59 protein-coding genes and 2 pseudogenes (2 of these 61 only partly in view) are annotated in these 54513 nt (G+C 64.3%); 28 read left to right on the top strand and 33 right to left on the bottom strand.

Translation table 11 applies throughout. The features are described from left to right. Nucleotides 1–456, bottom strand: partial view of a peptide-methionine (S)-S-oxide reductase MsrA gene (gene msrA / locus SLT36_RS11365; protein WP_432287511.1) — the 5' portion only. 51 nt of this gene lie to the left of the window's left edge; the window shows 456 of its 507 coding nt (coding positions 1–456); it begins with the start codon at nt 454–456; its stop codon lies off the left edge, out of view. Nucleotides 457–623: 167 nt separating this feature from the next. Continuing rightward, entirely contained in the window at nt 624–1163 is a 540-nt protein-coding gene (locus SLT36_RS11360; RefSeq protein WP_432287510.1) for a tetratricopeptide repeat protein, read from the bottom strand. A gap of 208 nt (nt 1164–1371) precedes the next feature. Here SLT36_RS11360 and SLT36_RS11355 point away from each other — a divergent pair, with 208 nt between their 5' ends. Continuing rightward, nucleotides 1372–1773: a hypothetical protein gene (locus SLT36_RS11355; protein ID WP_432287508.1), complete on the top strand. Its 402-nt coding sequence runs from the start codon at nt 1372–1374 to the stop codon at nt 1771–1773. 44 nt (nt 1774–1817) lie between these two features. Here the strand turns inward: SLT36_RS11355 and SLT36_RS11350 are convergent, their stop codons facing one another. Then, nucleotides 1818–2390, bottom strand: a complete 573-nt coding sequence (locus tag SLT36_RS11350; protein WP_432287506.1) for a tetratricopeptide repeat protein — start codon at nt 2388–2390, stop codon at nt 1818–1820. A gap of 60 nt (nt 2391–2450) precedes the next feature. After that, nucleotides 2451–2801: a DMT family protein gene (locus SLT36_RS11345; protein ID WP_067959623.1), complete on the bottom strand. Its 351-nt coding sequence runs from the start codon at nt 2799–2801 to the stop codon at nt 2451–2453. 155 nt (nt 2802–2956) lie between these two features. On the opposite strand from SLT36_RS11345, the gene SLT36_RS11340 reads away from it, so the two are divergent. The 5 genes from SLT36_RS11340 (at nt 2957) to SLT36_RS11320 (ending at nt 7820) form a co-directional block, all read left to right on the top strand. Next, nucleotides 2957–3382, top strand: a complete 426-nt coding sequence (locus tag SLT36_RS11340; protein ID WP_067959620.1) for a DUF3775 domain-containing protein — start codon at nt 2957–2959, stop codon at nt 3380–3382. A 502-nt stretch (nt 3383–3884) separates the two neighbouring features. Beyond that, nucleotides 3885–4469, top strand: coding sequence for an extensin-like domain-containing protein (locus SLT36_RS11335; RefSeq protein ID WP_246340512.1), 585 nt, complete (start codon nt 3885–3887; stop codon nt 4467–4469). Nucleotides 4470–4581: 112 nt separating this feature from the next. Then, nucleotides 4582–5583 carry an extensin family protein gene (locus SLT36_RS11330; protein ID WP_432287504.1) on the top strand — a complete coding sequence of 334 codons (1002 nt, stop codon included), beginning with the start codon at nt 4582–4584 and terminating at the stop codon, nt 5581–5583. A gap of 146 nt (nt 5584–5729) precedes the next feature. Beyond that, on the top strand, nt 5730–6437 hold the full coding sequence (locus tag SLT36_RS11325) for an LssY C-terminal domain-containing protein (RefSeq protein WP_432287503.1): 708 nt from the start codon (nt 5730–5732) through the stop codon (nt 6435–6437). A gap of 93 nt (nt 6438–6530) precedes the next feature. Then, nucleotides 6531–7820: a hemolysin family protein gene (locus SLT36_RS11320; protein WP_154384805.1), complete on the top strand. Its 1290-nt coding sequence runs from the start codon at nt 6531–6533 to the stop codon at nt 7818–7820. A gap of 248 nt (nt 7821–8068) precedes the next feature. Here the strand turns inward: SLT36_RS11320 and SLT36_RS11315 are convergent, their stop codons facing one another. After that, nucleotides 8069–8674, bottom strand: a complete 606-nt coding sequence (locus SLT36_RS11315; protein ID WP_432287501.1) for an NADPH-dependent FMN reductase — start codon at nt 8672–8674, stop codon at nt 8069–8071. Nucleotides 8675–8776: 102 nt separating this feature from the next. Between SLT36_RS11315 and SLT36_RS11310 the strand changes: the two genes are divergently transcribed. Continuing rightward, on the top strand, nt 8777–9145 hold the full coding sequence (locus SLT36_RS11310) for a winged helix-turn-helix transcriptional regulator (protein ID WP_432287499.1): 369 nt from the start codon (nt 8777–8779) through the stop codon (nt 9143–9145). Between the two features lie 359 nt (nt 9146–9504). Here the strand turns inward: SLT36_RS11310 and SLT36_RS11305 are convergent, their stop codons facing one another. Then, nucleotides 9505–9897, bottom strand: coding sequence for an acyl-CoA thioesterase (locus SLT36_RS11305; RefSeq protein ID WP_154384803.1), 393 nt, complete (start codon nt 9895–9897; stop codon nt 9505–9507). 181 nt (nt 9898–10078) lie between these two features. Here SLT36_RS11305 and SLT36_RS11300 point away from each other — a divergent pair, with 181 nt between their 5' ends. From SLT36_RS11300 to SLT36_RS11285, 4 genes are all read left to right on the top strand, one after another. Next, nucleotides 10079–11731, top strand: coding sequence for a GMC family oxidoreductase (locus SLT36_RS11300; protein ID WP_432287497.1), 1653 nt, complete (start codon nt 10079–10081; stop codon nt 11729–11731). A 47-nt stretch (nt 11732–11778) separates the two neighbouring features. Further along, nucleotides 11779–12990 (top strand): mandelate racemase/muconate lactonizing enzyme family protein, encoded by a 1212-nt coding sequence (locus tag SLT36_RS11295; protein WP_154384801.1) that lies wholly within the window; start codon nt 11779–11781, stop codon nt 12988–12990. Between the two features lie 7 nt (nt 12991–12997). Further along, on the top strand, nt 12998–13915 hold the full coding sequence (locus tag SLT36_RS11290; protein ID WP_432287496.1) for an NAD(P)-dependent oxidoreductase: 918 nt from the start codon (nt 12998–13000) through the stop codon (nt 13913–13915). Between the two features lie 224 nt (nt 13916–14139). Further along, on the top strand, nt 14140–14361 hold the full coding sequence (locus tag SLT36_RS11285) for a DUF6500 family protein (RefSeq protein ID WP_432287495.1): 222 nt from the start codon (nt 14140–14142) through the stop codon (nt 14359–14361). A gap of 64 nt (nt 14362–14425) precedes the next feature. Here the strand turns inward: SLT36_RS11285 and SLT36_RS11280 are convergent, their stop codons facing one another. Further along, a complete protein-coding gene (locus SLT36_RS11280; protein WP_432287493.1) occupies nt 14426–15364 on the bottom strand; it encodes a diacylglycerol/lipid kinase family protein in 939 nt (312 codons plus the stop codon). Between the two features lie 248 nt (nt 15365–15612). On the opposite strand from SLT36_RS11280, the gene SLT36_RS11275 reads away from it, so the two are divergent. Continuing rightward, nucleotides 15613–16026, top strand: a complete 414-nt coding sequence (locus tag SLT36_RS11275) for a hypothetical protein (protein ID WP_182573297.1) — start codon at nt 15613–15615, stop codon at nt 16024–16026. A gap of 145 nt (nt 16027–16171) precedes the next feature. On the opposite strand, the gene SLT36_RS11270 is transcribed toward SLT36_RS11275, so the two are convergent. Further along, entirely contained in the window at nt 16172–16414 is a 243-nt protein-coding gene (locus tag SLT36_RS11270) for a DUF1344 domain-containing protein (RefSeq protein WP_067959585.1), read from the bottom strand. A 463-nt stretch (nt 16415–16877) separates the two neighbouring features. Here SLT36_RS11270 and SLT36_RS11265 point away from each other — a divergent pair, with 463 nt between their 5' ends. Beyond that, nucleotides 16878–17135 (top strand): SemiSWEET family sugar transporter, encoded by a 258-nt coding sequence (locus SLT36_RS11265; RefSeq protein ID WP_432287491.1) that lies wholly within the window; start codon nt 16878–16880, stop codon nt 17133–17135. 111 nt (nt 17136–17246) lie between these two features. Here SLT36_RS11265 and SLT36_RS11260 read toward each other — a convergent pair whose 3' ends face one another. The 3 genes from SLT36_RS11260 to SLT36_RS11250 all read right to left on the bottom strand — a co-directional run bounded on the left by SLT36_RS11260 (nt 17247) and on the right by SLT36_RS11250 (nt 20531). Next, nucleotides 17247–18182, bottom strand: coding sequence for a DUF3137 domain-containing protein (locus SLT36_RS11260; RefSeq protein WP_432287490.1), 936 nt, complete (start codon nt 18180–18182; stop codon nt 17247–17249). 123 nt (nt 18183–18305) lie between these two features. Continuing rightward, the gene (locus SLT36_RS11255) at nt 18306–19271 is read right to left on the bottom strand and encodes a CapA family protein (protein ID WP_432287488.1); all 966 of its coding nucleotides are present in this window, start codon (nt 19269–19271) and stop codon (nt 18306–18308) included. Between the two features lie 168 nt (nt 19272–19439). Then, entirely contained in the window at nt 19440–20531 is a 1092-nt protein-coding gene (locus tag SLT36_RS11250; protein ID WP_432287486.1) for a glycosyltransferase family 4 protein, read from the bottom strand. A gap of 253 nt (nt 20532–20784) precedes the next feature. Here SLT36_RS11250 and SLT36_RS11245 point away from each other — a divergent pair, with 253 nt between their 5' ends. After that, nucleotides 20785–21219: an SH3 domain-containing protein gene (locus SLT36_RS11245; protein WP_432287484.1), complete on the top strand. Its 435-nt coding sequence runs from the start codon at nt 20785–20787 to the stop codon at nt 21217–21219. A gap of 110 nt (nt 21220–21329) precedes the next feature. Next, nucleotides 21330–24383, top strand: a complete 3054-nt coding sequence (gene uvrB, locus SLT36_RS11240; RefSeq protein WP_432287483.1) for an excinuclease ABC subunit UvrB — start codon at nt 21330–21332, stop codon at nt 24381–24383. A 38-nt stretch (nt 24384–24421) separates the two neighbouring features. Here the strand turns inward: uvrB and SLT36_RS11235 are convergent, their stop codons facing one another. Then, nucleotides 24422–24652 carry a hypothetical protein gene (locus SLT36_RS11235; RefSeq protein ID WP_432287482.1) on the bottom strand — a complete coding sequence of 77 codons (231 nt, stop codon included), beginning with the start codon at nt 24650–24652 and terminating at the stop codon, nt 24422–24424. Nucleotides 24653–24740: 88 nt separating this feature from the next. On the opposite strand from SLT36_RS11235, the gene SLT36_RS11230 reads away from it, so the two are divergent. Continuing rightward, a complete protein-coding gene (locus SLT36_RS11230) occupies nt 24741–25613 on the top strand; it encodes a LysR family transcriptional regulator (RefSeq protein ID WP_432287480.1) in 873 nt (290 codons plus the stop codon). Nucleotides 25614–25810: 197 nt separating this feature from the next. After that, nucleotides 25811–26233 carry a VOC family protein gene (locus tag SLT36_RS11225; protein WP_432287478.1) on the top strand — a complete coding sequence of 141 codons (423 nt, stop codon included), beginning with the start codon at nt 25811–25813 and terminating at the stop codon, nt 26231–26233. Between the two features lie 42 nt (nt 26234–26275). Here SLT36_RS11225 and SLT36_RS11220 read toward each other — a convergent pair whose 3' ends face one another. After that, nucleotides 26276–26893: a glutathione S-transferase family protein gene (locus tag SLT36_RS11220; protein WP_432287476.1), complete on the bottom strand. Its 618-nt coding sequence runs from the start codon at nt 26891–26893 to the stop codon at nt 26276–26278. Between the two features lie 228 nt (nt 26894–27121). Between SLT36_RS11220 and SLT36_RS11215 the strand changes: the two genes are divergently transcribed. The 3 genes from SLT36_RS11215 (at nt 27122) to SLT36_RS11205 (ending at nt 28942) form a co-directional block, all read left to right on the top strand. Further along, nucleotides 27122–27553, top strand: coding sequence for a hypothetical protein (locus tag SLT36_RS11215; RefSeq protein WP_432287475.1), 432 nt, complete (start codon nt 27122–27124; stop codon nt 27551–27553). After that, nucleotides 27528–28508, top strand: coding sequence for a 4-hydroxy-tetrahydrodipicolinate synthase (gene dapA / locus SLT36_RS11210; protein WP_432287473.1), 981 nt, complete (start codon nt 27528–27530; stop codon nt 28506–28508). Before SLT36_RS11215 ends, dapA begins: the two co-directional genes overlap by 26 nt. 131 nt (nt 28509–28639) lie before the next feature. Continuing rightward, complete coding sequence (locus SLT36_RS11205) at nt 28640–28942, top strand: hypothetical protein (protein WP_432287471.1); 303 nt, start codon at nt 28640–28642, stop codon at nt 28940–28942. A gap of 20 nt (nt 28943–28962) precedes the next feature. Here SLT36_RS11205 and SLT36_RS11200 read toward each other — a convergent pair whose 3' ends face one another. Together SLT36_RS11200 and SLT36_RS11195 are read right to left on the bottom strand one after the other, a co-directional pair. After that, complete coding sequence (locus tag SLT36_RS11200; protein ID WP_432287470.1) at nt 28963–29298, bottom strand: hypothetical protein; 336 nt, start codon at nt 29296–29298, stop codon at nt 28963–28965. Between the two features lie 136 nt (nt 29299–29434). After that, the gene (locus tag SLT36_RS11195; protein ID WP_432287468.1) at nt 29435–29917 is read right to left on the bottom strand and encodes an Lrp/AsnC family transcriptional regulator; all 483 of its coding nucleotides are present in this window, start codon (nt 29915–29917) and stop codon (nt 29435–29437) included. Between the two features lie 102 nt (nt 29918–30019). Between SLT36_RS11195 and SLT36_RS11190 the strand changes: the two genes are divergently transcribed. After that, nucleotides 30020–31216 carry a diaminopropionate ammonia-lyase gene (locus tag SLT36_RS11190; RefSeq protein ID WP_432287467.1) on the top strand — a complete coding sequence of 399 codons (1197 nt, stop codon included), beginning with the start codon at nt 30020–30022 and terminating at the stop codon, nt 31214–31216. Nucleotides 31217–31303: 87 nt separating this feature from the next. Next, the gene (locus tag SLT36_RS11185; protein WP_432287465.1) at nt 31304–32659 is read left to right on the top strand and encodes a serine hydrolase; all 1356 of its coding nucleotides are present in this window, start codon (nt 31304–31306) and stop codon (nt 32657–32659) included. Between the two features lie 78 nt (nt 32660–32737). Here the strand turns inward: SLT36_RS11185 and SLT36_RS11180 are convergent, their stop codons facing one another. The 8 genes from SLT36_RS11180 to SLT36_RS11145 form a co-directional block, all read right to left on the bottom strand. After that, nucleotides 32738–35881, bottom strand: coding sequence for an efflux RND transporter permease subunit (locus SLT36_RS11180; protein WP_432287463.1), 3144 nt, complete (start codon nt 35879–35881; stop codon nt 32738–32740). Nucleotides 35882–35991: 110 nt separating this feature from the next. Next, nucleotides 35992–37131 carry an efflux RND transporter periplasmic adaptor subunit gene (locus SLT36_RS11175; protein WP_432287462.1) on the bottom strand — a complete coding sequence of 380 codons (1140 nt, stop codon included), beginning with the start codon at nt 37129–37131 and terminating at the stop codon, nt 35992–35994. A 57-nt stretch (nt 37132–37188) separates the two neighbouring features. Continuing rightward, complete coding sequence (locus SLT36_RS11170) at nt 37189–37794, bottom strand: TetR family transcriptional regulator (protein ID WP_432287460.1); 606 nt, start codon at nt 37792–37794, stop codon at nt 37189–37191. Nucleotides 37795–38008: 214 nt separating this feature from the next. Beyond that, complete coding sequence (locus tag SLT36_RS11165; RefSeq protein WP_432287459.1) at nt 38009–39742, bottom strand: cation:proton antiporter; 1734 nt, start codon at nt 39740–39742, stop codon at nt 38009–38011. Nucleotides 39743–39965: 223 nt separating this feature from the next. Continuing rightward, nucleotides 39966–40493: a GNAT family N-acetyltransferase gene (locus tag SLT36_RS11160; protein ID WP_432287457.1), complete on the bottom strand. Its 528-nt coding sequence runs from the start codon at nt 40491–40493 to the stop codon at nt 39966–39968. A 6-nt stretch (nt 40494–40499) separates the two neighbouring features. Beyond that, nucleotides 40500–41072, bottom strand: a complete 573-nt coding sequence (locus SLT36_RS11155) for a helix-turn-helix domain-containing protein (RefSeq protein WP_432287456.1) — start codon at nt 41070–41072, stop codon at nt 40500–40502. Between the two features lie 32 nt (nt 41073–41104). Further along, nucleotides 41105–41449, bottom strand: coding sequence for a hypothetical protein (locus SLT36_RS11150; RefSeq protein ID WP_432287455.1), 345 nt, complete (start codon nt 41447–41449; stop codon nt 41105–41107). Nucleotides 41450–41504: 55 nt separating this feature from the next. Then, nucleotides 41505–42170, bottom strand: a complete 666-nt coding sequence (locus SLT36_RS11145; protein WP_432287454.1) for a class I SAM-dependent methyltransferase — start codon at nt 42168–42170, stop codon at nt 41505–41507. A gap of 189 nt (nt 42171–42359) precedes the next feature. Here SLT36_RS11145 and SLT36_RS11140 point away from each other — a divergent pair, with 189 nt between their 5' ends. Next, nucleotides 42360–43106 (top strand): polysaccharide deacetylase family protein, encoded by a 747-nt coding sequence (locus SLT36_RS11140; protein ID WP_432287453.1) that lies wholly within the window; start codon nt 42360–42362, stop codon nt 43104–43106. 64 nt (nt 43107–43170) lie between these two features. Here the strand turns inward: SLT36_RS11140 and SLT36_RS11135 are convergent, their stop codons facing one another. From SLT36_RS11135 to SLT36_RS11115, 5 genes and pseudogenes are all read right to left on the bottom strand, one after another. Further along, nucleotides 43171–43464: a GYD domain-containing protein gene (locus tag SLT36_RS11135; RefSeq protein ID WP_432287451.1), complete on the bottom strand. Its 294-nt coding sequence runs from the start codon at nt 43462–43464 to the stop codon at nt 43171–43173. A gap of 168 nt (nt 43465–43632) precedes the next feature. Further along, entirely contained in the window at nt 43633–44205 is a 573-nt protein-coding gene (gene gfa, locus SLT36_RS11130) for an S-(hydroxymethyl)glutathione synthase (RefSeq protein WP_432287449.1), read from the bottom strand. A gap of 162 nt (nt 44206–44367) precedes the next feature. Beyond that, nucleotides 44368–45010: pseudogene (locus SLT36_RS11125) on the bottom strand (VOC family protein). A gap of 197 nt (nt 45011–45207) precedes the next feature. After that, nucleotides 45208–45906, bottom strand: coding sequence for an aspartate/glutamate racemase family protein (locus tag SLT36_RS11120; RefSeq protein WP_432287448.1), 699 nt, complete (start codon nt 45904–45906; stop codon nt 45208–45210). 38 nt (nt 45907–45944) lie between these two features. Beyond that, complete coding sequence (locus SLT36_RS11115) at nt 45945–46667, bottom strand: TetR/AcrR family transcriptional regulator (RefSeq protein WP_432287446.1); 723 nt, start codon at nt 46665–46667, stop codon at nt 45945–45947. Nucleotides 46668–46775: 108 nt separating this feature from the next. Between SLT36_RS11115 and SLT36_RS11110 the strand changes: the two genes are divergently transcribed. Next, complete coding sequence (locus SLT36_RS11110; RefSeq protein WP_432287444.1) at nt 46776–48014, top strand: glycosyltransferase; 1239 nt, start codon at nt 46776–46778, stop codon at nt 48012–48014. Nucleotides 48015–48082: 68 nt separating this feature from the next. Here SLT36_RS11110 and SLT36_RS11105 read toward each other — a convergent pair. The 3 genes and pseudogenes from SLT36_RS11105 to SLT36_RS11095 all read right to left on the bottom strand — a co-directional run. Beyond that, nucleotides 48083–48258 (bottom strand): annotated as a pseudogene (locus tag SLT36_RS11105) (aspartate racemase); the annotation flags it as partial. Between the two features lie 108 nt (nt 48259–48366). After that, nucleotides 48367–48942, bottom strand: coding sequence for a hypothetical protein (locus tag SLT36_RS11100; RefSeq protein ID WP_432287442.1), 576 nt, complete (start codon nt 48940–48942; stop codon nt 48367–48369). 96 nt (nt 48943–49038) lie between these two features. Beyond that, nucleotides 49039–49953: a LysR substrate-binding domain-containing protein gene (locus SLT36_RS11095; protein ID WP_432287440.1), complete on the bottom strand. Its 915-nt coding sequence runs from the start codon at nt 49951–49953 to the stop codon at nt 49039–49041. Nucleotides 49954–50060: 107 nt separating this feature from the next. On the opposite strand from SLT36_RS11095, the gene SLT36_RS11090 reads away from it, so the two are divergent. Together SLT36_RS11090 and SLT36_RS11085 are read left to right on the top strand one after the other, a co-directional pair. Beyond that, nucleotides 50061–50240 carry a hypothetical protein gene (locus SLT36_RS11090; protein WP_182573317.1) on the top strand — a complete coding sequence of 60 codons (180 nt, stop codon included), beginning with the start codon at nt 50061–50063 and terminating at the stop codon, nt 50238–50240. Nucleotides 50241–50384: 144 nt separating this feature from the next. After that, nucleotides 50385–51872, top strand: coding sequence for a serine hydrolase (locus SLT36_RS11085; protein WP_432287438.1), 1488 nt, complete (start codon nt 50385–50387; stop codon nt 51870–51872). Between the two features lie 11 nt (nt 51873–51883). Here the strand turns inward: SLT36_RS11085 and SLT36_RS11080 are convergent, their stop codons facing one another. Next, nucleotides 51884–52267, bottom strand: coding sequence for a nuclear transport factor 2 family protein (locus SLT36_RS11080; protein ID WP_432287436.1), 384 nt, complete (start codon nt 52265–52267; stop codon nt 51884–51886). A gap of 20 nt (nt 52268–52287) precedes the next feature. Beyond that, nucleotides 52288–52926 (bottom strand): glutathione S-transferase N-terminal domain-containing protein, encoded by a 639-nt coding sequence (locus SLT36_RS11075; RefSeq protein ID WP_432287434.1) that lies wholly within the window; start codon nt 52924–52926, stop codon nt 52288–52290. Nucleotides 52927–53034: 108 nt separating this feature from the next. Between SLT36_RS11075 and SLT36_RS11070 the strand changes: the two genes are divergently transcribed. Next, entirely contained in the window at nt 53035–53667 is a 633-nt protein-coding gene (locus SLT36_RS11070) for a TetR/AcrR family transcriptional regulator (RefSeq protein WP_432287433.1), read from the top strand. A 40-nt stretch (nt 53668–53707) separates the two neighbouring features. Continuing rightward, nucleotides 53708–54513 carry the 5' portion of an agmatinase gene (locus tag SLT36_RS11065; protein ID WP_432287432.1) on the top strand. It continues 106 nt past the right edge of the window, so 806 of the gene's 912 nt are visible here — the first part of the coding sequence; its start codon is at nt 53708–53710; the stop codon falls past the right edge of the window.

Below are 54513 nucleotides of genomic sequence, written 5' to 3'. Positions count from 1 at the left end.
GGTATAGCCGTTCGGGAAACGCTCGAGATAATCCTGATGCTCCGGCTCCGCCTCCCAGAAATCGCCAGCGGGGGCCAGTTCGGTTACCACCTTGCCTGGCCAGAGGCCCGAGGCATCGACGTCCTTGATCGTCTCCTCGGCCACCTCCCGCTGCTCGTCGGAAGTGTAAAAGATCGCCGATCGATAGCTCGTGCCGCGGTCATTGCCCTGGCGATCCTTGGTCGTCGGATCGTGGATCTGGAAGAAGAACTCCAGAATGTTGCGGAAATCGGTCTTCGATGTATCGAAATCGATCTCGATCGCCTCGGCGTGGCTGCCGTGATTGCGGTACGTCGCGTTCTTCACGTCGCCGCCGGAATAGCCCACCCGGGTCGAGACGACCCCGGGAAGGCGCCGGATCAAATCCTGCATTCCCCAGAAACACCCGCCAGCCAGAATTGCCTGCTCGGTCTTCATGCGGCTTCTCCTTTTTTGGTGATGGGCCTTAGATAGTGATCATGGGGGCGGTTTTCGAGTTCGCCGATCAAACTATGGCGTGAGCGAACACCCCCGCATCCCAGCTCCCAGTCTGGACATGACAAGGGCCGGGCAGCGCGCCCGGCCCTTGCTCGATATTGGCAGGCTCAGCCGGCACGCAGATAGGCGTCGATGTGTTCTTCCAGCATGCCGTATTCGCGGCAACCCTTGCCGCAGCGCTTTTCGATCTCCGACAGTTGCACACGGGCAGCCGCGACATCGCCGAGCATCAGATGCGCCTCGCCCATATATTCACGCACCAGCGTGTAGTCGGGGTTGTTGCGCAGCGCTTCTTGGTAGTAGCCGAGGCCGACGAGCACGCGGCCGGCCTTGCGGTGGGAATAGCCAAGATAATTGAGGATGCGCGGGTCGGTCTTGTCCTGGGCCAGCGTCAGAACCTTGATCGCCTCGTCATACTTGCCGTCCATGGCAAGCGCGCGACCGGCCGAATAGAGGCTGTCGTCGTCGATCATGCCGGCCTTGGGCGGTTCGCATTTCTTGGTCTTCTTGTTGTAGACCAGGCCATTGTCGCATTTCACCTCGTCGCCGCTGCTGCTTCCGCCGCTGTCGGCCGAAAACACCGGCACTGCCAGCAACGGCAGCGACACCAAAACGCCTGCAAGCACTTTCGCAAATCGGGTCTGCATCGCTACCTCCTAAAATGCGCCCATCGACAGACTAACGCAGATCGAGCTGCTTTTCATCCCGCGCTGAAATCGCGTAGCGATCCGTTCATGCCCAGTTGCTAGCGTGGACGCGCGGAGGCTTGCGGCATGGACGAGATTGACGGCGACGGGCTGCTACAGCACGACATACCAGCACACCCCGCCCTTCGCGTCGGCCTGATCGCCATCCGTGCCTTCGTCGTCAAGCATCGCCACCTGGGAGCTTTACCCTGGCGTCTGGCCGCTCAACGCCACGAGCCCGTTCTTGCTGTGCCTCATTCTGGGCGCTTGGTCCGTCGGCGTGCCGGCGATATGGGGCGGCCTGACGGGGCCGGCAATCCATTGGACAGTCGGCTCCGGCCGCATCGAAATCGTCGAGAAGCGTCCGTTCAGGCAGGCCAGGCATCACCTCTTTGGGCCCGACCAGATCGAACGGTTCGAAACCCGGGAATGCCCTGCCATGGAAGGCGACAGCACCTGGCGCGTCACCATGACCGCCCGCAACGGCAAGCGCTTCGACACCCGCGACTTCGGCACCCGCAAGACCGCTGACGCTTTTCGCGAACGCGTCGGGGGCCTGTTCAACAGTTGACCGCCGCAGCGGTGCCTGCGACGATCTCCGGCAGGCCATGCCTGTCAGCCATTCAGATAACCGTCGATCTGCTCCCGCAGCAGCCCGTACTCGCGGCAGTCGATGCCGCAGCGCTTCTCGATCTCCGACAGCTGCTGCCTGGCACCGGCAACGTCGCCGAGCGTCAGATGCGCCTCGCCCATATATTCGCGTACCGGGATGTAGTCGGGATCGTTGAGGATCGCCTCCTGGTAGTAGCCGAGGCCGACGAGGATGCGCCCCGCCTTGCGGTGCGAATAGCCGAGATAGTTGAGGATGCGGGCGTCGGTCTTGTCGTGCGCCAGCGTCAGCACCTTGATCGCGTCGTCGTACCGGCCGTCCATGGCCAGCGCCCGCCCGGCCAGATAGAGGCTGTCGTCATCGATCATGCCGGCCTTGGGTGGCTCGCATTTCTTGGTTTTCTTGTTGTAGACGAGGCCGGTGCGGCATTTCACCGGGTCGCTGCCGCCGCCACTGCCGCTGCCGCCACCCGTTCCGCCGCCACCACCTCCGCCTCCGTCGGCGGAGATCACAGGAACGGCAAACAGCGGCAGTGCCACCAGCGCGCCGGCCACAAGCTTCATATATCGGCTATGCATGGCTACCTCCACCGATGCGTCCCCCGTCGAGGCAAACGCATCGGCTGAGCTCTTTCGTCCTCAGCCGCGGAAAATCAGTGCTGCCCCGCCGGCGATCAGCGCGAAACCCATGGCGTGGTTCCAGGTGAGGCCTTCCTTGAGGTAGAAGACCGAGAAGATGACGAAGACGCTGAGTGTAATCACCTCCTGCATCGTCTTCAGTTCCGCCGCCGTATAGACCTCGTGGCCGATGCGGTTGGCCGGCACCGCCAGCCAGTATTCGAAGAAGGCGATCAGCCAGGAGAAAATCACCGCCGCATAGAGCGGGGCCGCCTTGAACTTCAGGTGCCCGTACCAGGCGAAGGTCATGAACACGTTGGACGCAATCAGCATCAGCACAGGAAGAACCTTGGGCGAAAGCAGAAAAGCCATGGGGAAATACCGTCTGGAGGGGGGAGGAAGGCGCGCTATATCCGCCTCTCCTAAAGTCATGTCAACCACGACAACCCCGCCGCGAACATCGAGGCAGTGACGTCGCCGCCAAATGCGCTATCATCAGCCGGGGGGAAGGCAACAGGAGCACGCTCGTGCAGCAGCGGCGCGAAAAAGAGTGGGACCTGACCATTGGCCCGGACACCGTCCGGCTGTTCATCCTCAAGGCCAAGGCGATCAGCGCCGGCGTCAACGAAGACTATGAAGACGGCGCCGAGCACGAGGTCGAATATGACGGCGACACCCACGACAACCATCGCCATGATGGCCTCGCCGAGGAAGAGGCGGAAAACCTCACCGAAAAAGAGCTACGCGGGCTGATCGCCGACCTCAATGTCGACCAGGCTGCCGAACTGGTGGCGCTCGCCTGGGTCGGGCGCGGCGACTACGACGCCGCCGAATGGGCGGACGCGGTCGCCGAGGCACGGCAGCGCGGCAATCGTCGTACCGCCAAATACCTGCTCGGCATGCCGATGCTGGGCGACTGGCTCGAGGAAGGCCTCGAGGCCCTGGGCGCCTGAAGCATCGCTTGCCACTTCCGCCAGATGACAACGCCGTCACCGAATTTGATCGCGCGGCAGCGTCCCCTCGGCAACCGCGAACGATCGACAACGTTGAGCGGCGATGCACACAGCCAAATCCCGCCTGCTTTCCCTGATCCTTATCCTGCCGCTTGCGACCTTCGCAGCGCCCCCGCACGGCTTTGCCCAAGCCAGCAAGGTCGAAGCAAGCAAGACGTCACTACCCAATCGAGCACCGGTGCCACAGGCCGCACCCGTGCAGGCCATGCCCAAACCGCCCCCGGCTGCGTCGACACAAGCCGGGCAGGCTTTGGTTCCCACACCCGAGCCGCGTCCCTACGCTCCCGACCAGCGGCGAGCCCGAGAAATGTTCGGCCCGCCAATTCCTGAGGCGATGTCGAAGGCTGAAGCAATACCAACAACCGTCCCCATACCCTCCTCGCGCCCGGATGGCCCCGAAGCACCACGTGGGCGAGAGACGTTTGGTCCGCCGGCGCCAAAGATGCTGCCCGACAAGCGTTCCTACGTCGCGCGGCCGGCAACGATGCCGATCGAGGAGACCGCCTGCCGCACACGCCTGAAGGTGCTCGGCGCCGAGTTCGAGGAGCAGGCGCCGCAAAGCGACGCCGACGGTTGCGCCCTGCCCTTTCCGCTCAAGCTGAAGCGTCTCTCGCGGTCCATCGACATCGAGCCCGACGCGATCATCAACTGTGCCACCGCCGAGACCTCCGCCCGCTTCGCCACGGAAGTCATCGCCCCTGCCGCGAGAACCGAGCTCGGCGAGGAACTGACCGTCGTCGGGCAGGCTTCGGCCTATGTCTGTCGGCCGCGCAACGGCACCCGCAAACTGTCCGAGCATGCCTTCGGCAACGCCCTCGATATTGCCCGTTTTACCCTGACCGGTGGCACGTCGGTCGAGGTCGAACCGGCGCCGCCGGAGAAGAATGCCAAGTTCCTTGATGCTATACGCAAGGCGGCTTGCGGGCCGTTCAAGACGGTGCTCGGTCCAGGCAGCGACGCCGACCACGCCCGGCACCTGCATATCGACCTCGCCCCGCGCAAGAATGGCGGCACATTCTGCCAGTAGGCCTGCCCCGCCACCCACGCCGCAATTCGGCCCCAGCCGTAAACGCTGCCGCTGATCTTTCCTTTACCCTTGGCGGCTAGGCTTATTTCCTCAAGGGGACAGGAGCCTTCGCATGGCCGCAGATTCGCGCGCCACCATCCCGGTCGGATCGCCGCGAACCGCGCGCCAGCGCGCGCTGCTGCTCGCCACGACCCTTGTCGCCGTCGGTCTCGGCCTCAGCTCATGCACATCGGGCGATGTGTTCGCGCTTCAGCCCGCCGTCGATGTCGGCTCCCAGACAGCGTCGCTCGGCCCCGTACAGGCCGCCCCTGTCATTGTCGAGCCGCAGTCCGATCCGGCGCTTGTCGCCCAGGCGGCGCCCATGATCGAGCCGACGCTCGACGCACAGGCCGCGCAATTCGAGCAGATCCAGCCTGAAGCGCCACAGCCTGTGCAGACCGCCGCGCTCGCGCCTGCCCAGGGGCGCGGCATGCAGACGCTGGTGCCGTCCAACCCCTATATGGTCGCCTATCCCAAGCTCGACGATCCCTCCAACGAGCCGCAAAGTGCGCCGATACGGCCTGCCGTCATGCCGGCCGACGAGGTTGACTGCCGCAGTGACCTGAAGAAACTCGACGTCACCTACCGCGACCTTCCGCCGATCCGAGACGGCGCCGCCTGCGGTATCGACTACCCGGTCAAGGTGTCGGCCATCGGCTCGGTGCAGATGAAGCCGGCAGCCGTCGTCACCTGCCAGATGGCGGCCAGTTTCGCCGCCTGGACCAAGCGCGACCTCGTTCCCTCCGCCCGGCTGCGCTATTTCTCCGGCGTCAAGACCATCCACCAGGGCTCGAGCTATTCCTGCCGCAAGATCGCCGGCACCCGCACCCTGTCAGAACATGGCAAGGGCAATGCGTTGGACATCATGCGCATCGAGCTGAACAGCGGCCGCGACATCGACGTCGAAAAGCCGGGCCTGTTCGCCTTCCGCACCCGCGGCTTCCTTAACACCATTCGCGCCGACGGCTGCAGCTATTTCAACACCGTGCTTGGCCCCGGCTACAATTACGACCACCGCAACCATTTCCACTTCGACATCAAGCAGCGCCGCAACGGGTACCGCGCCTGCCGCTAGCGTTTGCGCGCCCGTGTCATGAAGCCAGGCAAGATGCGCTTTACAAAAGACATCGCTAATACTTAATCTGCGGATGCAACCCATGATTTGTCCCGAGTTCAATGTCGCGCCACTGCTTTGGCTCGACCCATCGGCAGCGGGGTTTGATGCTACGGGGAAAACTGCACCGACAGGCGACCCTTTGGTTCATTACGCTCTGCGTGAGCTATCTCGCGCTCGCCTATTTCGCGGCTCCTGAATTCTGGTCGCTCCGTTTCCTGCGCGACGGCCCCCGGCCTGAATCGCTGCTCACCACGACGGAACAAGGCATCCCGGGTGACCCGATCAATATCGGCCTCGTCGGCAGCGAGCTGGACGTGACCGCCGCGTTTACCGCCGCCGGCTGGGACCGCGCCGACAAACTGTCGGTGAAATCAGCGCTGGAAATCGGCGAAAGCGTGCTGCTCGACCGGCCTTATGTCGACGCGCCGGTCAGCACGCTCTTATTCAACGGCCGGCGCCAGGATCTCGCATTCGAAAAGCCTGTCGGCAAAAGCGCCGACGTCCGCCACCATGTCCGGCTGTGGCTGACCTTCACGCCCGGTGCCGACGGGCGCCCGACCTGGTACGGTGCGGCGAGCTTCGATCGCGGCATAGGCGTCAGCCACGACACCGGCGCCGTCACCCATCACATCGGACCCGACATCGATGCCGAGCGCGATTCGCTGATCGGCGATCTGACATCGGCCGGACGCATCATCGAGGTAAAGACGATGTCAGGCATCGGCCTGACCAAGGCCGGCCGCAATGGCGAGGGTGACCCCTATTACACCGACGGAAAGATGCTGATGGCAGTTCTGGTGCCTGACAAATAGCCCCAGCCTCGACCCGCTCTTGTGCCGCTGGGGAAGAGTATTTTTGCTGCCGTCTTTTCGAAAGGCCTTGAGCAATGCTATGCAGCGAGCATCATGTTATACGCTGAAATCGCTATCGTGGTCGTCCTCATCTGTGTGAACGGCCTTCTGGCAATGTCCGAACTTGCCATCGTTTCTTCCCGTCCAGCCCGCCTCAAGGCGATGATCGACCGCAACGTCAAGGGCGCCGGTCGCGCGCTCGAACTCGGTGCCAACCCCGGCAAGTTCCTGTCGTCGGTGCAGATCGGCATTACTCTCGTCGGCGTTCTCTCCGGCGCCTTCTCAGGCGCCACGCTCGGCGAACGCCTGAGCGGATTTCTCGCCGCCAACGGCATGAGCGCCGGCGCCTCCAACGCGCTTGGCGTCGGCATCGTCGTTGCCATCATCACCTATGCCTCGCTGATCATCGGTGAACTCGTGCCCAAGCAGATCGCCCTGCGCGATCCCGAGGGCGTCGCCTCCCGCGTCGCCCCAGCCATGTCGACGCTCGCCAAGGTCGCGCTGCCGCTGGTCTGGCTGCTCGACATTTCCGGCCGCTCGGTGCTCTGGCTGCTCGGCCAGCGCGGTGAGAGTGAGGAAAAGGTCACCGACGAAGAGATCAAGATGCTGGTCGCCGAGGCCGAGCACCACGGCACCATCGAATCCGACGAACGGCGCATGATCGCCGGCGTCATGCGCTTGGGCGACCGCGCCGTGCGCGCCGTCATGACCCCGCGCACCGAAGTCGACTGGATCAATCTGCAGGCCGACGAGGCCGCCACCCGCAAACTTTTGATGGAAACGCAGCACTCGCGCCTGCCCGCCGGCGAAGGCTCGGTCGACGCCATGGTCGGCGTAATCCAGACCCGCGAACTGCTCGCCGCACTGCTTGCCGGCCGCAGCTTCGACCCACGTAAGCATGTCCGCACCGCCCCGATCGTCCACGATCAGGCCGACGCGCTCGACGTGCTCGCCACCCTCAAGCAGTCCGAAGTGCCGATGGCGCTGGTCCACGACGAGTACGGCCATTTCGAAGGCGTCGTCTCGCCCGCCGACATTCTCGAGGCCATCACCGGCGTGTTCCGCTCCGACCTCGACGAGGACGACGTCGACAATGCCGTCCAGCGCGAGGACGGCTCCTGGCTGCTCGCCGGCTACATGCAGGCCGACGAGATGGCCGACCAGCTCGGCATCGACCTGCCGGAGAACCGCGACTACGAAACCGTCGCCGGCTACGTGCTGTCGCATATGCACCACCTGCCCGCGACCGGCGAATGCGTCGACGCGCAAGGCTGGCGCTTCGAAGTCGTCGACCTCGACGGCCGCCGCATCGACAAGGTGCTGGCGTCGAAGCTGCCCGGCTGACACAGCGACCGGGTTGGTGCTGGCCCGGATACACCGGGCCGCTGAGCCACTGCAGCTCGCATTGTGAGGCTTGGTGATGGTCATGGGCTGACGTTTTGCCGTCATGGTTCTGGACCGTGTCTGACTCTTGGCAGTCACGGCATGGCAGGTGCCCCAAAGGCCCAAGTCACCGCCCACGACAAGACCAACGAAAAAGGGCGGCACAAGGCCGCCCCAGAATCCCCTGGGAGGAAAAGGCTCGAAGCCGCTCAGGCAGCCTTGGCTTCTTCGGCAAGAACGTCGGCCTCGCGCGCGACCTTCAGCGCCTTGGCCCACCAGGCGATCTCGGAGACCAGCCCGTTCGCCGACTGGTTGAGGTGCTCGAAGTCGGAGAGTTGCTTCTCGCCCTGGCGCACAGCCAGGAAGTCCGCCCAGACGATGTGCACGGCGGCCTTGGTCGGCGCCATCTGCAGTTCCACCGCATGCATGCGCAGCTGCTCGACGGCCCGCGCCCCGCCGACACCGCCATAACCGACGAAACCGGCCGGCTTCTTGTTCCATTCGGTGGCGGCATAATCGAGCGCGTTCTTCAGCACGGCGGTCGGACCGTGGTTATACTCGGCGGCAGTGAAGATGTAGCCGTCGAACTCGGCGACCTTCTTCTGCCAGCGCTGGGCGACCTCGTTTTGCGACGGCACCCAGGCGGACGAGGCGACCTCGTCGAAGAAGGGCAGCGGGAAATCCCTGAGGTCGACGATTTCGACCTCGATATCGGCGTGGGATTTTGCGATCCTGGCAATCCACTCCACCGGTGTATCGGCGAAGCGTGCGGCGCGCGTCGAGCCGATGACGATGGCGATCTTGGGTTTGGACATGGTAGGAACCTTTCGGGCGTGAGTATCTGCACGATACTGGTAACAAATGGATACCGACGCTATATAGGTGACTGAAAATCATCCACACAAGGAGGCACTTATTTGATACCGAGGCACCCGCACCGCACCGAGGATTGCCGCGCCGTCAGCGATATCCTGCAGCGCGTCGGCGACAAATGGACGGTGCTCGTCGTCGGCAAGCTCGGCGACGGTCCGATGCGCTTCAACGAGCTGCGCCACGCTGTCGGCGGTATTTCGCAGAAGATGCTGACCACCACCCTGCGCGGCCTGGAGCGCGACGGCTTCGTCACCCGTACCGTCTTCCCGACAATCCCGCCGCGCGTCGACTACGAACTCACCGACCTCGGCCGCGAACTGCTGGTGCCGGTGTTCGCGCTCGGCGAATGGGCGAGGCTCAACCAGCGTCGCGTCGCCGAGGCGCGGACGAAGTTTGATGCGGTGACGGGGTAGACCGGATTTCGATGCGCCCGGGATGGACCGAAGTCGTAGAGGCCGTGGGCCTGCTGCTGTCGTCACAGGAGCGCGAATTCTCGCCGCTGACGATCAGAAATGCTGAAGATTTCATCGAGCATGCGAGCGCGCGCCTGGCTCCGCCCGTGCATATCGGCCCGGGATATTGACCAACGCTCCTGCTCGGGGACGGCTCACCTCAGATATCGGTAGAGGTGTTCGACGACACATACGAACTCTACCGAATATATGAGGGCAGGACCGATGTCTTCGAGTTTGCACATGAACCTGGCCAGCCCTTCCCGGAAAAGCTGGACGAACTGCTTGCTTCGGCCTGTGCCCGACCAGCGGGCTGAAGCTTACTCCGCCGGCACCGGCTTCGGCTTGCCCTGCCCGTCCAGCGCTACCATGATGAAATCGGCGTCGGTCACCTTTTCCATCAGGTCGGAGAGATAACGCTGCGCCCAGGCCTCGACCTTGAGCGTCATCGAGGTGCGGCCGACACGCTCGACATGGGTGTAGATGCACAATGTGTCGCCGATCTTCATCGGCTTGGCGAAGGCCATTTCCTTGACCGCCGCCGTCACCACGCGACCGCGCGCGCGCTCGGCGGCGCGAATTCCGCAGGCAAGGTCCATCTGCGCCATGACCCAGCCGCCGAAGATGTCGCCGGCTGCATTCGCGTCGGCTGGCATCGCCAGCGTCCGCAGCGTGAGCTCGCCCGTCGGCTGGCCATCGGCATACTGAACCATCGTCTTTTCCCTCAGAATTTCCTCCGACCACCCGTATCGTCGTGGCAGCAGCCGCGTCAACGACGCATCTCTTGCATCGCCCGGTCGTATTTTTCACAGGCCATGCCGTAAGCGACGCCGAAGCCTGCGACTGAGGAGATAGTCTGACCGCATCGTGGAATTTCGACAGGCCGCCGACAGCATGCAGACGTTCGATTTCATTGTAGTCGGCTCGGGCTCCGCCGGTTCGGTGGTGGCCGAGCGGCTTTCGGCGAGCGGGCGCTTCTCGGTTCTGGTGCTCGAGGCCGGCGGCACCGACCGCCGCTTCTTCGTCCAGATGCCGCTCGGCTACGGCAAAACCTTCTTCGACCCCAAGGTGAACTGGAATTACGCCGCCGATGCCGACCCCGGCCTTGCCGGCAACAAGGACCACTGGCCACGTGGAAAAATCCTCGGCGGGTCGAGCTCGATCAACGCCATGGTCTGGATCCGGGGGGCTGCTGAAGACTTCGACGCCTGGCGCGAGGCTGGCAATCCGGGCTGGAGTTTTGACGATCTCCTGCCAGCCTTCAGAGCGATCGAAGACAACCAGGCAGGCGGCACCGACCTGCGGGGCACCGGCGGTCCGATCCACGTCACCGACAACAGGAAGAACGTCCATCCGCTGACCCATCGCTTCCTGGCTGCCGCGCAAGCGGCCGGCCTGCCCTTGAATCAGGACTTCAACGGCGCGGCCCAAGAGGGCGTCGGTGTTTATCAAATCACCACCAAAGGCGGCCGCCGCATGTCGGCGGCGCGCGGCTTCCTGCGCCCGGCGATGAAGCGCGCCAACGTCACCGTCGAGACAGATGCACTGGTCACCAAGGTGCTGTTCGAGGGCAAGCGCGCCTGCGGCGTCGAATATCTGCAGAACGGTGCCAAGCAGACGGCCCGCGCCGGGCGCGAGGTGATCCTGTCGGGCGGTTCGGTCAACACGCCGCAGTTGCTGCAGCTCTCCGGCATCGGCCCAGCAGCCCTGCTCGCCGATCTCGGCATCGATGTGCTGCACGCAAACGAACATGTCGGTCGAAACCTGCAGGACCACCAGGGCATCAACTACACCTGGAAGGCCAAGGTGCCGACCCTCAACCAGCTGTTACGCCCGTGGTGGGGCAAGGCACTGGCGGGCATGCAGTATCTTTTGCTGCGCTCGGGCCCGCTGTCGATGAGCATGAACCAGGGCGGCGGCTTCTTCCGCACCGACTTGAGCCGCGCCCGCCCCAACATGCAACTCTATTTCCAGGTCTTTTCCACCGTGCTGCCCAAGGCCGGCGAGCGCCCGATCCTGACGCCCGACCCCTTCCCCGGCTTTTCCATCGGCCTGTCCAATTGCCGCCCGTCAAGCCGCGGCGAGATCATGATCCGCTCAGCCGATCCGACCGTGCAGCCGCGCATCACCGTCAACGCCTATTCGACCAACAGCGACGTCGCCGAGATGCTCGACGCGGTCAAATTCCTGCGCCGCATCGCTGCGCAATCGCCCATCGCGGACGTCATCGCAGAAGAGGTTTTGCCAGGCCCGTCAATCACTTCCGACGCCGACCTGATTCAGGATTTCCGCAAGCGCTCAGGCACCGTCTATCACCCGGTGTCGACCTGCCGCATGGGCCCGGATCCGACGAGCTCGGTTGTCGATCCCCGGCTGCGCGTCCACGGCCTCACTGGGCTTCGCGTCATCGACGCCTCGATCTTCCCCGACAACATCACCGGCAACACCAACGCCGCCTCGATCATGACTGGCTGGAAGGGCGCGCAGCTGGTGCTGGAGGATGTGAGCAGTTTCCGATGTTGGCGCAGCCCCTCATCCTCACCCTGAGGGCTACGCCAAAAATCGACGATTTCACGCGACCGGGAGGACCATCGATGAAGATCACCGACGTCAAGACCTTCGTGGTCAACAACCCGCCGCCCGGCATCGGCGGCAAGTATTTCATCTTCGTCAAGCTCACCACCGACGGCGGCGTCGTTGGCTACGGCGAGGCCTACAACGCCACCTTCTCCGCCCATGTCACCGCGCGAATGATCGAGGACATGGCCGAGCGCTACCTCGTGGGACAGGACCCGCACGACATCGAAAACCTGTTCCGCCGCTGCTATTCCTCCGGCTTCACCCAGCGACCCGACGTCTCGGCCATGGGATGCTTTTCGGCGCTGGAAATGGCCTGCTGGGACATCGTCGGCAAGGAGGCCGGCAAGCCCGTCTACAAGCTGCTCGGCGGTCAGGTGCACGAGACGCTGCGCTCCTATACCTATCTTTATCCACACACCGGCAGCGTCCATACCGAGGACGTTGCTCCCAAGAACGTCTACAACGACCCCGACATGGCAGCCGAATGTGCAGCTCTCTATGTCGACCAGGGCTTCGACGCCGTGAAGCTCGATCCGGCCGGTCCTTGGACCGCTTATGACGGCCACCAGCCCCGCCTCATCGACATCGACCTGTCGGTGCGCATGCTGAAGGCCATCCGCGAGGCCGTCGGCACCCGTGCCGACATATTGTTCGGCACGCATGGCCAGTTCACCGCCTCAGGCGCCCTGCGCATGGCTCGCGCCATCGAGCCCTACGATCCCTTGTGGTTCGAAGAACCGGTGCCGCCCGACATGCCGGAAGTGATGGCCCAGGTCGCGCGCGGCACATCGATTCCGATCGCGACAGGCGAGCGGCTGACCACAAAATTCGAGTTCGCCCGAGTCATCGAAAACCGCGCCGCCACCATCCTGCAGCCCGATCTCGGCCGCTCCGGCGGCATTCTCGAGACCAAGAAGATCGCCGCTATGGCCGAGGCCTACCACATCCAGATCGCACCCCACTGCTATTGCGGCCCGATCGTCGGTGCAGCCAACATCCAGCTCGCCGTCACTCTACCCAATTTCCTCATCCTCGAATCGCTCAAGCAATGGGACGGCTTCCACGCCAAGCTGCTGAAAAAGAAGATCGAATGGCAGGACGGCCATGTCATCCCGTCGAAAGAGCCCGGCCTCGGCGTCGAGCTCGACGAGGCGGTGTGCGAGGCCAATCCTTATGACGGTCCCCACCTGCACCTGCAGATGGTGCAGACCCCGCTGATGCCGTGAGGCGCGCGTGACCCAGTCCCTCGCTTACGCCTTCATCGGCCTTGGCCATCTCGGCGCCAATCTCGCGGCATGCCTTGTGCGCGGCGGCTTCGAGGTCGTCGTCTACGACCGCAACCCCGAAACTGTCGAGCACCTCGTTGCGCAGGGTGCCGCCGCTGCAAAAAGCCCTGCGGACGCGGCCGCACGCGCCGGCAACGCCATCACCTGCCTGCCCTCACCCAGGGTTAGCGAGGCGGTTCTGGTCGGCCCCGACGGGCTGCTGTCAGGCCTGCCCAAGGGCGGCACCTGGATCGAGATGTCGACAAACGGCCGCGACGAGATCCTGCGCCTTGCCGACCTGGCCACTGAGGCCGGCGTCTATACGCTGGAATGCCCCGTCACTGGCGGCGTCCATCTCGCCGCCGAGGGCAAGATCACTGCACTTGTCGGCGGCGATGCGGCGCTCTACGAGCGCCACCGACCGGCCATTGAGGTGATGTGCGCCCGCGCCTTCTTGATGGGGCCGATCGGCTCGGCGGCAGTGATCAAGGTCATCACCAACATGCTCGCCTTCATCCATCTCGTCGCCGCCGGCGAGGCGCTGATGCTGGCAAAGAAAGGCGGCCTCGACCTCGCCCAAGCCTACCACGCCATCGTTGCCTCCTCGGGCAACAGCTTCGTCCACGAGACCGAGAGCCAGCTGGTGCTCAACGGCTCCTACGACATCGGCTTCACCATGGACCTTGCCCTCAAGGACCTAGGCTTTGCGCTCGCCATGGCTCGCGAGGGCAGCGTCCCGCTCGACCTCGCCGCCCGCGTCAACACCATCTTCGAACGGGGCAAGGTGGCTTATGGCGGCGACGCCTGGTCGACGATGATCGTCAAACTCCTGGAGGACGCGACTGCCACCGACCTGCGCGCGCCCGGCTTTCCGGCGAAGCTGTGAGGCTGACGTCTCTAAAACGTTCCCCTTGTGGGCAGGGTCGGCGCGTAGCGCCGGGGTGGGGGTAGTCGAAAGCCCTGAGCCCAGCCAGCCCCGCTCTGCCTGGCGGATCGGCCTCCCACAGGGGCGGGCAATCGCGCCTGGCACCGCCCTCTTCTCGCCCCGTTTTGACACCCGCCCTCGGCTCGACTTACCTCTCGCCACCACCACTCGGGAAGGATTCTCCGATGCGGCCTAGCCTGCGCGCGAAAATACTCGACGTCTGCGCGCGAAAGATCGCCGCCAAGGGCCCTGATGTCGGTCTGTCCTTCTACGCCTTCTTCGCCAACAGGAACGACGACCCAGAGCTTCTGATGGAGGCCGCCGAATGGTGGATCAGGACCCAGAAGCTCGACCACTTCGAAAAGGCCGCGAAGATCGAGGCGATGGTCAGGGAGATGGACGCCTAACTTCCACCCCTTCAATTCCAGCGACTTACGCCAATCCCCGGACTCAGAATCCGAGCCCCTTGAATCAACACCTCACCTTCAAAGCCTTCGCCACCATCTCGTAGGTCGCCGGAATATGCCCCGGCGACTCGCCGTCGATATCGACGAGTGCGGCATTGGCGAGCGGATCGCCCAAAGGCTCGACCGTGACCTTGCGCCCGCGCAGAATGGTGATGGCGGGGTGGTTGCGGTGGCGGCCGCCATAAAGCAGGCGCAGGTCGAGAATCAGCTTGAGCTTGCTCGCCGCGCGCAGGATGACGATGTCGAACAGCCCGTCATCGGGAACGGCATCCGGGGCGATCATCATGCCGCCACCGAAGAACCGCTCGTTGGCCACCGCCACGAGCGCCACCCTGGCCTCGACGGGTTCGCCATCGTCGACAGTGATGCGTACGTCCTGGAAGCGGTAGCGCACGAACTCGATCACCGTGCGCCAGAAGAACAGCGCCTTGGCCGGCACCCAGCGCTTGCGCCGGTCGTTGTTGACCGCCCGCACCGTCGCCCCTGACATGCCGAGACTGGCGATGTTGACAAAATGCCGGCTCGCCAGTCGGCCATGGTCCTCGACGAAGGAGATACGGCCAGCGTCGATCAGACGGTCGCTGCCCTCGGCAATGCGCGCGATCGCCGAAGATATTTCGACGGGAAGGCCCATACCGCGGGCAAAGTCGGAGCCGGTGCCGCAGGGCAGCACGCCGAGAATGGCCGCCTCGCCCGTTTCGGCCTGCATCTGCAAAAGCCCGTCGGCGACCTCGCTGATCGTGCCGTCGCCGCCCGCGGCGACGACCAGTTCGCAGCCAAGCGCCACCAGGTCGCGGGCAAGAACCGCGCCGTCGCCCGGCTCGGTCGTCTCGCGAAACTCGACTTCGCCGAAGCGCTGCGTCAGCGCTGCCGCAACCTCGGTCCAATGCGTGTCCAGTCTGCCGCCGCCGGCCACCGGATTCCTGACGACGCCGACTTTCACGAACGTACCCTCCCCGGCAGCCAACGCGCCGCCGCCTCCGCCTTATTGTTAGCCGCAGAGGCAAATGCGCAAGGGAAAGGTTGCAAAGTTCACATCCTGTCGGCCGCCTTGGCGGAAGAACATGTCGCCGGATGGCTACAACGCTGCCGCGCAAGCATAACGCCACCGTCATGCCATGATTGCGGCCAACTGGCGCCGCGATCGGAGCGGAGAAATCGCGGCGTCAACAATCCTTGAGGATTCGGACCGTGATCAAGTCTGCCCTTGTCGCCATGACCATCGTCGGTTGCGACTGCGACGCCAAGCTTTGCGAATATATCGGCGAGACGCCGGCACAGTGGACGTCAGTCGCCGACTGCGAGGCGGCGATGAAGAGCCGCATCCTGCGAGAAGGCAACCACGCCTATCCGTTGGTGACCGGCATCTGCCGCACCACGGTATTTGCCGAGCCGCAGTTGGCATCGGCCCCGGCCGAAATCAAGGAAGCCGAGCCAGCCGAGCGGACCACCGTTGCCGGCATCGTCGAAGGCGGACGCTCGGTCCTCTATCGCACCGCCAATGGCTATGCGCTGGCGCGCAGCGGCCTCAGCGATGCCGCCGCCGGCACGGTTGCCGCAGCAAAACGCTCGTCGAGCTGGCTGGCCGCCAATATCGGCTTCTGAGCCGACCGTCCGGCGGCATGAAAAATAGCCGACCTCGGGAAAAGAGGCCGGCCATAATTGGTTCTGCGTCTTGGAAGGTCTCAAGAACGTCACCCACCCCGCCGGGCGCATGGCAGTGCCGGCAGGGCGGATGTGCAGACGGCCGTTACGAGGCCGCTTCGATCGCGGTCACAGCACCTGTCGTGTCGTCCACTGTAACCTTGACCTTGGCGCCGGCGGCCAGGCCGTCGACCTTGAGGGTTTCGGGGATGACATAGGTCTTGCCGTCGTCGAGCGTGATCGAGCGTGTCGCCGGATCGACCGACTGGACCGTGCCTTGGACTTCGGCGGCATAGGCGGCACCGATGAAGGCAAGCGAAGCGACGGTCGTTGCAAGGATCTTGTTCATGTCTGGTACTCCCGTTCAGGTCTGTCCCGGCTGGTCCTGCCCTCGTAGCAAGGCCCGCCGAACGAGATGGAGACTGACCTGCGGAATGGTCCGACGCAAATCACGAAGCGTGAAATTATCGAACGTAATCATAGGCTTACTTCCGCCGCATTTGACCGCAACCGGCACATGTCTGGATGCTTCGCCATCACCCCGATCTCGCCCTAACCCTTGCCAGCCATACGCTGACCGGCGTCACACCACCGTCATCGCGCCGCCACCCCAAGGTCGGATTCCGCAATGGCCGATCACGAAACGCCATTCGACATCGGCGTGGACAGATTTTTTCCGCGCGGGCCGCCACCCTCCCGCGACGTTTTGCGCCGTCGTTTCGTTGGTCCAGCTCGCCCGGTTGCCTTCACAGCAGCCGGTGATTCTGGCATAGCTCGCGCCGCACGATTTGTGCTTTTGGGAAGCTCCCGTCTTGAACCCCCTGTTTGAAATCGTCGGCGCCGTCGCCGCCATCCTGACCACTTTGTGCTGGTTGCCGCAGATCATGAAGATCCTGCGCGAGCGCAAGACAAGCGACATCTCGCTCGGCACCAACGCCGCACTCGCCACCGGCATCTCGCTGTGGATCGTCTACGGCGTCGCGCTCGGCTCGCTGCCGGTCATCGTGTCCAACATCGTCACGCTGGTTTTCATCCTCGCCATAGTCGGGCTCAAGCTCCGCTTCGGCTAGCGTATCGGCCCGAATACCGGATTCGGATTTCGGAAAGCACGATACAGCGCTTCAAGGTATTGGAGCGTTCTTTTGCGCGTCCGTACGGACGCGCGCCGCTCCAACCGCGCCTTACGACCCAATCTTGCGCACCAGCGAGGCCGTAGCCAGGATCGTCGCCATGTCGGCGATCATCGGCTCGACATGCGCCTTGTAGTCGAGAGCCAAATCCGACGCCGGCAGCTCGAAAAAATCCTTCTGGTGTGGCAACAGCAGAAATCCGCTCGTGCCCGAAAGCGCGATCCGCGCCGGCTCGCCCGGCCATGCCTCCTTGAGCCAGGTCAGCGCCTGCGCCATCTGCCCCGACACCAGCGGCTGCGCAGCCTCGACATTGTCGCTGCGGAACTCGTAGGCCATATCAAGGTCCTGGACCCCCGACCGGAGTTCCTTCAGGCCACTGCCAAAGAGTTCGCCGAAAAAGCTCAGGACCGCATTGGTCCGGATCGTTGCGACCAGCGTACCCTCAAACGGCTTCTTCAGTCCAAACGCCACGATCACGCCCTGAAAGGTCGTGGAGTCGTGCTTTTCTGCGCGTTGCGTGAGCAGTGTTTCGTACAGCTCGAAATCGAAACCATCGTAATTGCCGGAAATGAAATCATCGATTTCGAGGTTGTTGTACTTGCCAACCGTAGATTCCGGTAAGTTGACAAAGGACGGTGGCGTCGCGCCCCGTTCATGGCGCATATTTTTGATGAAGCCGAAGACGATCGGCAGCAGCTTGTTGCGAAACGATGCGTTGGCGGCTTCGAGCGGCCGCATCGCACGGAAATAGGCGAAGAACGCAGCGATGAAGCCCACGACATAAAGATAGACATGCGGCGTCGACAGCCACTGCTCGTTGACGTCGGCTATGAAGTTGAAGATCAGCGCCAGGACCAGAACCGCAACGATCACGCCGCCGAGATAGAGGGGCACCCGCCACGCCGTCGAAAGCCTGATCGCATTGCGCTCGGCCTGATAGGCTTCGAGGTCCTTCTTGATGCCCGCGGTCGTCGCCTCGTCCGGCATGAAACCAGCTGCGCTCATATGTGCCCCCATGGCGCGCCGAGATCGTGCCGCCCACTTACCGGATGATAGCGGCTTTTCGCCAAATGTCGCGGCGTAAACAAGGAGATGCAACGATATCCGGACTCAGCTGGTGAGGCTGGCGGCAGCGGCCCCGTAAACCGCCTGCCAGCGCGCCCGCACTTTCATTCCAAGCTCGCCGTCGACCTTGTCGAGCGGGACCATGTTCTCGTGCGCGCCGTCGCGCTGGCGCATGAACGGCACCAGCCGGTAGCTTGCAATCTCGCCACGCGTGGCAGCGTCGGCGCTGACATCGACGAGGAGGATCGCGGCGATCCGTCCCGGCCAGGGCTGCCGCGTCAGCGCCGTGCCGAGAAAATCGCCCAGGCCGTAGGCCACCAGCGTGTCGTCGGCGCGCGCCATCGGCTGCACGACATGGGCGTGATGCCCGACAACGAGCCCGACACCCAGCTCAGCCAGTCTCCGCGCCCAGCCACGCGTGACGGTGCGCGGAAAATGCCGGAACTCCCAGTCCCAGTGCGGCACCGCGCAAACGAGATCGGCGCCTTCTGCGCCCGCTAACCCGTTGCCGGCCGCGGCAAAGAAATCGTCGGCCATGGCAACGCGCCCAGCGAAAGCCTCCGCGGGCGCATTGCGCCACTGCGTGAATGCGGCGAACCCCAGCGTCAACGGGCCGGCTGCCACCTTGCTCACCTCGGTGGTCGTCCCGATAGTGGCAATGCCAAGCCTGCCCAATGCCGCAAGCGTCGCATGATAACCGTCTGCCCCCTGGTCGAGCACATGGTTGTTGGCCAGCGACAGCACCAGCCGCTCTGGCGCGATGGCAGCCGCCGCCAGCGTTCCGGTGAGAAATTCTTCGGTCATCGCATGATGCGTTCCGAGCCGCGTTCCCAGCCGCGCGCTCGGCCGCTCCACGACAGGGCTCTCGCAATTGCCAACCACCAGATCGGCCGCGGCCAGGAGCGCCGTCAGCTCGCGGTCGAAAATCGGCGGCTGTTTGTTGGCGACGGCGGAAATGTCGCCGACGAATGCCAGGCGCACGCTCTGCCCCGGCTTGGGCAGGAAACGCACCTGATCAGGCAGATAGCCCGGACCGTTACGCCGCAGCGACGGCCTGATGAACCGCGCTGGCCAGGAGATCTTGTAGGAGAAAGGATAGTTGGACACGCCACGCCTGAAATTGACTGCGGCCACCCTAGCAGCTTTTCATTGCGTACAGCTGGCGCTTTCGGCCGGCCGTTACTTTTGCCGCCGCTTCTTGCTCGAGCGGCCGATGGCCAGGCGATAGATTCTGTCGATCTCGCCGACGATCCGCTTGGGGTCGAGCTGCCGTGCGATCTCCTGTCGCCCCACCTGCCCGACGGCTCGACGCTGCGTCGCGTGGCGCAGGTCGAGTGCTGCAGCCGCCATGCCATCGACGTCGCCGACGGCAAAGCTCTGCTCCCTGGGCAAGATGTCGACCATGTTGCCGACCCGCGTCGACAGGACCGGCAGCCCGGCCGCCATCGCCTCCAGCGGCGCGATCGGCGCCTGCTCGTCGCGCGAGGTCATCAGAAAAAGGTCGAAGGCCGGCAGCAGCTCGAGCGCGTCGTTGCGCAGTCCCGGCAAATGGATTCGGCCCGTGAGCTCAGGCGCCGCGATCGCCGCGTCCCACTCGGCCATGATGTCGTTGCCCTGATTTGTCGAGCCGATGACCAGCAGTTCGGCGTCGACATCCTCATCCAGCAGTTTGCGCAGCACGCGCACCATGTCGATCTGGTTCTTGCGCCCGCCGAGTTGGCCGACCGAGCCGATCAGGAACGCCTCATCGCGAATGCCGAGTGCAGCGCGAGCCCGCGCTCGCGAGGCGACCGACACCGGCTCGATCCGGCCGACGTCGAACATGTTGGGCAGCAGGTGGATGTGCCGGCGCGAAACCAGCCAGTGCTTGACGTAATAGTCCACCGTCCACTGGCTCAGCCCGATGACCTCATGGGCAAACAGCCATGGCAGTTGGTACTGGCGCGCATGCGCCGTCATCACGATCGGCGTACCGGCCGCGCAGCGGAACACCAGCCCGAACTTGTTGCCGCGGCTGCCATGGCAGTGCACCACGTCCTCGCCCCAATCGCGGATGGCATAGCCGACGCGGCGGATTTCCCTAGGCGTCGTGGCGAAGTTCGATCCTATCATCCGGACCGGGCCGTCGAAATGCTGATGCTCGATCCACGAACCCAGCGAATGCACCAGCATCACCTCGTGCCCGGCGTCGAGCTGGGCCTGGATCAGGATCCTGGAACTGGTGGCGACGCCATTGAGCGCGCCATGGCCGACAAGATGCGCGATCTTCATAGCGCCGATGTCTGCTGCGGAAAGTGGATCGGAAAGGTCATCTGGCGTCCGGGTCAGGAACTGAGTGCACGCTCTCTAACATCCCGCGACGATCAGGCAAACACGGCTTATGGACGCCACCTCGCCGCGCTCGCAGCTCTTGCCGCCTTTGTTGCCCAGGCATAAAGCATAATGCCTTCAGCACACTGGCGCGCGCAACAATTGCCAGTAATCTCAAGCAGTTTGCAGTGAACCGGGTCTGGAGGGACTGCCCATGATGCTTCGAAGACTTGCCACCGCTGCGGCCTTGCTGGCCGGGTTGATGGCGTTGCCTGCCGGTGCGATCGCCGCCGAAGCCTACACCACCGGCAACGTCAACGTCCGCAGCGGCCCCGGCACTGGCTATGCCAGGATCGGCATGCTCTACGAGGGCACGCGCGTCGACTTGCGCGGCTGCGACGGCAACTGGTGCAACGTCTACGGCCCGCGCCTGCGCGGCTGGGTCTCGGCCAACTATCTCGACGAATATGTCGGTCGTCCGCCGGCCGTGGTCGTCGCGCCCACCATCATCGTGCGGCCACCACATTATCGCCCGCCGCACTGGAACCGCCCTCCTCACTGGAATCGCCCGCCCAAGCCACGGCCGCCGAGGCCACGCCCGCCCGGCGCCAACTGCAAGATCGCGCCCGGCTTCCCCTGCCCAAGGTGACAACCTCCTGACAGCCTGATGTCAGGAGCCGAATTACCTCTCCATGCGGGTGTCGGCTTTCCGGCATCCGCGCCCTTTCCATTTTTGCGTAGACCGCCCATATTTCGCTCATGGCCAAATCTCCTGACAAGAAATCGCCCGCTTCGGGAAGCGACAACCGTGCCGCACAGCGCAAGCGCGGCGGCAATGGCGTAACCGACTTCCTCGACGCTTCCGAGCCGTTGCATCGCCCCGGCTTCGGCGAAGCGCCGCAGGCCGCGTTCTCGGGCGCACCGCTGTCCGGTTCGATTTCGGATTGGGCCGAAGAGATTGCCCGCGAGGCTGAGAAGCCCCAGCCCAAGGCCAAGAAAATCCCGGAGAAGAGCTCGGCCCCGACCCGTTCGGCGCGTGGCACCTCGATGGGCGGTGCTGCCTCCGCCAAGGAGCGTGCCGCCGCCGGTCTCAACCCTGTCGCCGGCCTCGACATTTCGTTGGAGGACGCGGCGTCGCTGTCCAACTCCGGCGTCACCGCCACCGTCGCGGCGCTCTCGGCCCTGATCGAGAGCGGCAACCCGCTGCACAAGAACGGCGAGATCTGGGTTCCCCATCGCCCCGCTCGACCGGAAAAATCCGAAGGTGGCATCCAGATCGTCATGCAGTCGGAATTCGAGCCGGCCGGCGATCAGCCTACTGCCATCAAGGACCTCGTCGAGGGCGTCGGCAATGCCGACCGCACCCAGGTGCTGCTCGGCGTCACCGGCTCCGGCAAGACCTTCACCATGGCCAAGGTGATCGAGCAGACGCAGCGCCCGGCGCTGATTCTCGCGCCCAACAAGACGCTGGCAGCCCAGCTCTATGCTGAGTTCAAGAAGTTCTTCCCCGACAACGCGGTCGAGTATTTCGTCTCCTATTACGACTACTACCAGCCCGAGGCCTACGTCCCGCGCACCGACACCTATATCGAGAAGGAATCGACCATCAACGAGCAGATCGACCGCATGCGCCATTCGGCGACGCGCTCGCTGCTCGAACGCGACGACGTCATCATCGTCGCCTCGGTCTCCTGCATCTACGGTATCGGCTCGGTCGAGACCTACACGGCAATGACCTTCCAGATGCAGGTCGGCGACCGCCTCGATCAGCGCCAGTTGCTCGCCGACCTCGTCGCCCAGCAATACAAGCGCCAGGACATCAATTTCGTCCGCGGCTCGTTCCGTGTCCGCGGCGACACCATCGAGATCTTCCCCGCCCACCTGGAAGACTCGGCATGGCGCATCTCGCTGTTCGGTGACGAAATCGATGCCATCACCGAGTTCGATCCGCTCACCGGCCAGAAGACCGGCGACCTCAAGTCAGTCAAGATCTACGCCAATTCGCACTATGTGACGCCGCGGCCGACCTTGAATCAGGCCATCAAGTCGATCAAGGAAGAGCTGCAGCATCGCCTGCAAGAGCTTGAAAAGGCTGGCCGCCTGCTTGAAGCCCAGCGCCTGGAGCAGCGCACCCGCTTCGACCTCGAGATGCTGGAAGCGACTGGCTCCTGCGCCGGCATCGAAAACTATTCGCGCTATCTCACCGGCCGCCGCCCCGGCGATCCGCCGCCGACGCTGTTCGAATACATCCCCGACAATGCGCTCGTCTTCATCGACGAAAGCCACGTCACCGTGCCCCAGATCGGCGGCATGTACCGGGGCGACTTCAGGCGAAAGGCGACGCTGGCCGAATACGGCTTCCGCCTGCCCTCCTGCATGGACAATCGGCCGCTGCGTTTCGAGGAATGGGACGCCATGCGCCCGCTCTCGGTCGCCGTGTCGGCGACGCCGGGCAACTGGGAGATGGAAGAGGCTGGCGGCGTCTTTGCCGAGCAGGTCATCCGCCCGACCGGCCTGATCGACCCGCCGGTCGAGGTGCGCCCGGCCAAGAATCAGGTCGACGACGTCGTCGGCGAGATCCGTGCCACCACCCAGGCCGGCTACCGCACGCTGGTCACTGTGCTGACCAAGCGCATGGCCGAGGACCTGACCGAATACCTGCACGAGAACGGCGTCCGCGTCCGTTACATGCACTCCGACATCGACACGCTGGAGCGCATCGAGATTCTTCGCGACCTGCGCCTTGGCGCTTTTGACGTGCTGGTCGGCATCAACCTTTTGCGCGAAGGCCTTGATATTCCCGAATGCGGTTTCGTCGCCATTCTCGATGCCGACAAGGAGGGTTTCCTCCGCTCGGAAACCTCGCTGATCCAGACCATCGGCCGCGCGGCTCGTAACGTCGACGGCAAGGTCATCCTCTACGCCGACCAGATCACCGGCTCGATGGAGCGCGCGATGGCCGAGACCACGCGCCGCCGCGAAAAGCAGATGGTGTGGAACGAAGCCAATGGCATTACGCCGGAGAGCGTCAAGTCGCGCATCTCCGACATCCTCGACTCGGTCTACGAGAAGGATCACGTCCGCGCCGACATCTCGCAGTTCACCGACGGTGCCGGTGCCATGATGGGCAACAATCTGAAGGCCCATCTCGAAGCGCTCGACAAGCAGATGCGCAACGCTGCCACCGACCTCGATTTCGAGAAGGCCGCCCGCATCCGCGACGAGATCAAGCGCCTGCGCGACATGGAGCTCGCCATTTCGGACGATCCGCTGGCGCGCGAGGTCGAGGGCCAAAGCCCCGCTTCCGGCCGCGAGAAAGGCAAGCACAACAAAGGCGTCGCGAAGCACCGCACGGTCGAGGAACAAGAGCGTTTCCGCAAGCTGGACGAGGCCCGCGCCGCCGAGGAAGCGGCCAAGGCTGCCCGCCCGAACCTGTTCCGCAAGCCGAAGCTCGACGAGATGGGCGCCGACGGTGCGGTTCCCGCAGGCAAGTCGCTGTTTTCCAAGCCTCACATCGACGACATGGGACCAGGCACCGACATGACCACGCCCGCCGGCGCGGTGTCACGTTCGCTGTTCAAGAAGCAGTCGGCCGCCGAAGCCCATGGCTCCGACTATGGCGTCCCCGACGACGGCAAGTCCCTGTTCAAGAAGAACGACCTCGACGAGATGACCGTTCGCCGTACGGAAAAACCCGTCGAAGGCGTCAAGCCGATCAAGCGCGCCAAAATCGGCGCGGGGTCCTATGAGGACCCGGCCGAGGCAGCACGAGCGAAGAAGAAGCCGGGCAAGTCAGGACGGCCGGGGAAGTGAGCAAGCGCAGTTTCACCGCCGGCGACAAAGAACCATAGCTAGCACGGCTCATTGTCCTGATGCTCATCCGGTCGATGCCGCACCAGCCAATCGATATTGCCGCGCGAGATGCAGAGATCCTTCAAGGCGGTATCGTCCAGGCGCGACAGTCTCCGCGCAGCACGCCATTCGCGTAAGGTCGACGCCGCCGAGATGACTGATACCAGTATGGCGCGGGCGAGCCTGCCGCCATATGCGGTCTTGCCTTGATTTTCGATCATGGTCGTCATGGCCGGTCTCCAGGGGATGGGAACAGGCTAGCGACCCGACTGGCATAATGGAAACGAATGTATATTATGGCCTCGATAAGAGGTCCTTATGCCAAACAACATCGATATCGCGTTGCTGAGAGCATTCCTGGCCGTGGTCGACACCGGCGGGATGACCAGTTCGGCCAAAGTGCTCAACCTCACCCAGGCAGCCGTGAGCCAGCAGGTGAAGCGGCTCGAAGACTGTTTCGGCTGCGCCCTCTTCGAACGCGACCGCAAGGGCCTGAAGCTGACGCCAACGGGCCAGCGCCTTGTCGTTCAGGCGCGCCGCCTTGTCCGCAACAATGACGAGGTCTGGTCGGCGATGAACGAAGCCGAATTCGAGGGAGAAATCCGTCTCGGCATACCTTCCGATTTCGTCCGCTGCTTCGGCGCACCGATCCTCAGGCAATTCGACCAGGCTTGGCCGCGCGTACGGGTGTCGCTTGTCTGCGACACAACACAGCGCCTGCTTGAAAAGCTCGACGGCGGCGAGGTCGACTTGACCTTCGCGGTGGAGAAAAAATGCGGCCACAATGGCGAGACGCTGCTATCTGACCCACTGGTCTGGGTCGGCGCCAAGGGTGGCCAGGCCTTCGAACGCGATCCCCTGCCGATATCGACTGATGACGAAACCTGCATGCTGAGACCCTTCGCGCTCAAGGCCCTGGCAGACCATGGACGCGTCTGGCGCTGGATCTGCGAAGACAGCAATTTCGATCCCATCCTGGCGACACTCGACGCCGATATTGCGGTAGCACCGCTGCTGGCCTCAACCATACCGCCGGGTTTTGAAATTCTGGGCGAGCGGCATGGGCTGCCGTCCTTGCCAAGCTTCTGGATCAACCTCTATCAGCCGCATGCTGGGCCGACGCGCCTCTCGGCAGAATTGGCAGTGCACATACGCGACGTGATCGGCACCCGTTCGCAGTTGGTAACGTGATCCAGGTCATTGTTTGCAACGGAGCCGCACCCTTTCAGCCTACTTCGGCTCCGGTCCAAAAAAATCTCGCCGACCATGTCGGATGTGGCAGCCGCCGCTCGTCCTTGCAGTGAGGCATCGGCCGACGGCGGCTACGGATGTCCTGAAATGCGCCACCGCAAGTGGCAATTGGCTCAAGCGAGGAATGGAGACAACTGATGTCGGAAGCTCAAGCATACCCTGCCCCGAAGGTCCTTGGCGGCCTGATCGCCTACCTGCAGGTCGACGGCGCCTTCAAGGCGGCCGAGTTCTACAAGCGTGCCTTCGGCGCCGAGCAGGTCTTCGCCTACCCCGCCGATGAGCAGGGCCGAACCATGCACTGCCACCTCTACATCAATGGCTCGTCGCTGATGCTGAACGATGCCTATCCCGAACACGGCCATGCGCACGAGAAGGCGCAGGGCTACGTCATGCAGCTCATCCTCGGCGACGACATCGATGCCTGGTGGAAGCGCGCTGTCGATGCCGGCTGCGAAGTGGTCGTGCCGCTCGACGTCATGTTCTGGGGCGACCGCTGGGGCCAGCTGCGCGATCCGTTCGGCGTCGCCTGGGCGATGAACGCGCCGGTCAAGCCGGCCTGACAGTCTTAAGCCACGCTGCGCGCCGCCAAGGCGCGCAGCGACCTACCGGTCGTGCGTCTCGCCCGACAAGGGTGTCGCCAGCATCGACGGACGTTGCTCGAACGCGTCGAACCAGGCCGTCAGCCGCGCTCGCCCGCGAAACGACGGAAGCTCGCGAAACGCCATCCACGACAGTGCCGTCGCCACCGCGATGTGCCCGATATTGAGCGGCGCATCGGCATCGATGGCACCCTCGAGCCAGTCATAGCTCGCCTCGATCTTGTCGCGGTAGCCCTCGGCAAGGGGCTGATAGCGCAGATGCTCGGGCCGCCGTTCCGTCTCCCAGCGCAGGCCGATGCCCACCTGCGCCAGCCCCTGCGCCACTGCCTGCAGCCGCAGGGCCCGCCAACGCGCCTCGCCCGCCTCCGGAATCAGCTTCGCACCGTCATGCAACGTGTCGAAATAGGCGCAGATGACGTCGGAATCGAAGATCGGCTCGCTGCCGTCGCGCAAAAGCACCGGCACCTTCCCGAGCGGGTTTTCAGCGTAGACACGCGCATTGCGCAGGGTCGGGCTTGTCTCGTGGTGGATCACGTCCAGCCGGTCAACGATGCCGGCCTCTTGGGCGAACACCAGCGCCTTGCGGGCGAAAGGCGAATGCGTCTGGTAATAAAGGATCATCGTTTCCCCATGCAGGCTGGCGCCAGTTAGCTACGCCGTTCTAGCCTGCACGCGGCGAGAATTGCGCTCTCATTGGCGCACGCTGGCGCAACTTCGTTGCACGCCTGCCTGCCGTTTCGATACGTTTCCGCATATGGCAACAGGCCGCTTCGTCCCTATGCGATTCATATAAAGCAGCCCGCTTCCCTCTCTCGAATTCACATGGCGCGGAGGACTATCTCTTCCGTCATGAAGCCGGAAACCATCGCAGCCCTGATCGACCGTGTCGCCGACGTCAGGATCCTCCGCGAGCACCACGTCTGGGCAGCCGCCGAAATTTTCGGCTTCGATGACCTCGACAGCACGATGCGCCGCAAGTTCAGGGCGCTGATGGAAGCCGACGCGCTGCTCGACGCGGTGCTGTCGCTTGCCGCGAGCGCCGACCCGCCGAGATCGGTCGGAAACGTCAGGCATCAGAGAGGACACTGGGTCTGTTCCGTGCGCTGCGGCGCAGCCGGCAACAGTCGAACCGCCACGGCCGAACACACCGATCTCGCCGCCGCCGTTCTAGCGTCACTGCTGGCCAGCCTCCAGCAGCCGACTGTGGCGCACCGCCACCGCCCCCCTTCCCACCAGCATGATGGATCTTCCAGCCATGAACACCAACGCCACGAACAATGACCAGCTTCGCGGTCGCCTTTTCGGCGCCATTTCAGCGCTGCCCACACCTTTCAGGGACGGTGAAGTCGACCTGAAAAGCCTCGCAGCTTCTGTCGACTGGCAGATATCAGAAGGCATCAACGGCCTCGTTCCCTGCGGCACCACGGGCGAAGCCCCGACGCTGTCCTGGCATGAACGCATCATGGTGATCCGCAAGACGGTAACAGTGGCGAACGGGCGCGTTCCGGTCATCCCGGGCACTGGTACCAACAGCACCGAATCGACGATCGCATTCACCGCCGCGGCGCGCGATTTCGGTGCCGATGCCGTGCTGGTCGTCACGCCCTATTACAACCGGCCGAGCCAGGCCGGCATCGTCAGGCATTTCGAGACCATCGCCGCCAAGGTTGACACTCCTATCATCGTCTACAACGTGCCGGGCCGCACCGGCGTCGACCTGACACCTGCCACCATCGAGCGGCTGGCCGACATCCCCAATATCGTCGGCTTCAAGGATGCGACCGGCGACCTGTCGCGCCCAATGGCGTTCGCCCAAAGGTTCGGCGAGCGCTTCGTCTGGCTGTCCGGCCACGACGCCACCGCCTTCGGCTTCAACACCATGGGCGGTAGTGGCACCATCTCGGTGGTTTCCAACATCGCGCCGCGCCTGTGCGCTGCCATGCATAACGCCTGCCGCAACGGCGACCCGCACGCCGCCCGCGTCATCAACAACCGCCTGCGCCCGCTCATCGCGGCACTCGAACTGGAGATCAACCCGGTGCCGGTCAAGCATGCGCTTCACCTGATGGGCCGGATGGCGCCGGATGTCCGCCTGCCGCTGGTCGAGGCTGAGGCAGCTACCGTGTCCGCGCTCCGCGATACCCTGTCGGTTCTCGCCGTGCAGGCGCGCCCCTCGCCTGCACTCCGTCCCGTTCGCCCCGCAGTCCGGATCGCCTCAAACAGCCGGCATATATGAAATCCAAATGACTCCGCGCCGTCTCGCCAATCGAATTCCTATGGCGAGGACATCAGATCATGAACTGCAATGAACCTCCCGACATGCGCGGTGCTGCCGCTCCACGGGAACTTCAGGAAAGGCACATCACAATGGGCACTCTCGCTCGCGACATCCACCCGGCACTCCACGCCCACCGCTTCATGGTCGGCCGCGACCCGCAGGGGCGCTGGGTCGTCAGCGACGAACTCGGCAAGGTTGGCGGTATCTTCGCCGACAAGGAAGCGGCCGTCCGCTTTGCCCTGGCCGAGAGCGACCACATGCCCGGCGCCGTGTTCTGCGCGCCTTGCGAAGTCACGCTCAATCTCGACCCGTTTGCCGGTTACGGTACCAGCGCCGGCCATCACCAGCCCCGGAGCAGTAGCTCCAAAGGGCGAATTCACGTGGCAGTCTAAGCCGTGTTCAAATGTCCCGATCACCGCCCGTTTCGGGCGGCAGGCGGAAAAGGAGCACGTGCCATGGCAAGTCCCAGCGCATTCGCCCTCGCGGCAGGCATCCTCGGCATCGCCATTTCGGCTGCCAATACGGCACCTACAGTATCCGAGCCTGCAGCGCTCTCCCGCAGCAACGGTCTCATCCTGATCGGGAAGTCGGTCACCGTCTCGAAATCGACGAGCAAGTCCAGTTCGCGCTCCAGGAGCTGCTCCAACGGCAGTTGTACCAGCGACAGCGATTCCCAGAGCAACTCGGGCACCAATTCCTCGACAAGCACCTCGACGAGCACCAGCTCGTCGAGCAATTCGAACACCAATTCGAACTGATCCCGGCCTCGCCCGGCAGCGTTCCATGGAGAGTGCGCAGCGGCGCTGCGTCCGGAGTTGCGGAGAGAACACGTTCCCAGTGCCGATCCCCAGCACCTGGCAGGCCCGCTTCGGCGGGCCTTTTTTTCATGCCAGGGGCACCGTCAGCCCGGCCTTGACCCGATCCATCGCCACAAGCGTCCGGAATTTCTTGATGTTGGGGTTGGCAAAGAAAAGCCGCCGCGTCAGCGCCTCATATTCGGCCATGCTGGCCACCGTCACAACCAGCACAAAATCCGCCTCACCAGTCACGTAGTAGCATTGCTGCACCTCGGGTGCCGCGCCAAAACTTGCCTTGGTGGCATCGAGCAGGCCGATCTGCTCGCTCTCGATGGAAATCTCGACGATGATGGTGATCGGCCGCCCGACCTTGTCGGGGTCGACGACAGCGACATTGGCCGCGATGACGCCACCCTCCTCCATACGCTTGATGCGCCGCTGCACCGCCGGCGCCGACAAATGCACCGCCTCGCCGATCTCGCGCTGCGGCGTTGCATTGTCGCGCTGCAGAATATCGAGGATCTTCAGGTCGAAATCGTCGAGCTCGACAGCTTTGCCGACATTCCTCAAGACATTGTCCCCGCGATACAAACTTGCACAAAACTGGCCGGATAAGAGCGCACTTCTCATGACCGGTGCAATATAAATGCGTCGATCGAGGAGATATCGCCCATGCTTATCCGCAACCAGCACGCCGACTATCGCAAGCCGCTCGAAGCGGTCGATGCGGAAACGCTTGGTATCGAAGCCGCCGAGACGGTCGAACGCTTCCTGTCGCACCGGCCCAGCCATCGCCCGACTCCGCTTCGCTCGCTGCCGGCGCTGGCCCGGGAACTTGGCATCGGCGCCGTCCATCTGAAGGACGAGGGTTTTCGCCTCGGCCTCGGCAGCTTCAAGGCGCTCGGCGGCGCCTATGCCGTCATTCGCCTCGTGCTGGAGGCGGCGGAAGCGCGGCTCGGCCGTCCGGTCGCCATCGCCGAACTGCACAGCCCCGAAGTGGCAAAGATCTCCGCCGCCATGACTTTCGGCTGCGCCACCGACGGCAACCACGGCCGCTCGGTCGCGCAGGGGGCGCAGCTTGTCGGTGCGCGCTCGGTGATCTTCGTCCATGGCGGGGTCAGCGACGCGCGCGTTGCGGCCATCGCCCGCTACGGCGCTGTGATGGAGCGCGTCGCCGGCACCTATGACGACTCCGTCGCCGAGGCGGCGCGGGTCTGCGAGGCCAATGGCTGGACCGTCGTCTCCGACACCTCCTGGCCCGGCTACGAGCGCATCCCGGGCCTTGTCATGCAGGGTTACACGGCGATCTTCCGCGAAGCCCTCGAAAAGCTGCCTGAAGCGCCGACCCATGTCTTCATCCAGGCCGGCGTCGGCGGCATCGCCGCTGCCGCTGCCGGCTATCTCGCCAACCGCTATGGCGAGGCGCGCCCGACCTTCGTCGTCGTCGATCCCGCCCGCGCCGCCTGCATCTTCGAGACCGCGCGGCAAGGCAAACCTGTCAAGATCGCCCATGGCGAACCGACCGTCATGGCGATGCTCGAATGCTACGAGCCATCGCAGGTCGCCTGGCGCGTGCTGTCGCGCGTCGCCGATGCCTTCATGACCGTCGAGGACGAGACAGCCGTTGAAGTCATGAACCTGCTTGCCCGCCCCTTCGGCCATGATCCCGTGGTGGTCGCGGGCGAAAGCGGCGGCGCCGGCCTCGCAGGCCTGCTCGTCGCCGCGCGTGACGCCGACATGCGCGCGGCTATCGGCCTCGACGCACATTCGCGCGTCCTGCTCGTCATCACCGAGGGTGCCACCGACCCCGACCGCTACCGCGAGCTCGTCGGCCTGACGCCGGGAGATATTGCTATCGCGGGGAAGTGACGCGCGGCAGCGCTTCATCGCGCCATGCTAGTGCAATGTCCGCCGCCTATCAGCGATTATCCAGTCTGATATGAGGGCACGTCCGAGATGACCTTTTCTGCCGCGGCAGTTTCCTCCAACCCGCACTTTCCATCCCCGGCCGAGATCAAGCGCATCCTCGTTGAGCGCATCGACCGGCAGCGCCAGAGCGTCGGCATCGTCGTCGGCACTTTCGGCCCGGAGGGCCGCGTCATCGTCTCGCATGGCAATTTCGGCGCCTTCTACGCCCGCCCGGTCGACGCCGACACCGGCTTCGAGATCGGCTCGATCACCAAGGTCTTCACCACGCTGCTGCTCGCCGAGATGGCTGGGCGCGGCGAGGTCGGGCTCGACGACCCGGTCGCCATGCATCTGCCAGCCACCGTCCATATGCCGACACGCGACGGCCGCGAGATCACCCTGACCGACCTCGCCACCCACACCTCCGGCCTGCCACGTCTGCCCGAAAACATGGCACCGGCCGACGACGACAATCCGTATGCCGACTATTCCGTCGATCAGATGTATGCGTTCCTGTCGGCCTACGAACTGCCGCGCGCCATCGGCAGCCAGTACGAATACTCCAATCTCGGAATGGGCCTGCTCGGCCATGCGTTGTCACGCCGGGCCGGTCTGAGTTATGGCGCGCTGGTGCGCGAGCGCATCCTTGCACCACTCAACATGCGCTCCACCGCCGATACGCCGGCCGTCTACATGAAGTCGCGCCTCGCCAACGGCCACGACGCCGAGCTGATGCCGGTGCTGAATTGGGACCTGCCGACGCTCGCCGGCGCCGGCGCGCTTCTGTCGACCGGGGACGACATGGTGAACTTCCTCGAGATGCTTGTCGGCGAGCGCGCCTCGCCGCTCCGCGACGCGCTCGCCACAACGCTTTCGATCCGACGCCCGACAGGTGGCGAAGGCGACGAGACGGGGCTCGGTTGGGTCATCTCGGGCAGCGACGACGACAAGATCGTCTGGCACAATGGCGGCACCGGCGGCTATCGTTCCTATCTCGGATTTATGCCGGCCAGGGGTGTCGGCGTGGTTGCCTTGTCCAACACCTCGACCGAAGTTGGTGTCGATGATATCGGGCGGCACCTGCTCGACAGCAGGAACTCGCTGGCAGAGCCGCCGATAGAACGCATCGCCATCACCCTCGATCCGATGATCTGCGACCGTTATGTCGGCGTCTACAGTCTGGCCCCGGAGTTCGAGATCGCCATCACCCGCGAAGGCTCAAGCCTTTTCGCCCAGGCGACAGGCCAGGGCCGCCACGAGATTTTTGCCGAGAACGACAGCCAGTTCTTCCTCAAGGTCGTCAACGCCCAGCTCAGCTTCGACGTCGGCGCCGACGGCCGTACCACCGGCATGACGCTGCACCAGAACGGTATCGACCAGCGGGCGCCGAAGGTGGCGCCCTAACCACGACGGCCTGCCCAAACGAACACCGGCCCCTGCATGCGGCAGGAGCCGGTTGAAAGCTCAGCGCTTGGCGCGCGACTATTCCGCCGCCAGCGCCGGGTGCTGAACCACCGTGGCGGTGTCATCGCCCTTCGCCGCCAGCGGTTCGGCCGGCTTCTTCTTCGGCTCACGGCCAAAGAAGAGCGCATAGCCGGCCGGCAGCACCAGGATGGTCAGCACGGTGGCCACCAGGATGCCGCCCATCATCGCATAGGCCAGCGGCCCCCAGAACACGCCGCGCGAGATCGGGATCAGCGCCAGCACCGCCGTCATCGCCGTCAGGACGATCGGTCGGAAGCGCCGCACCGCGGCTCCCACGATCGCCTCGTAACGCTCCATGCCCGCCGCGATGTCCTGGTCGATCTGGTCGACAAGGATGATCGAGTTGCGGATGATGATGCCGAGCAGTGCAATCACGCCGAGGATGGCGACGAAACCGAAGGGAGCGCCCGAGATCAGCAGTGCGGCGGCCGCCCCGATGATGCCGAGTGGACCGGTCGCCAGTACCAGCATCGACTTGCCGAAGTGCTGCAGCTGCACCATCAGCAGAAGCACGATGACCAGCAGCATGACGGGTGCCTTGGCGGCGATCGAGGCCTGGCTTTCGGCTGCATCCTCGGCGCCGCCCTGGATCTCGACCTTGTAGCCAGGTGCCAGACCGTCGCGCAGCGGCTTGAGATCGGCATAGAGCTTCATCGCCACGTCGTTCGGCTGGATGTGGTCGGGCAGCGTCGCCCTGACCGTGATCGTCGGCAGGCGGTCGCGGCGCCATTCGATGCCCTGCTCCATCACGGGCACCACCTTGGCCACCTGCGACAGCGGTACGAAGCCGCCGAAGTCGGTCGGGATGTAGACAGAGTTGACCGCCGTCAGCAGATGACGGTTGGCCTCCGGCTCGCGGGCGACGATCGACACCGTCTCCTCGCCGTCGCGGAAGTTGTCGAGCGGCGCGCCCTGCATGGTTGCCTGCAGCATCTGGCGAATGCGCTGCGAGGAAACGCCAAGCGCCCGCGCCCGGTCCTGGTCGACCACCAGCTTCATGCCGGGCACCTGCTCCAGCCAATCGTCATGGATGGCGCCGAGTTCAGGGGTCGCTGCGAACTTCGCCTTCACGTCGTCGGCGATGCGGCGCACTTCGGCCCGGTCCGGACCCATCACGCGCAGTTGCACCGGCCAGCCGGTCGGCGGCCCGAGGAACAGGCGGTCGACCTTGCCTCGGATCGAGGGGAAATCCTCGGCCAGGATGGTGCGCAGCTTGGTGATCAGTCGTTCGCGCGCCGGCTCGTCATTGGCCATGATCAGGAGCTGGGCATAGTTCGGGTTGCGCAACTGCTGGTCGAGCGGCAGGAAGAAACGCGGCGCGCCCTCGCCGACATAGGTGGCGATGAACTTCTTGTCGGGATCGTCGATCATGCGCTTTTCCAGCGCCTCGGCCTGCTTTTCGACCTCCTTGATGCTGGTGCCCTCGGGCAGCCACAGGTCGACAAGAATTTCCGGTCGTGACGACTGCGGGAAGAAGTTCTGCGGGATGAACTGGAAGGCAAACAGGGAGCCGAAGAAGGTCACCAGCGTCATGACAAGCACGATGACGCGGCGGCGCACCGCCCAGCTCACCGTCGCACGCAAGCGGCGGTAGAAGTTGGTGTCGAAGGCATCGTGATGGCTGCCGGCATGCTTGCGCTGCTTCAGGATCATGTTGCCTAGCCAAGGCGTGAAATAGACCGCCACGAACCAAGAGATCACAAGCGCGATGCCGACCACGTAGAACAGCGAGCGCACATATTCGCCCGCCGTGGATTCGGCGAAGCCGACCGGGATGAAGCCCGCGGTGGTGATCAACGTTCCGGTCAGCATCGGGAACGCCGTCGAGGAATAGGCGAACGACGCCGCCTCGACCTTGACCAGCCCCTCCTCGAGCTTTCGCTCCATCATCTCGACGACGATCATCGCGTCGTCGACAAGCAGGCCGAGCGCGATGATCAGCGCGCCGAGCGAGATGCGCTGCAGGTCGATACCGAGCTGATACATGACGGCGAAGGTGGCGGCGAGCACCAGCGGAATGGTGATCGCAATGACCAGGCCTGAACGCCAGCCGATCGACAGGAACGACACGACAAGCACGATCAGCAGCGCCTCGACCAGCGCAGTCATGAACTCGCCGATGGCTTCCTTGACCACTTCCGGCTGGTTGGAAATCTGGTCGACCGACACGCCGTAAGGCAGCGATTCCTCGAAACGCTTGTAGGTCTCGTCGACAGCCTTGCCGACGTCGGTGACCTTGAATCCCTTGGCCATCACCACGCCGACCTGGACGCTGTCCTGGCCATTGTAGCGGAACTTGCGCTGGTATGGATCCTCGAGCCCGCTGGTGACGGTGGCGATGTCGCCGAGGCGGGTGACCTGGCTGCCGGCGCGCAGGCGCAGCTCGCGGATGTCGGCCGTTTTCGACAGGTCGCCCTCGACCGAGATGCGCACGGAATGCGTGCCGGTGTCGACGGCACCCGCCGGGTCGATGTTGTTCTGTCCGGCAATGGTATTGCGCACGTCGTTCAGCGTCAGGCCGCGTTCGGCCAGCGCCTTGGACGAGACGTCGATATAGATGCGCTGCGGCTGGTCGCCGAGGATGACAGCCTTTTCGACGCCGGGCGTCGTCAACAGCATGTCGCGCGCCTTGATCGCCAGCGCCTTGAGCTCGGGATAGCTGTAGCCTTCGCCCGCGATCGAGTGCAGCGTGATGAAGGTGTCGCCAAACTCGTCGTTGAAATAGGGTCCGAGCAGGCCTTGCGGCAGCTCGCTCGAGATATCGCCGACCTTCTTGCGCACCTGGTAGAAGGCATCCTTCACCTGCGCTGTATCGGTGTCGCCCTTGACCTGCACGGTGATGATGGCGCTGCCGGCGCGGGTGTAGGACTTCACCCAGTCGAGATGCGGCGTTTCCTGCAGCTTGCGCTCGATCTTGTTGACGACCTGGTCCTGCATCTCCTCGATCGAGGCGCCTGGCCACACCGCCTGAACCACCATGACGCGGAAGGTGAATTCCGGGTCTTCACTCTGGCCCATGCGCATCAGGCCGAGCGCTCCGGTGATGATGATCAGCCCGAACAGGAAGCGTGCGATGCTCGGGTGCCCGATCGCCCAGCGCGACAGGTTGAAGGGCTGCTTGTCCTGGCTGGAATTGTCCATGGCCGTGGTTCCGATAAGGCGCACGCGTCCGGTGTCCGGCACAGCAGATGCGCAGGTTCAAATGTGAATGGCGTTCGCGGCGACCCTGTCGGCCGCCGCCTCATGCTGTCTTAGCGGACGGCCGCAGTGGCTTCGTTCGATGCCGCACGCTGCTCTGCTGTCGGCACCTTGACCCTCAGATTCTCGGCCATGAACTGCGTACCGGCCGCCACCACCAAGTCACCCGGCTTCAGGCCGTCGGCAACCTGGACGCCGGCGTCGGCGAAGCCCGCCACTTTGATGTCGCGGGCATGTACCTGTTCGCCGCTGATCACCCAGACGATGTCCTTGTCGCCCTGCTTGGCCAGCGCGCTGAGCGGGACCGCGACGAACGCCTTGCCGTTCTCGACCGACGCCTCGATCGTCGCGCTCATGCCCAAAAGCACCCTGTTGTCGTCGGGCAGGCTGACGCGCACCGAAAACGTCCTGGATTGCGGGTCGGCGCTGCCGGCGACCTCGCGCACCTTGCCGTCGAGCACCAGCCCGGCGTCGGACCAGAAGCTGACCTTGACCGGCTTGCCCGGCTGGAACTGGGCGATCTCCAGTTCAGGCACGGCGATCTGCACTTCCTTGTCGCCGTCGACGGCGACCGCAACGACAGGCGTGCCGGCCCCGACCACCTGTCCGGTGTCGGCGGTGACTGATGTGACGATGCCGCTCTGGTCGGCGCGCAACTCGGCATAGCCGACCTGGTTGCGCGCCTGCGCCAGCGACGAGGCTGCGGCATCGCGCTGCGACGACGCCTGCCTAAAGGCGAGTGCCGCCTGTTCGCGCTGGGCTTTGGAGGCGAACTTCTTGGCATAAAGCTGGGTCGCGCGTTCGTCGGCCAGGCGAGCCGTCTCGACCTGCTTTTCCGCCGCGTGCAGATTGGCTTCCGCCGTGCTGACGCCGAGCTGGTAGTCGGTCGGGTCGATGCGGGCGAGCAGGTCGCCTGTTTTCACCTTGTCGCCGATATTGACCACCCGTTCGGTGATCTTGCCGGCGACGCGGAAGCCGAGATTCATCTCGGTTCGCGCCTTCACCGAGCCGGAATAGTCGAGCTCACGGGTCGTGCCCATGCTGGCGATCTCGACCACCTTGACCGGGCGGATCGCTTCGACCGTTTCGGTCTTCGCTTCGGAACAGGCGGAAAGGCCAACGCCAAGCAGCGACACCAGAGCCAGGCTGGCAAGAGGACGCAGGTTCGCATTGAAGGTCTTGAACGAAATCATCGTTCGCACTCCTGATTGTCTGACGGGATGTGGGATGACGGCCCTAAAGCCGCCCTGCTATTTCAGCGCCCTGAGGGCGTATTCCGTAAGTTCCTCGTAGGTCGCGCGGTTCGGCTTGTTGACGCATTGCGACACCATCTGCGGATGGCACAGCGTTGCTGTCGCAGCGCCAAAGCAGCGCGCGGCAATCTGGGGGTCCTGCTTGGAGAATTCGCCCGAGGCAATGCCCTGGGCGATGACTTCGGCCATCAGGTCGTGCAGCCGGTCGATATGCTTTTCGATGACGTGCCAGTCGCGCTCCAGCGCGACGACGACCATCTCATGCACCTTTTCCTGGTCGAGCATGGTTTCGACCGTCAGCCGGTGCTGGGCATAGATGAAGGCGCGCAGGCGCTCGGTGGCGCTGCCCTCGGCGCGCAGGATCTGGCAGGCCATCTGGTAGACGGCGCCGAGCATGCGGCCGCAAATCGCCTGGTGGATTTCCACCTTGGAGGCGAAGAAGCGGTAGATATTGGCCGGCGACATGCCAAGGTCGCGGGCGATATCGGCGACATTGGTCTTGGTGTAGCCGTAGTGCCGGAACAGCTTCTCGGCGGAGTCGAGGATGCGCCCGACAGTCTCCTGTCGCGCCAGATCCACGGGGCTTTCGGCTACATCGTTCATTTCGGGTCGCTCGATTTTACGGCTGACGATTTTCGAATTTCGTCAGTCGTAAAACGTAATTCATCTCGCGTCAATCTGCTGCACCGCAAAAATTGCAGCCTCCTGACACGGCCTCGCGGCTGCCCCTTCGCCGCGAGCGACGGCCAGCGGGAGCGAAAAACGTTTTGGCTTCGTCACTTACGCCGCCCAATTTAATCAATCTTCGAGCAGATGATTACTCCGCCCCGGCGCGCTGGTATTCGACGCTGCGCTCGGTCGCGATGCGGTCGTTCAGCACTTCATTGGAGTAGCCGAACTCCAGAAGCGCCCGTCCCGCCAGCTGCAAACCCGCCTCGACGGCGTCGGGAATAACGAATTCCGCGCCCGCCTCGTAGAGCTGGCGCGCATGGGCGGCATCCTGGGCCCGGGCGAGCACGGGCGCATCGCCGCGCATCTGCCGGACGGCATTGACCATCGCCGCCGCGTCCCTGGCGTCGTCGACGGTGACGATGAACAGGCTCGCGCCCGCGGCACCGGCATGGGTCAGGATTTCGGGGCGCGCGGCGTCACCGAGATAGATCTTACGGCCCGCCTTGCGCTCGCGCGCCACGATCTCGGGATTGCGCTCGAGCGCGACGATGTCGGTGTCCTCGGCATCGAGGATGCGGGCGATGGTGCGCCCGACCCGCCCGAAACCGGCGATGACGACATGCCCCCGGAGGTCAGGATAGGTCTCGGGCGAAACCTCCACCGGCTGCCTCGCATCGATCCGCGCGGCGATCCGCCGGCCGATCATCGCCACCAGCGGCGTCACCAGCATCGACAGACCGGCAATGCCCGTCACCAGCGTCGCCGTTGGCGCGTCCAGCACATTGGCTGCCGCCGCCGTCGTAACAACCACGAAAGCGAACTCGCTTGCCGGCGCGAGCAGGAATCCGGTCTCCACAGCCCGTCCCCGCTCCAGCCCGAAGGCGCGGCAGGCAAAGGTAGCGATGGCCGCCTTGACCACCAGCAGTGCCACCAGCCCGGCCAGCACGATCGGCAACTCGCTCCACACCGTCGCAAGGTCGAGACCGATGCCGACAGTCATGAAGAACAGGCCGAGCAGCAGCCCCTTGAAGGGTTCGAGGTCGACCTCGGCCTGGTGCTTGAACTCGGTTTCGCCGAGCAGCAGCCCGGCCATGAAGGCGCCGAGCGCCAAGGACAGGCCGGCAGCCGCCGTGAACACCGCGCCGCCGACGATGACCAGCAGCGTCAGCCCCATCAGGAAATCGCGGCCGCCGGCGCGCGCCGCCAGTCGGAACGCGTCCTTGAGCACGAAGCGCCCGAACAGCAGGATGATGACGACGGCGATGCCGCCCTGGATCAGCGCCTCCAGCAGCGCCGGCAGCAGGTTGGCGTCAGGCCCCTGCCCGAGAAAGCCGATGAGGATCAGGATCGGCGCCACCAGCATGTCCTGGAACAGCAGCACCGCGAGTGCGGCCCGCCCCACGGGACCGGCGACGCGCTTCTGCTCGGTCAGCGTCTGCATGACGATAGCCGTCGACGACAGCGCCAGGGCAAGACCGATCGCCAGTGCGACGCGGCTTTCGGCTCCGAACAACGCAGCAATGGCGGTGATTCCTGCAACGCTCGCCAGCGCCTGCAGCCCGCCCGCGCCAACCACCAGGCGCCGGAGCGACCACAGCTTCTCGAAGGACAGTTCGAGCCCGAGCAAAAACAGCAGGAACAGCACGCCGAGTTCGGCAAACGGCTTCGCCGCCTCGGGATCGGCAAAGGTGAAATGGCTGAGCACCGGCCAGCTTTCGGCCAGCGCGCCCATGCCGAACGGCCCAAGCGCCAGGCCGGCAAGCAGGAAGCCGAGCACGCTCGGAATGCACGCCACCCGCATCAGCGGCACCAGCACACCCGCCGCAAACAGGAACACCAGCGCATCATTGAGCCAGATGTTGTGAAGGTCCTCGCCCATATGCGTCCCCGGCGGATCGGCTTGCGTGCCGAGACCGACTCAACGTCAGTCTCGCCGATCATTTATGCCCTCGGGAACGAGGGATGCGAAGAAAGAATATGGCAGCCAGGGGTTTAACCGCATTTCCGGAATCGGTTTCCGAGCCCGCGCCTATCGGACCTTTCGACCCGCGCCGTCAGAAGCCTGCCTATTCCGGCAGCATCAGGGCCCTCCGGATTCCTTGCTACAGCAGCTTGTACATCACCGTCGTCGCATCAAGCCGGTCGCTACCGAAGGGATCGCGGGCATAGGCAGGGATTGTACCCACCATCTGGTAGCCCAGTGCCGTGTAGAGCGGCTCCGCACTGTCGCCGGTGCGCGTGTCGAGCGTCAGCAGGCTGCGCCCCAATTCCCGCGCCCGCCCCTCCAGTTCCCGCATCAGCAACTGCGCGATGCCCTGGCGGCGGAGGTCGGGATGCACCATCAGCTTGTTGACGTCGGCGCGGTGCGGCTGGTTGGGCATAGTATCGCAGCCCAGTTGCACGGTGCCGGCGATGCGCCCGTCCTTGCGCGCCACCAGCATGATGCGCATCCCAGCGCCCACGCCCGGCAGCACCTTGTCGCGCCAGAACGCCTCGGCCTCGCTCTGGGCGTATGGCAAAACGAAGCCGATGCTTGCCCCGTCATGCACACAGGCATGCAGCAGCGCGCCGAGCTCGCCGAGATGATGCGAAATGTCCTCGGCCGAAAATGTCGAAATGGCCACGCTCATGAAACCTCACACGACAAACAGAAAATACCTGGCGCCGGTCTCCGCCGGTGTGGCGAAGGCGCTCGGACCGAACAGTTGGTATCGCAGGCAGTCGCCGGGCCTGAGCTCATGCGCCCGGCCGTCGACAGTCACCGTGAGCTGCCCCTCGACCAGCACCAGATGATGCTCGAGCCCCGGCCGCGGCGGCGCGTCATAGGTGATTGCGACGGCCGCATCGAGCGCGCATTCCAGCGCCTCGCCGGCCAGCGTCTGCGCCGGCGGCGAGATCGAGCGGCGGCGAAAACCGACCTCCGGGTCCGACCAAACCGTTTGCGCCTCACGCCGCACCAGCGGCGCAAACTCGCCTTCCACCATGTGCATCAGCCGCGACATTGTCAGCCCGTAGGCAGCGCAGAGCTTGCCGAGCACGCTTGCCGTCGGGCTGACCTCGGCGTTTTCCAGCCGCGACAGGGTTGCCCGGCTGACAGTGCTGCGCCGCGCCAGCTCATCCAGCGGCCAACCGCGCTCGGCCCGGAGCGAGCGCAGCCGCTGGGCAATGCGCCGGTCAATGCCAGTCTCATCAGCGAGAGAACTTTCCATATATGAGAAATATTCCCACAAGGGAGAAGGAGTCAAGCACCGGAAAGCGACTTTGCCACCCGTTCGTCCGCACCAATGAACGGCGTGGCGACATCGGCTGGCAGTCCGCGCAAGAGCAACTGCCGGAATAGCGCGTCGGCCTCGGCAGGCGCCATGGCAGGTCGGTGTTCCCGCCACCAGCGCAAGGTCGTGTTGAAGGTCGCCACCATGTGCTGGATCACCAGTTCGCGCGGCAGCCCGCCGGCGGGGCCGGCACCCATCGTCTGGCGCAGCACATCGGCCAGCACCTTGTCCACCGCCTCGCGCAGCACAGCCCCGCCATGGCCGCCGGCCAGTGCGGCCTGGTCGGTTCTGACCACGGTCCTGACGATCCGCATGCTCAGGAGCTTCGGCAAATGACCCTGCATCCTGACTGTCGAATCGGCTGAGACCTCAGCCGAACGAAAACACCGCACTCGGCTTAGTCGTGGCCGTTTGGCCGGTGCCGACATCCGCCACCGCATGTTCGGCAACCAGTCGAAGCCGTGCATGCGGAAGGTGGGCCCGGCCGGGGTCACCGACGAGCGCCTCGATGCCTGCGTCGACGCAGCGGTCGAGAAAGGCGGTCACCCGCGCACCCAGTTCGGCGTCGTAGAACAGGTCGCCGACCGCAACGATATCCACCTCGGGCACCCGGCCGCCGGTCACGTCACCGCCGATGGCAACGATGTCGACGCCGTTCAGCGCCGCATTGAGCCCGATCGCGGCCACGCCATTGCTGTCCACCTCGGCCGCCAGCACGGAACTTGCCCCCGCCATACCAGCGGCGATGCCGACCAACCCCGAACCGGCGCCAAGGTCGAGCACGCGCCGCCCCCTCACCGTCTCGGGTCGCTCCAGAAAATGTCGCGCCAGAACCAGCCCGCCGGCCCATTGATAGGCCCAGTAGGGCGGCGGCGCATCGTCGCCGGCGTCATCGGGCGCGAGCCGCCAAAGCCCGCTGGCCGGATGCGCGGTGTAAAGCCTGATTTCGGGAACCGAAGGCACCGCCACGACATGCATGTTCGCGACGATGAAATCGGCGATGTCAGGCTGCTGCGTCATGCCCTTATGGTTCAATGTCCAGCTCCGGCAAACTTGCCGCGACATCTAGCACGCAACCGGCCACCGCACCGCTGAATTCAGTGGGTCCAGACCCCACCTTTGCACGCCCTGAAATCACAGGGTACCGATAGCGCCGGTGAGAGGTTGCGAGTCACAGGCAGAACGATGCTGAAAGCAGCAGGCAAAAGGCATGGCGCTCCGGGCATGACCATCCTCTGGTTGCTGGCCGCCCTTGTCCTGTCCTGCTCGCCGGTACAGGCGGCGGACCGCACGATCTATCTCACCTTCGACGACGGCCCGCTCGACGGCACCGGCAACATCCTCGATGTGCTGCAGGCGGAAAACGTGCCCGCCACCATGTTCATGGTCGGCCTGCACGCCAAATCCAGTCCGGAAAGCAAGGCGCTTGTCGCCCGCGCCAAAAGCATGCCCCTGGTCACCTTGGGCAACCACAGCTACAGCCACGCCTTCAACCGGTATCGCAAGTTCTATGCCGACACCGAAGGTGTCGTCGCCGACATGGTGCGGGCCAATGCGGTCCTCGGGTTGGACGTGCCGACCCATGCCCGGCTGCCCGGCCGCAACGTCTTTCGCCTGCCCAACATCTCGACCAACGACCTTTCGATCGACCGCATCGAGATCGGCATCGAGGAACCGGACTACGAGTTCGTCGCCGCCACCGGCTTCTGGCTCTATGGTTGGGATCACGAATGGGTCCATGACGGCACCGGCAAGCCGGTGCAAAGCGTCACCAGGCTCGTCAGCGAGATCGACCACATGTTCACAGGCAAGGTCCGCTTCGTCAGGCCGAACAAGCTGGTCCTGTTGATGCATGACGAGATGTCCCAGGACACCTTCAACGGCACCGCCAATCTCACCGCCCTCATCCAGGGGCTCAGGCAGCGCGGCTACAGCTTCGGACACACCCGCGATTACGATCCGCTGAATTAGGGCGGGGCGGAAGCGGGCAGAAGCGGTCAACCGAAAGGCTCCCGCCCCGCGACGGCAAGGAAGATCAGGCCATCTTGGCCAGGATCTTGTTCATGTCTGCGGCATCGAAGGCCTTGAGTGTCTGTGTCTTGACATTACCGAGCGCGGAAATGGACAGGCTGAGCGCCGTGACCGTCAGGTCGTCGGGCGCCTCGACAATGGCCACCACGTCATGCTTTCCAAGCGTCCACAACAGCGTGTGAACCTTGGCGCCGCCCCTGTCGGCCATGGCCCGGAAGGCATCGGCCCGTTTGGTCGTCTCCCGTACCGACTTGACACCTTGATCCGTGAAATTCGTCAGGAAAACATAATATGCCATGCTGACCTCCCTCAGTTGAGGAGGCGTGCGGGCGCATCAGGCGTTGCCGCCGTTTCTCCCGCCCGCACCCTAGCACGGCTCACCGTGGCTGGATGCAGGCAGGACATAGGCTTTAGGAGCTAGGACCGACAAACGCCGGCCTTGGCCCGTACTCTCAAAAGCAATATCTCATGCCTTCAGCACACCCGATTTTTTCGCCACCCAGGTGGCCACGTAGTCCATGAGCCCCGGCGACAGGCAGTCATAGGGTTCGAGCCCAAGTTCCTTGAGCCGGCCGCGTACACCGTTCATTTCGGACGGATCGACGCCCGCCTCGATGATCGACGAGACGAAGGCGGCAAAGCCCGGCTCGGCCCAGCCCGCTTCCTGGAAGCGCTCGGGATGGATGAAGTCGAGGCCCTTGAAGGCATGGTCGCGCTCGACCGGGCCATACATGTGTACACCGCAGCCCTTGCAGGCGTGGCGCTGGATCAGTGCCGACGGATCGACCACCGTGAGTTTGTCGCCATTCTCCAGCACCGTCACATTCTCATGCGCGGTGACCGCCACGACTGAGAACTTGGCGCCTTCCGGCTTCCAGCACTTGGTGCAGCCGCAAGCATGGTTGTGGGCAATCTGCCCTTTGATCGCCACCTTGACCGGCCGGTCGGCGCAAGCACAGACGAGCGTGCCGCCGGTGAAGCTGGCACTGCCGGGTTTGACCCCGCCGTCGAGCGCCGGATGTATCGAAACTGAAGCCATATCCTGTTCCTCCCTGTTCTGGCGTCCGGGCGGACCCCAACAAAAGTCTTGCGGCAAAGAACTCTATGAGACTCGTCCGATACGATACATGTCGCGGCGGCATTTGTGCATATCCGCCGTTCAGATTGCCGTGATTTGGGGCGATCGACCCGGTTGGCCCGCCTAATCCGCGGGGCCGGCAAACAGGATCAGATTGCCGTCGGGATCGAGCACGATGAAGTTCCTGGCGCCCCATGGTTCCTTGCGCAGCGTCTGGTGGAAGACCACGCCCGCCGCCTGGAAGTCGAGGAACAACTGCTTGATCTCGCTGGCCGTATCGACGGTGATCGAGGCGGACAGCAGGTGCTCGCGTTGGCGGATGTCACCTGCAAACACTGGCTCACACACCAGCCTGAGCGCCAGTTGCGCCCTGTCCCTAAAAACCTGCCCGTAGAAAGGCGGCTCGCCATAGACGAAGTCGACTGAAAAGCCGAGCTTGCCGGTAAAGAAATCGCATGATGCCGTGATATCGGCGACGAACAGTTGCGCTGACGTCGCGGTCAGGGTTGGACGTGTGGTCCGCGTTGTTTGGTCATTCATCACAGGGGCTTCTGATTTGAGCGCCTGCCAGCTTTCAAAACCCTGCTGTCGTGCGACAAGCTCCTGCGCATCGGCGAGCTTGAAGGTGGCCTGCATCACCTCGCTGTCGTCGAGGTCACGAAAGCGCGGCAAGGCCGCCCTGATCTCGGCAGCAACCGGATGATAGCCTTCGCGATACCAGCGCAGATATTGCTTGGCCTGCTTTGAGGTTTTCGAAGTTCGGCATGGGCGCAACTGTTGGACTTGGTCTGACAGTAGGCGGGCATTGCCCTTTCGGCCTTCGCCGATGCGCCCTACGCAGCCCTGAAATCCTGCCCCGGCTGGCGAGCCTTTGTCAATTACCATGCAGGACGGGCCTCGGCGCGCAGCCTCACCCGTCGCTTCAGGCGAGAAGAACCGCGCCGGCCGTTACTCGACCAGACTTCAGCCCAGCGCCCGCTCCACCATCGCTTCGGCGTGGATGCCAGTGGTGTCGAACAAAGGCACCGCGCTGTCTTCCGGCCCGACCAGCAGCATGATCTCGGTGCAGCCGAGGATCACGGCTTCCGCACCACGCTCGACAAGCCGCGCGATCACCTCGCGATAGACCTGGCGCGAGCGCGCCTCGACGCGACCCTGCACCAGCTCGTCATAGATGATGCGATGCACCACCGCCCGGTCCTCGGCCTCAGGCACTAGCACCTCGAGTCCATGTAGCCCGGCAAGCCTGCCCTTGTAGAAGTCCTGCTCCATGGTGAAGGCAGTGCCGAGGAGACCAACGCGGCCAAGTCCTGCGGCGCGGATGCGTTCGGCGGTCGGGTCGGCGATGTGCAACAGCGGAATGCCGATTGCCGCCTGCACCTCTGAGGCCATGCGATGCATGGTGTTGGAGCAGATGACGACAAAGTCGGCCCCGCCGCGCTCCAGCCGTCGCGCCGCGTCGATCATCTCCAGCGTCGCCTCCTGCCAACGGCCGCTGCTCTGCAACGCCTCGATCTCGGCGAAGTCGAACGACCACATCAGCATGCGAGCCGAATGCAGCCCGCCCAGCCGCGCGCGCACCTGCTCGTTGATGATCCGGTAGTATTCGGCCGAGCTTTCCCAGCTCAACCCGCCGATAAGACCAATAACCTTCTGTGGCATATCCCAGGCTCCTGGGTGACGAATCCGAACCCCAAGCACTAGCCTGCGGCAACGGTCGCGCCAAGCGGGTTCCGGTTCGGCCTGGCTGCCGCCATCGCCGCGACGAACCCCGGCTCCACGAACCGTGCCGTGCCGTCCGGCAGGCCGAGAATGCGGTCGACGGCCAAGCCCTGCTCGGCCAGTCGGCGCTCGAAGGCGGCGATCGCCTGGCTCAAGGCATCGGCGCCTTCGGCCGCGAGCAGGTCGGCCACGGCGCCATGAGTGACCGCGCCGAGCAGCAGCACCAATTCAGCCGAGATCAGAGGATCGTTGCTTGCCATGCTGCCTTCGCGCCGGCCCTTTTCGATGATGCGCGCCAGCGCTGGCGCCATCACGGCCATCACCGTTCGGTGCATGCGGTGGTAGAGCACGATATTCTCAGGCGAGAAGATGCTGGCGAAGGTGGCAATCGCCTCGGCCGCCCTGTCGGTGTCGCGGCCGCGGCGCAAGAAGGCGTTGAGTTGCTCGACTGCGCTCATGGCAGGCGCTGCCAGAATCGCCTCGAGTTCGGCCCGGGCGCGCTCAGCGGCCTGACGTGCCAACGCCTCCAGCAACGCGTCCTTCGAAGGGAAGTAGTAATAGAACGCACCCTTCGACAGCCCGACGTCGCCAATGATGTCGTCGACCGATGCCGCCTCATAGCCGCGCGCGCCGAACAGCCGAGCCGCCGCCGCAAGCAGTTCCGCCCGTCTTACTTCAGGATGCCTGACAATCCGGGGCATCTCACCTCCACTCACCGCCTATGCCGCATGCTCCCACCTTATCGCCTCTTGCTAGTGACCGCCAGTCAGTATAACTGACTACTGGTCAGTCCGCTCAGGGGAGCCGCTATGCGCATCGCCATCCAGACGCTTGGCACGCGGGGTGACGTCCAGCCCTATGTTGCATTGGCTCGCGGCCTCTTGCGGCGTGGCCACGAGGTCCAACTCGCGGCGCCAGAACAGTTCGAAGCGATGGTCACCCGCCACGGCATCGACTTCTGGCCTTTGCCGGGGGAGTTCCTGGCGTTGATGGACACGCCTGAGGGCAAGGCGGCGATTGCTGGAAGTCGGGGATTCGGCGCGGGGCTGAAGCTACTCAAGCATGTCCGCCCACTGATGCGCCGCCTGCTCGATGCCGAATGGGCGGCAATCGGCCGTTTCGGTCCTGATGTCATCATTCATCACCCCAAGTCGATCGCCTCTCCAGACATTGCCGCGCGACTAGGCCGACCGGCGGTTCTCGCCTCGCCACTGCCCGGCTTCACGCCGACCGCCGCGTTTCCAAGCCCGCTCCTGCCTTTCGCCAAGCTGGGCCCGCTCAACCGCCTCAGCCATCTGCTGGCAACGCGCGGCCCGGGCCTGCTGTTTCGGAAGGAACTCGCGCGTTGGCGCGCGCAGTCGCTCGGCGTGCCGTCCGGCCATCGGCCGGGCGCGCCGGCTGTGACGCTCTACGCTTACAGTCCGGCCGTCGTCCCCAGGCCGACCGATTGGGGCGGCGATGTCCTTGTCACCGGATACTGGTTTCTCGACGAGGACGACTGGCAATTGCCGACCGATCTCAGGGCATTCCTTGCCGCTGGCGACAAGCCCATCTATGTCGGCTTCGGCAGCATGCCCGGGCTCGCCCCCGGCAAGCTGGCGGCCGATGTCATCGAGGCGTTGGCCCACACCAACAAGCGCGGCGTTCTGGCGCTCGGCGGCGGCGCCCTCGAGGTGCCCTCACCCCCGGCGCATGTCCATGTCATGACCGCGGCGCCGCATGACCGGCTGCTGCCTCAGATGAGCGCAGCCTTGCACCACGGTGGTGCCGGCACAACCGCTGCTTCGCTACGCGCCGGATTGCCAACGATCATCTGCCCGTTTTTCGGCGACCAGCCATTCTGGAGCCGCCGCGTCGCTGACCTCGGCGCGGGGCCCGCCCCACTGGACCGGGAATCGCTGACCGTTGCGGCGCTCGCCGCAGCATTCACCGCCACAGATGCACCTGGTATGCGCCAGACGGCGACTGCAATGGGTCAGGCGATCGGCGCCGAGCATGGCCTCGATATGGCGATGAAGGCCATCGAAGCCCTCGTCCCGCGCGCCTAAGGCAGAGCCCAAAGTCCGGCATCGATTTTCGGAGGCAACGCGCAGATTCTACAACCTCGTTCCCGGGCCCAGCGTCCGCTGCTCTGCAGCGCCTCGATCTCGGCGAATTCCAACGACCACATCAACATGCGCGCCGATGCAGCCCGCCACGCAGTGGGCGCACCCGCTCATTGATGATGCGGTAATATTCCGCCGAGCTCTCCCAGTTCAACCCACCGATCAGACCAATGACCTTCTGAGCCATTTCGCCTCTGCCTCGGCTCGCTCGACCGCAACTTCCAGCCCGGCCGGTCTATCGCGCTATCCCCGGAGGGCGCAAGAGCGACGGTACGGTTGCCGGGATGACTAGGCGTCAGTGCAATCCGCCGTGGCAATTGAAGCGTTGCCGGGCCATCTTCACGATGTAGCCGGCATCGGTATCGCCAGCTTCCAGCTCAAGGCCGAAAGGATCTCCAAGCTCATCCCTGATGCCCAGAATGTCGACGAGCGTGCCGCGCGCCGACAGCTGATCCTGATCAGACGGGTTGCAGAATATTGCAACGAGCTCGCAGCCCAACTCATCGTCGCGGAAGTCCTTGAAGTAGTCCTTGGCGAGATGGATCGCCGACATACGGCTGTTCATCCAACCCACATCGGTCGGAGACATGATCAGCTTCCGTAAAAGCGGACGGTAGCGATCTACGAGACCCAGGTAGCGGACCAATGCCTTGAGTGCTGTTTCGCCATGGACGTCACGGTCCGGACCGTGAAGATAGGGCTCGATCAACAAGGCATCGTCGGCGGCTCCGCAAAGTCCGACGACAATCAAGGCTGAATTGATGTCACCCCGATGCGCTCGGAGGATGCCGCGCGCGTAATCCAGCTCAAGCGAGCTGACGGTGCCCGCTTTCACCCCTTGCGCCCGTTCTCGAATATCGCCGATGTTCACATTAGCCTCACACATTGAAGTTCGCGGATTTTTGCCGGCGCCTCGAAACGGCGCAAGAAATGGTAGCCAGGAGTTTGATGTCCGCAGCGTCTCTCGCTAACACTGCCCGCCTCTACCCAGTGTCCGTTCGACCTCGGCCAGGATCCACTCGCGAAAGACCTTGATCTTGGGCACGTTGCGGCGCTCCTCGGGATAGACCAGCCAGAAGCCGGAGCCGTCGGAGCCGACATGCTCGAAGGGCTGGATCAGGGTGCCGTTGGCAAGTTCTTCGCGGTAGAAGGTCGGCGTTAGCATCGCCACGCCATGGCCGGCGATGGCGGCGATCGCCTCATAGGCCTGCGAGCCCATCTTCGGTGCCGGGCGCTGCGGCAGCATGTCGGCGGGCAGGCCGGCGCCCACGAACCACTCGCCCCACCACAGGTCGCCGGGGTCGATCTGCGGCAGCCTGAGCAGGTCGGCCGGCTCCTTGACCCCGCCGATCGTCGCGGCGAGCTTCGGGCTCAGCATCGGCGCGAAATCGGTCGGCACGATCAGATGCCCAGCCAGCCCGGGCGGCAAATTCCCGTCATCCCTGCGGATGACGACATCGACCTGCTCGGTCCTGAAGTCGGTGTTGCGGGTCGTCGTCTCGAGCCGCACCGCAAGATCCGGCTGCACCATCTGGAACGCGCCGAGGTGCCGCGCCAGCCAGCTCGCGGCGAATGTCGGCAGCGTCGAGACGACCAGCACACCGCGCGCCCCGCCGCGGGTTTCGCCCCACGCCTCGCCCAGCATCTCGAAAGCGGCACTGACTTTCGGCGCCAGCGCCCGACCTGCTTCGGTCAGTTCGGTCTGCTTGGGCCGTCTCAAAAACAGCGGCGTGCCGGCACGCTCCTCCAGGAGCTTGATCTGGTAGCTCACCGCCGCTTGCGTCGTACCAAGCTCTTCCGCAGCCCGGGTGAAGTTGCCGAGCCGAGCCGCCGCTTCGAAGGCACGGATCGCCGTCAGCGGCGGCAGCTGAACAATCGCCATAAGTTTTCCTTATGCACTCATCCTTACGTTCAGTTGGATTCATAGCAAAAACAGGAAGAAAGAGGAGGCACTTCCTCAACAGAATTTGACTATTGAAAGCCAAGTCCATGACCCACCTCACCCTGGCCGCCACCCTAGGCCCGCTCCAGACATGGCTGACGCAGCTCGCAACGAGCAGCCGCCATGGCCGTCGCCGCGCCGGATTCGATCCGCGCGAGCTGTCGCTCCACCTTGGCAGGGACCTAGGCTTTCGCGACGGCCGCGACCCGGCCGGCACGATCAGGTAGCCGTTCCCGCTCTTGGCTTCCTCAATGGCAGGCTGTAGCCTCGAAGGCAGGCCATAAAGCAGGGGGTGCCGGCGCATGCTGCTGTCCGCAAGGTCGTTCGTCCGCCGTCTGGCGTGGCTCCTCCCCGCCATTGCGCTTGCACCGATGCCCTCATCCGCTCAGACCGCGACGACCGAGCAAGTTACCGCCGCGCTGGCGCAGTTGGAGCAGTTGGCCGAAGCAGCCATTTCAGACGGCAGCGTGCCGGCGCTCGCCATCGGCGTCGTCCACGACGACAAGGTTGTCTTCCTCAAGGGTTTTGGGCTGCGCGAGGCCGGCAAGCCGGAAAAGGTCGACGCCGACACGGTGTTCCAGATCGCGTCGATGTCCAAGCCGATCTCGGCGACGGTCGTGGCAGCACTGGTCGGCGACGGCACCGTTTCCTGGGATGCGAAGATATCTGACCTCGACCCCGCCTTCCGCCTCAATGACCCTTACCCGACAAGCCAGCTCACCGTTCGCGACCTGTTTTCCCATCGCAGCGGACTTCCCGGCACATCAGGCGACGATCTCGAGGAAATCGGCTACGATCGCGCCGAAATCCTGCGACGGCTCCGGTTCGTATCGCCTTCGTCAAGCTTCCGCGCCGGATATTCCTACAGCAATTTCGGCCTGACCGAGGGCGCGGTCGCCGCAGCCATCCCGACGGGCAAGACCTGGGAGGACATCGCCAAGGAAATGCTCTACCGTCCACTCGGCATGACTTCGACAAGCTCCCGCCATGCCGATTTCGTCGGTCGCGCCAACCGCGCCGCGCTCCACGTCAAGGCCGACGGTGGCTGGGCCGCCAGGGTCGAGCGGCAGCCGGACGCACAGGCGCCGGCCGGCGGCGTCAGCTCCACGGTGCGCGACCTCGCCCAGTGGCTTCGGCTCGAACTAGCCAACGGCAGCCATGACGGCAAGCAGCTCATCGCGGCCGCAGCACTCGACCAGACACATATCCCGCTGATGACGCGCGGCAAAAACCCGGTCAGCGGCGGCCAGTCCTTCTACGGCCTCGGCTGGAATGTCGAGTTCGGCCGCCATGGCCTGAGCTGGGGCCACGCCGGCGCCTTCAGCGTCGGCGCTCGCAGCCTCGTCACCTTGTTCCCTGAACGGCAGCTCGGCATCGTCATTCTCGCCAACGCTTTCCCGACCGGCGTGCCCGAGGGCCTGTCGGACAGCTTCGCCGACCTCGTCTTCGACGGCAAAGTCGGCAAGGATTGGCTGAAGGACTGGAATGCGATCTACGCCGGCATGTTTGGCCCCGCCGTCGCGGCCGCCCAGGCGACCTACGCCACATCACCCTCGCCTGCCACGCCGGCACGTCCAGCCACCGCCTATGCCGGCCGCTACGCCAACGATTTCGTCGGCGAGGCCGTCGTCGCGGCAGCCGGAGACGGTCTCGTTCTCAAGCTTGGCCCGGACGGTGCCAAATCCTATCCGCTCAGCCATTTCGACCGCGACATGTTCCTGAGCTTTCCCTCGCCCGAACTCCCCGACATGCCGTCTGCGGTCAGCTTCGTGATCGGCGCCGACGGCACGGCGTCGACAATCACCATCGAGGCGCTCGATGGCAACGGTCTCGGCACGCTGCGACGCGTCGGAGACTGAGCCTGCCGGCCTCACGTTCCCTTGACGTAGCCCTGGGCCTCGACGATGAGCCCGTCGCGCACGCGCATCAGATTGACCCCGCGCACCGAGCTTGCGTGGTCAGCACCCCACACCATCCGCCACCTGATCTCGCCACGATCGCCACGGGCGATGATGCTTTCCGGTTCGAAATGCGCGCCTTGCATCGTCGCTATCCCACGCCACAGCGCGATGCAGGCAGCCTTGCCTTCATGGCGCGAGCCGTCGGGCGCCGGCCGCGTGTTTTCAATGATGCAATCGTCGGCGACGAGATCGTCAAGCGCAGCGGGATCGTGGCCAAGGAACACCTGGTTGAACCTCACAAGGATCGTTTCGGTCTGCAGGCTCTCGGCGTCGGAAAAACTTCCGCTTGTCATGATGGGCTCCATTTCCTGGGTCATGCCGCAAGGCGCGGCGCAAAGAAGATGCCGTTCGAACGCGGATAGAGACCTTCCGCCTTAAGTGCCTCAAGCACGCGCGGCCGCGCGCCGATGGCTTTCATGAAGGCTTCCAGTTGCGGCCAGCGCGACAGCTCGATGCCGAGCCATTGCGACCAGTTTAGGCAGACGAACAGATAGATGTCGGCCACGCTCAGCGTGCCGCCGGTGAGATGGCCGTCCTTGAGCCGAGACGCCGCCCAGTCGAGCCGCGCTGCGACATGCTTGTGCAGCACCTCCTTCACCGGCGCGTAGGCAGGTGCAAACATCTGCCCCATCGGCTTGTGGATTTCAGTCGATACAAAATTGAGCAGCGACTGGATTTTTCGGCGCTCCTGCGCCGTCCGCGGCGCCAACCCGCCATCCGGCTTGAGATCGGCAAGATACTGGACGATCGCTGGCCCTTCGATGACGATCTCACCATCGTCGAGCACCAGTACCGGGACATAGCCTTTCGGATTGAGCGCAAGAAAATCCTCACCATCGCTGGTCCGCTGCGTGGCCCGCTCGACATGGATGATTTCGACGTCGAGCCCGAGTTCCCGGGCAACGATGTGGGGCGACAGCGAACACGCCGCCTGGTGGATATAGAGTTTCATTCTGGTCCCTCCTCTGCTGCCCGACGAACCGCGATTGCATCTCGACTTTTATGCGGTGTCGCATATAATATTTAGGACTGTCAATATTTTTATGCGAGACCGCACATAATGAGCACAGCCAAACGTGGACGCCCGATCGAATACGACCGCGACCTCACCTTGCAGCGTGCGGGCGACCTTTTCTGGTCGGTCGGCTTTGGAGCAAGTTCGCTCGACGCACTGAGCGAGGTGACCGAGATGACGCGGCCGAGCCTGTCGGGCGCCTTCGGTGACAAGGAGGCGCTCTACATTGCAACGCTCGAACGCTACCGCGACACCAGCGTCGCGGCGATGATCACCATCTTGAGCGCGGCGCGGCCGCTGCGAGCCGAACTGGCCGAGGTCTACGCCAGATCGACGGAATCCTATCTGACACCTGATGCCGCCGCGCGCGGCTGCCTGTTGATTGGCACCGCCTCCGTCGAGGCCGTGCATCGCCCGGCAGTGCGCCAGGTTCTCCAGGAAAGCCTGGGTATGTTCAACGCCATTCTGGAGAATCGCCTGCGCAAGGCGATTGCCCAAGGCGAGCTTGGCGCTGGCGCCGATGCGGCAGGCCTCGCTTCGGTCGCCTCGGCCGTCATGCATTCCCTGGCCGTGCGTGCCCGCGCCGGCGAACCACGAGCGGCACTGGACCTGTTGAGCAAGGCAGCGATCGACCTGATCTGCGGCGGCAAGGACCCCGCGGACACGCAAGCAGCCTGAAACTGCAATTCACCCAGCCCATCATCGGGATCATCACGACATGACCGCATCGCTCCGCTTCCTCGGCCTTCCCGGTCGCCTCGCTGATGGCAGCACGCCCCGTGCGGTGATCTTCTCCGCCGGTCATGGCACGACCTATCCCGGCAAGGACAGCAGCGGATATGCCTTGGCCGCCGACGCCATCCGCGCTGCCAGCCAGGACGACGCCACGCTCGTCGAACACTGGGATTTTGACCTCGGCGGCCCGCTGTTCGACGGCAAGCCTGTCTGCTGCATCGACGCCGGCGACATCGCGACCATCATGCACGACAATGCGGCCAACCGCGCCCGCATCGAAGCCAGGACGCGCGAGATCCTGGCACTTGGCGCTGTGCCGATATTGCTCGGCGGTGACGATTCCGTGCCCATCCCCTTCCTCGCCGGCTTTGCCGATCACGGCCCGGTCTGGGTTCTGCAGATCGATGCCCATATCGACTGGCGCGACGAGGTGCTCGGCGAACGCTACGGCTATTCGAACCCGATGCGCCGGGCCAGCGAGATGCCGCATGTCGCTGGCATGGTCCAGGTCGGCATGCGCAGCGTCGGCAGCGCCCGGCTCGCCGAGATCGAGGCGGCTCAGCGCTACGGCAGCCGCTTCGTCACCGCCCGCGAGCTTCATGCCCATGGCGTCGAGGCAGCACTCCGACACGTACCTGAAGGCGCGCGTGTCGTCGTCACCCTCGATTGCGACGGTCTCGATCCAAGCATCATGCCGGGGGTCGCCGCACGAACGCCCGGCGGGCTCACCTACACGCAGGCGATCGATCTGATATCAGGCCTCGGCAAGCGGGCGAGGATCGCCGGCTT

The organism is Aminobacter sp. BA135, from assembly GCF_050859125.1.
Taxonomy (GTDB): Bacteria; Pseudomonadota; Alphaproteobacteria; order Rhizobiales; family Rhizobiaceae; genus Aminobacter; species Aminobacter ciceronei.
This window is presented reverse-complemented; position numbering and strand designations above follow the sequence as displayed.

Bases quoted from the DNA above. Each gene is read 5' to 3' on its own strand.
- SLT36_RS11140 (WP_432287453.1), top strand. From the start codon at position 42,360: ATGACCATCCTCTGGTTGCTGGCCGCCCTTGTCCTGTCCTGCTCGCCG.
- SLT36_RS11165 (WP_432287459.1), bottom strand. From the start codon at position 39,742: ATGGGCGAGGACCTTCACAACATCTGGCTCAATGATGCGCTGGTGTTC.
- SLT36_RS11190 (WP_432287467.1), top strand. From the start codon at position 30,020: ATGCTTATCCGCAACCAGCACGCCGACTATCGCAAGCCGCTCGAAGCG.
- SLT36_RS11335 (WP_246340512.1), top strand. From the start codon at position 3,885: ATGCTGCCCGACAAGCGTTCCTACGTCGCGCGGCCGGCAACGATGCCG.
- gfa (WP_432287449.1), bottom strand. From the start codon at position 44,205: ATGGCTTCAGTTTCGATACATCCGGCGCTCGACGGCGGGGTCAAACCC.
- SLT36_RS11155 (WP_432287456.1), bottom strand. From the start codon at position 41,072: ATGGAAAGTTCTCTCGCTGATGAGACTGGCATTGACCGGCGCATTGCC.
- SLT36_RS11150 (WP_432287455.1), bottom strand. From the start codon at position 41,449: ATGCGGATCGTCAGGACCGTGGTCAGAACCGACCAGGCCGCACTGGCC.
- SLT36_RS11205 (WP_432287471.1), top strand. From the start codon at position 28,640: ATGGGCACTCTCGCTCGCGACATCCACCCGGCACTCCACGCCCACCGC.
- SLT36_RS11115 (WP_432287446.1), bottom strand. From the start codon at position 46,667: ATGCCCCGGATTGTCAGGCATCCTGAAGTAAGACGGGCGGAACTGCTT.
- SLT36_RS11315 (WP_432287501.1), bottom strand. From the start codon at position 8,674: ATGTCCAAACCCAAGATCGCCATCGTCATCGGCTCGACGCGCGCCGCA.
- SLT36_RS11350 (WP_432287506.1), bottom strand. From the start codon at position 2,390: ATGCATAGCCGATATATGAAGCTTGTGGCCGGCGCGCTGGTGGCACTG.
- SLT36_RS11330 (WP_432287504.1), top strand. From the start codon at position 4,582: ATGGCCGCAGATTCGCGCGCCACCATCCCGGTCGGATCGCCGCGAACC.
- SLT36_RS11285 (WP_432287495.1), top strand. From the start codon at position 14,140: ATGCGGCCTAGCCTGCGCGCGAAAATACTCGACGTCTGCGCGCGAAAG.
- SLT36_RS11220 (WP_432287476.1), bottom strand. From the start codon at position 26,893: ATGATCCTTTATTACCAGACGCATTCGCCTTTCGCCCGCAAGGCGCTG.
- SLT36_RS11080 (WP_432287436.1), bottom strand. From the start codon at position 52,267: ATGACAAGCGGAAGTTTTTCCGACGCCGAGAGCCTGCAGACCGAAACG.
- uvrB (WP_432287483.1), top strand. From the start codon at position 21,330: ATGGCCAAATCTCCTGACAAGAAATCGCCCGCTTCGGGAAGCGACAAC.
- SLT36_RS11295 (WP_154384801.1), top strand. From the start codon at position 11,779: ATGAAGATCACCGACGTCAAGACCTTCGTGGTCAACAACCCGCCGCCC.
- SLT36_RS11120 (WP_432287448.1), bottom strand. From the start codon at position 45,906: ATGCCACAGAAGGTTATTGGTCTTATCGGCGGGTTGAGCTGGGAAAGC.
- SLT36_RS11360 (WP_432287510.1), bottom strand. From the start codon at position 1,163: ATGCAGACCCGATTTGCGAAAGTGCTTGCAGGCGTTTTGGTGTCGCTG.
- SLT36_RS11175 (WP_432287462.1), bottom strand. From the start codon at position 37,131: ATGATTTCGTTCAAGACCTTCAATGCGAACCTGCGTCCTCTTGCCAGC.
- SLT36_RS11320 (WP_154384805.1), top strand. From the start codon at position 6,531: ATGTTATACGCTGAAATCGCTATCGTGGTCGTCCTCATCTGTGTGAAC.
- dapA (WP_432287473.1), top strand. From the start codon at position 27,528: ATGAACACCAACGCCACGAACAATGACCAGCTTCGCGGTCGCCTTTTC.
- SLT36_RS11225 (WP_432287478.1), top strand. From the start codon at position 25,811: ATGTCGGAAGCTCAAGCATACCCTGCCCCGAAGGTCCTTGGCGGCCTG.
- SLT36_RS11235 (WP_432287482.1), bottom strand. From the start codon at position 24,652: ATGACGACCATGATCGAAAATCAAGGCAAGACCGCATATGGCGGCAGG.
- SLT36_RS11250 (WP_432287486.1), bottom strand. From the start codon at position 20,531: ATGAAGATCGCGCATCTTGTCGGCCATGGCGCGCTCAATGGCGTCGCC.
- SLT36_RS11075 (WP_432287434.1), bottom strand. From the start codon at position 52,926: ATGAAACTCTATATCCACCAGGCGGCGTGTTCGCTGTCGCCCCACATC.
- SLT36_RS11305 (WP_154384803.1), bottom strand. From the start codon at position 9,897: ATGGTTCAGTATGCCGATGGCCAGCCGACGGGCGAGCTCACGCTGCGG.
- SLT36_RS11215 (WP_432287475.1), top strand. From the start codon at position 27,122: ATGAAGCCGGAAACCATCGCAGCCCTGATCGACCGTGTCGCCGACGTC.
- SLT36_RS11345 (WP_067959623.1), bottom strand. From the start codon at position 2,801: ATGGCTTTTCTGCTTTCGCCCAAGGTTCTTCCTGTGCTGATGCTGATT.
- SLT36_RS11325 (WP_432287503.1), top strand. From the start codon at position 5,730: ATGCTACGGGGAAAACTGCACCGACAGGCGACCCTTTGGTTCATTACG.
- SLT36_RS11095 (WP_432287440.1), bottom strand. From the start codon at position 49,953: ATGGCGATTGTTCAGCTGCCGCCGCTGACGGCGATCCGTGCCTTCGAA.
- SLT36_RS11185 (WP_432287465.1), top strand. From the start codon at position 31,304: ATGACCTTTTCTGCCGCGGCAGTTTCCTCCAACCCGCACTTTCCATCC.
- SLT36_RS11260 (WP_432287490.1), bottom strand. From the start codon at position 18,182: ATGCCGGACGAGGCGACGACCGCGGGCATCAAGAAGGACCTCGAAGCC.
- SLT36_RS11230 (WP_432287480.1), top strand. From the start codon at position 24,741: ATGCCAAACAACATCGATATCGCGTTGCTGAGAGCATTCCTGGCCGTG.
- SLT36_RS11070 (WP_432287433.1), top strand. From the start codon at position 53,035: ATGAGCACAGCCAAACGTGGACGCCCGATCGAATACGACCGCGACCTC.
- SLT36_RS11300 (WP_432287497.1), top strand. From the start codon at position 10,079: ATGCAGACGTTCGATTTCATTGTAGTCGGCTCGGGCTCCGCCGGTTCG.
- SLT36_RS11180 (WP_432287463.1), bottom strand. From the start codon at position 35,881: ATGGACAATTCCAGCCAGGACAAGCAGCCCTTCAACCTGTCGCGCTGG.
- SLT36_RS11245 (WP_432287484.1), top strand. From the start codon at position 20,785: ATGATGCTTCGAAGACTTGCCACCGCTGCGGCCTTGCTGGCCGGGTTG.
- SLT36_RS11160 (WP_432287457.1), bottom strand. From the start codon at position 40,493: ATGAGCGTGGCCATTTCGACATTTTCGGCCGAGGACATTTCGCATCAT.
- SLT36_RS11170 (WP_432287460.1), bottom strand. From the start codon at position 37,794: ATGAACGATGTAGCCGAAAGCCCCGTGGATCTGGCGCGACAGGAGACT.
- SLT36_RS11090 (WP_182573317.1), top strand. From the start codon at position 50,061: ATGACCCACCTCACCCTGGCCGCCACCCTAGGCCCGCTCCAGACATGG.
- SLT36_RS11085 (WP_432287438.1), top strand. From the start codon at position 50,385: ATGCCCTCATCCGCTCAGACCGCGACGACCGAGCAAGTTACCGCCGCG.
- SLT36_RS11135 (WP_432287451.1), bottom strand. From the start codon at position 43,464: ATGGCATATTATGTTTTCCTGACGAATTTCACGGATCAAGGTGTCAAG.
- SLT36_RS11110 (WP_432287444.1), top strand. From the start codon at position 46,776: ATGCGCATCGCCATCCAGACGCTTGGCACGCGGGGTGACGTCCAGCCC.
- SLT36_RS11270 (WP_067959585.1), bottom strand. From the start codon at position 16,414: ATGAACAAGATCCTTGCAACGACCGTCGCTTCGCTTGCCTTCATCGGT.